37 protein-coding genes, 1 other RNA gene and 6 pseudogenes (1 of these 44 running past the window's edge) are annotated in these 57,671 nt (G+C 72.3%); 20 read left to right on the forward strand and 24 right to left on the reverse strand.

What is annotated here, in order from left to right:
- The first annotated feature begins 1,739 nt into the window (after positions 1 to 1,739).
- The 8 genes from ABD946_RS12275 to ABD946_RS12310 all read left to right on the forward strand — a co-directional run bounded on the left by ABD946_RS12275 (position 1,740) and on the right by ABD946_RS12310 (position 7,920).
- Positions 1,740 to 3,209 (forward strand): AMP-binding protein, encoded by a 1,470-nt coding sequence (locus ABD946_RS12275; protein ID WP_345282909.1) that lies wholly within the window; start codon positions 1,740 to 1,742, stop codon positions 3,207 to 3,209.
- Complete coding sequence (locus ABD946_RS12280; RefSeq protein WP_345282912.1) at positions 3,206 to 3,472, forward strand: acyl carrier protein; 267 nt, start codon at positions 3,206 to 3,208, stop codon at positions 3,470 to 3,472. The genes ABD946_RS12275 and ABD946_RS12280 overlap by 4 nt, the downstream gene beginning before the upstream one ends.
- A 98-nt stretch (positions 3,473 to 3,570) precedes the next feature.
- A complete protein-coding gene (locus tag ABD946_RS12285) occupies positions 3,571 to 3,945 on the forward strand; it encodes an ectoine synthase (RefSeq protein ID WP_345282915.1) in 375 nt (124 codons plus the stop codon).
- Positions 3,946 to 4,043: 98 nt separating this feature from the next.
- On the forward strand, positions 4,044 to 5,162 hold the full coding sequence (locus ABD946_RS12290; protein ID WP_345282917.1) for an acyl-CoA dehydrogenase family protein: 1,119 nt from the start codon (positions 4,044 to 4,046) through the stop codon (positions 5,160 to 5,162).
- Positions 5,163 to 5,190: 28 nt separating this feature from the next.
- Entirely contained in the window at positions 5,191 to 5,871 is a 681-nt protein-coding gene (locus ABD946_RS12295) for a transglutaminase-like domain-containing protein (protein ID WP_345282919.1), read from the forward strand.
- An 11-nt stretch (positions 5,872 to 5,882) separates the two neighbouring features.
- Positions 5,883 to 6,692, forward strand: coding sequence for a maleate cis-trans isomerase family protein (locus ABD946_RS12300; protein WP_345282921.1), 810 nt, complete (start codon positions 5,883 to 5,885; stop codon positions 6,690 to 6,692).
- Positions 6,689 to 6,958 carry a DUF6253 family protein gene (locus ABD946_RS12305; protein ID WP_345282923.1) on the forward strand — a complete coding sequence of 90 codons (270 nt, stop codon included), beginning with the start codon at positions 6,689 to 6,691 and terminating at the stop codon, positions 6,956 to 6,958. Before ABD946_RS12300 ends, ABD946_RS12305 begins: the two co-directional genes overlap by 4 nt.
- A gap of 53 nt (positions 6,959 to 7,011) precedes the next feature.
- Positions 7,012 to 7,920 carry a serine hydrolase gene (locus tag ABD946_RS12310; protein ID WP_345282925.1) on the forward strand — a complete coding sequence of 303 codons (909 nt, stop codon included), beginning with the start codon at positions 7,012 to 7,014 and terminating at the stop codon, positions 7,918 to 7,920.
- A gap of 58 nt (positions 7,921 to 7,978) precedes the next feature.
- Here the strand turns inward: ABD946_RS12310 and ABD946_RS12315 are convergent, their stop codons facing one another.
- Positions 7,979 to 8,680, reverse strand: a complete 702-nt coding sequence (locus ABD946_RS12315; RefSeq protein WP_345282927.1) for a flavodoxin family protein — start codon at positions 8,678 to 8,680, stop codon at positions 7,979 to 7,981.
- 136 nt (positions 8,681 to 8,816) lie between these two features.
- On the opposite strand from ABD946_RS12315, the gene ABD946_RS12320 reads away from it, so the two are divergent.
- Positions 8,817 to 9,707, forward strand: coding sequence for a LysR family transcriptional regulator (locus ABD946_RS12320; protein ID WP_345282928.1), 891 nt, complete (start codon positions 8,817 to 8,819; stop codon positions 9,705 to 9,707).
- A gap of 3 nt (positions 9,708 to 9,710) precedes the next feature.
- On the opposite strand, the gene ABD946_RS12325 is transcribed toward ABD946_RS12320, so the two are convergent.
- The 4 genes from ABD946_RS12325 to ABD946_RS12340 all read right to left on the reverse strand — a co-directional run bounded on the left by ABD946_RS12325 (position 9,711) and on the right by ABD946_RS12340 (position 18,248).
- Positions 9,711 to 10,448 (reverse strand): DUF7158 domain-containing protein, encoded by a 738-nt coding sequence (locus ABD946_RS12325; protein ID WP_345282930.1) that lies wholly within the window; start codon positions 10,446 to 10,448, stop codon positions 9,711 to 9,713.
- Complete coding sequence (locus tag ABD946_RS12330; protein WP_345282932.1) at positions 10,445 to 14,635, reverse strand: glycoside hydrolase family 38 N-terminal domain-containing protein; 4,191 nt, start codon at positions 14,633 to 14,635, stop codon at positions 10,445 to 10,447. Before ABD946_RS12330 ends, ABD946_RS12325 begins: the two co-directional genes overlap by 4 nt.
- Before the next feature lie 43 nt (positions 14,636 to 14,678).
- Complete coding sequence (locus ABD946_RS12335; RefSeq protein WP_345282934.1) at positions 14,679 to 17,099, reverse strand: endo-beta-N-acetylglucosaminidase; 2,421 nt, start codon at positions 17,097 to 17,099, stop codon at positions 14,679 to 14,681.
- Between the two features lie 123 nt (positions 17,100 to 17,222).
- Entirely contained in the window at positions 17,223 to 18,248 is a 1,026-nt protein-coding gene (locus ABD946_RS12340; protein WP_345282936.1) for a LacI family DNA-binding transcriptional regulator, read from the reverse strand.
- A gap of 117 nt (positions 18,249 to 18,365) precedes the next feature.
- Between ABD946_RS12340 and ABD946_RS12345 the strand changes: the two genes are divergently transcribed.
- From ABD946_RS12345 to ABD946_RS12365, 5 genes are all read left to right on the forward strand, one after another.
- Complete coding sequence (locus tag ABD946_RS12345) at positions 18,366 to 19,643, forward strand: ABC transporter substrate-binding protein (RefSeq protein ID WP_345282937.1); 1,278 nt, start codon at positions 18,366 to 18,368, stop codon at positions 19,641 to 19,643.
- Between the two features lie 95 nt (positions 19,644 to 19,738).
- Positions 19,739 to 20,611, forward strand: a complete 873-nt coding sequence (locus tag ABD946_RS12350; protein WP_345282938.1) for a carbohydrate ABC transporter permease — start codon at positions 19,739 to 19,741, stop codon at positions 20,609 to 20,611.
- A 5-nt stretch (positions 20,612 to 20,616) separates the two neighbouring features.
- Entirely contained in the window at positions 20,617 to 21,519 is a 903-nt protein-coding gene (locus ABD946_RS12355) for a carbohydrate ABC transporter permease (protein ID WP_345282940.1), read from the forward strand.
- On the forward strand, positions 21,516 to 22,775 hold the full coding sequence (locus ABD946_RS12360; RefSeq protein ID WP_345282942.1) for a glycoside hydrolase 5 family protein: 1,260 nt from the start codon (positions 21,516 to 21,518) through the stop codon (positions 22,773 to 22,775). The genes ABD946_RS12355 and ABD946_RS12360 overlap by 4 nt, the downstream gene beginning before the upstream one ends.
- Before the next feature lie 23 nt (positions 22,776 to 22,798).
- On the forward strand, positions 22,799 to 25,816 hold the full coding sequence (locus ABD946_RS12365) for an alpha-mannosidase (RefSeq protein WP_345282943.1): 3,018 nt from the start codon (positions 22,799 to 22,801) through the stop codon (positions 25,814 to 25,816).
- A gap of 64 nt (positions 25,817 to 25,880) precedes the next feature.
- On the opposite strand, the gene ABD946_RS12370 is transcribed toward ABD946_RS12365, so the two are convergent.
- A complete protein-coding gene (locus ABD946_RS12370) occupies positions 25,881 to 26,672 on the reverse strand; it encodes an alpha/beta fold hydrolase (RefSeq protein WP_345282945.1) in 792 nt (263 codons plus the stop codon).
- A gap of 114 nt (positions 26,673 to 26,786) precedes the next feature.
- Here ABD946_RS12370 and ABD946_RS12375 point away from each other — a divergent pair, with 114 nt between their 5' ends.
- Positions 26,787 to 27,230 (forward strand): MarR family winged helix-turn-helix transcriptional regulator, encoded by a 444-nt coding sequence (locus ABD946_RS12375; RefSeq protein WP_345282947.1) that lies wholly within the window; start codon positions 26,787 to 26,789, stop codon positions 27,228 to 27,230.
- Positions 27,231 to 27,304: 74 nt separating this feature from the next.
- Here the strand turns inward: ABD946_RS12375 and ABD946_RS12380 are convergent, their stop codons facing one another.
- A complete protein-coding gene (locus ABD946_RS12380; RefSeq protein ID WP_345282949.1) occupies positions 27,305 to 28,213 on the reverse strand; it encodes a LysR family transcriptional regulator in 909 nt (302 codons plus the stop codon).
- Between the two features lie 91 nt (positions 28,214 to 28,304).
- Between ABD946_RS12380 and ABD946_RS12385 the strand changes: the two genes are divergently transcribed.
- From ABD946_RS12385 to ABD946_RS12400, 4 genes and pseudogenes are all read left to right on the forward strand, one after another.
- Positions 28,305 to 29,690 carry an MFS transporter gene (locus ABD946_RS12385; protein ID WP_345282951.1) on the forward strand — a complete coding sequence of 462 codons (1,386 nt, stop codon included), beginning with the start codon at positions 28,305 to 28,307 and terminating at the stop codon, positions 29,688 to 29,690.
- 199 nt (positions 29,691 to 29,889) lie between these two features.
- Positions 29,890 to 31,332 carry a SulP family inorganic anion transporter gene (locus tag ABD946_RS12390; protein WP_345282953.1) on the forward strand — a complete coding sequence of 481 codons (1,443 nt, stop codon included), beginning with the start codon at positions 29,890 to 29,892 and terminating at the stop codon, positions 31,330 to 31,332.
- A gap of 119 nt (positions 31,333 to 31,451) precedes the next feature.
- On the forward strand, positions 31,452 to 32,030 hold the full coding sequence (locus ABD946_RS12395; RefSeq protein WP_345282984.1) for an MBL fold metallo-hydrolase: 579 nt from the start codon (positions 31,452 to 31,454) through the stop codon (positions 32,028 to 32,030).
- A pseudogene (locus tag ABD946_RS12400) lies at positions 31,940 to 32,236 on the forward strand (UDP-N-acetylglucosamine 1-carboxyvinyltransferase); the annotation flags it as partial. The gene ABD946_RS12395 and the pseudogene ABD946_RS12400, both read left to right, overlap by 91 nt.
- Positions 32,237 to 32,314: 78 nt before the next feature.
- On the opposite strand, the pseudogene ABD946_RS12405 reads toward ABD946_RS12400, so the two are convergent.
- The 13 genes and pseudogenes from ABD946_RS12405 to prfB form a co-directional block, all read right to left on the reverse strand.
- Positions 32,315 to 32,595: pseudogene (locus tag ABD946_RS12405) on the reverse strand (HU family DNA-binding protein).
- Positions 32,596 to 33,122: 527 nt separating this feature from the next.
- Positions 33,123 to 34,599, reverse strand: a pseudogene (locus ABD946_RS12410) (NAD-dependent malic enzyme).
- A 325-nt stretch (positions 34,600 to 34,924) separates the two neighbouring features.
- A pseudogene (locus ABD946_RS42625) lies at positions 34,925 to 36,906 on the reverse strand (HelD family protein); the annotation flags it as partial.
- 2,317 nt (positions 36,907 to 39,223) lie between these two features.
- A complete protein-coding gene (locus tag ABD946_RS12430; protein WP_345282961.1) occupies positions 39,224 to 39,442 on the reverse strand; it encodes a hypothetical protein in 219 nt (72 codons plus the stop codon).
- 574 nt (positions 39,443 to 40,016) lie between these two features.
- Positions 40,017 to 40,412: a hypothetical protein gene (locus ABD946_RS12435; protein ID WP_345282963.1), complete on the reverse strand. Its 396-nt coding sequence runs from the start codon at positions 40,410 to 40,412 to the stop codon at positions 40,017 to 40,019.
- A 189-nt stretch (positions 40,413 to 40,601) separates the two neighbouring features.
- Positions 40,602 to 40,970: a transfer-messenger RNA gene (gene ssrA / locus ABD946_RS12440) on the reverse strand.
- Positions 40,971 to 41,328: 358 nt separating this feature from the next.
- A complete protein-coding gene (locus ABD946_RS12445) occupies positions 41,329 to 41,463 on the reverse strand; it encodes an SsrA-binding protein (protein WP_345282965.1) in 135 nt (44 codons plus the stop codon).
- Between the two features lie 60 nt (positions 41,464 to 41,523).
- Positions 41,524 to 41,877, reverse strand: coding sequence for a S41 family peptidase (locus ABD946_RS42630; RefSeq protein ID WP_425558593.1), 354 nt, complete (start codon positions 41,875 to 41,877; stop codon positions 41,524 to 41,526).
- Between the two features lie 346 nt (positions 41,878 to 42,223).
- Positions 42,224 to 42,358 carry a hypothetical protein gene (locus ABD946_RS12450; protein ID WP_345282966.1) on the reverse strand — a complete coding sequence of 45 codons (135 nt, stop codon included), beginning with the start codon at positions 42,356 to 42,358 and terminating at the stop codon, positions 42,224 to 42,226.
- A 400-nt stretch (positions 42,359 to 42,758) separates the two neighbouring features.
- Positions 42,759 to 43,704, reverse strand: a pseudogene (gene ftsX, locus ABD946_RS12455) (permease-like cell division protein FtsX).
- Positions 43,705 to 43,882: 178 nt separating this feature from the next.
- Positions 43,883 to 44,023 (reverse strand): hypothetical protein, encoded by a 141-nt coding sequence (locus tag ABD946_RS42635; protein WP_425558594.1) that lies wholly within the window; start codon positions 44,021 to 44,023, stop codon positions 43,883 to 43,885.
- Positions 43,999 to 44,469 (reverse strand): cell division ATP-binding protein FtsE, encoded by a 471-nt coding sequence (locus ABD946_RS12460; protein ID WP_345282968.1) that lies wholly within the window; start codon positions 44,467 to 44,469, stop codon positions 43,999 to 44,001. The genes ABD946_RS42635 and ABD946_RS12460 overlap by 25 nt, the downstream gene beginning before the upstream one ends.
- Positions 44,470 to 45,109: 640 nt before the next feature.
- Positions 45,110 to 46,222, reverse strand: a pseudogene (prfB, locus tag ABD946_RS12470) (peptide chain release factor 2).
- Positions 46,223 to 51,370: 5,148 nt separating this feature from the next.
- Here prfB and ABD946_RS12475 point away from each other — a divergent pair.
- Complete coding sequence (locus ABD946_RS12475; protein ID WP_345282970.1) at positions 51,371 to 51,553, forward strand: hypothetical protein; 183 nt, start codon at positions 51,371 to 51,373, stop codon at positions 51,551 to 51,553.
- A gap of 730 nt (positions 51,554 to 52,283) precedes the next feature.
- On the opposite strand, the gene ABD946_RS12480 is transcribed toward ABD946_RS12475, so the two are convergent.
- From ABD946_RS12480 to ABD946_RS12495, 4 genes are all read right to left on the reverse strand, one after another.
- Positions 52,284 to 52,499, reverse strand: coding sequence for a hypothetical protein (locus ABD946_RS12480; RefSeq protein ID WP_345282972.1), 216 nt, complete (start codon positions 52,497 to 52,499; stop codon positions 52,284 to 52,286).
- A gap of 298 nt (positions 52,500 to 52,797) precedes the next feature.
- A complete protein-coding gene (locus tag ABD946_RS12485; RefSeq protein ID WP_345282974.1) occupies positions 52,798 to 53,592 on the reverse strand; it encodes a CU044_5270 family protein in 795 nt (264 codons plus the stop codon).
- Positions 53,592 to 54,125 (reverse strand): RNA polymerase sigma factor, encoded by a 534-nt coding sequence (locus ABD946_RS12490; protein WP_345282976.1) that lies wholly within the window; start codon positions 54,123 to 54,125, stop codon positions 53,592 to 53,594. The genes ABD946_RS12485 and ABD946_RS12490 overlap by 1 nt, the downstream gene beginning before the upstream one ends.
- On the reverse strand, positions 54,062 to 57,671 hold the 3' portion of the coding sequence (locus ABD946_RS12495) for an NAD-glutamate dehydrogenase (RefSeq protein WP_345282978.1). 1,580 nt of this gene lie beyond the right edge of the window; the window shows 3,610 of its 5,190 coding nt (coding positions 1,581-5,190); the start codon falls outside the window, past its right edge; it ends in the stop codon at positions 54,062 to 54,064. Before ABD946_RS12495 ends, ABD946_RS12490 begins: the two co-directional genes overlap by 64 nt.

Genomic DNA, 57,671 nt, shown 5'->3' on the forward strand with positions numbered 1-57,671 from the left:
GGTATCACGTCAGGCTCCCCCACAGCGGCACGGCGCGTGGCGCTAAGCGGGCCCAACGTCTAGGTCGACCAGGCCGCAGGACTCCTCGCTCTGTGGTGTCCGTGACTGCGCGACGGGATCCGGGCCTGCTCGCTGTGCAGTGTGCGGCCGCCCTTCATGACTCGGGGAGCAGCAGCCGCCAGCCGACCGGGAGGTCTGCCCGCGTCGGTGGACATGAGAACGTCTCGTTGTGCGCGCCACGGCTGGCAGTTGACACGGTGCGTCCGGCGCCGGGGACAGTGATGTCGGCGTGAACGCGCGCAGACTTGTCCCGACGCTTGGGCAGGTCCACCGGGGCGAGACCGTCAGAGCCCACGCGGACACTGCCCGGTCCTCGGGTGTCGGCACTGTCTCCGGCCGGTCGAGGAGTGAGGCCGGCTCGCCGCCATGGCGGGTGCTTGCGCGTGTGACGAACTGGGTGCAGCGCCGTGCGGGGCCGCCGTGTGTGGGGCGAGTCGCTGCCAGCATCGTGAAACCGAGTGCGGCGCACACCGACTTTCTGCCGGGAGGGTGCCGAGCAGGGCGTACCATACGCGTGTGCCCACCTGCGCTGGTCGCGGATCGGCGTGAAGTGGGGCGAACCTAGTTGTGTCCTGAGATAGCTGGCGACGGGATGGCACTCGCCTGCTCTGTCGTGTTGGTCCCGCTCCGTGGCTGCTTACAAACGTCGCGCTTTGTCAATTCGGGCTTCCCTCACAGTAAGTAGCGTCGCGCTGCCGTTTTCCACCTGCTGGAAAGTAGTGCCCTACGCACTCTCGTCGCAATCCGGGAGGAATGCCGGAGTCACCCACTTCCGATGTGTCGGTCCGGGCTGCTTCCGTGTCAGTACGCGGGCCGAGAAAACCGACCGTGCCTCGACCGCCAGCAGCAATTGCATGAGCATGTATCGCCCAAACGGCAGTTCACCGGGAGACGCAGCAACCCCGAGGAGCACCATGGCCGAACTCTCCACCCGTTGTCCTCTACCTCACCATCCAGCGCACATCGCGGTGTGTGGAACCGCGTGCTCACGCTGCCCAGCTCCTGCGTGGAGCGCGAGTTGGCCCTGGCCCGTGCAGCGCAGCACGGGATATGGACTGTCCTGAGTCACGTCTCCCTGGAGCACCTCCGAGCACTGCCGCGACCACATGCAGCTGCTGCATAGCAGGACCTTGGCCGACAAAGGTCCGAGTCTCGGCCAGTCCTCGGTGACACACCTCCGTGTTTGAGCCGCCTGAGGAAGGTGAGGGACGGTGCCGGCTAGCTTTTCGACCTTCCAGTACCTTGTGGCCCGTCGGACACGTCGGGCGTCTACGGCGTCATCAGCCGACGAGGGCCGGCAGCTTGCTACCAGGGCGGCGCAGGCCTCTGCCGCTTGGTTTTCCTACGCGAGGTGCTCCTCCTCCGCGCTCATAACACCTTCACCGCACGATCCACGCCGTGGGCCCTCCGGTCTCGGGCAGGGCGTTAGCGCGTGCGGCCGTTGCGGCTGACGCTGCCCGGCCCTCGCAGTCACGCTTGAGCCCGCCGACACGCCTCGGCGTTCGGGGTCATTTTTATTTGCACAAGCAAGTTGAGTGGTCCGCGTCACAACCACTTCGCCAAGTGGATGCTTGACCAAGCATGTACCTGCTCGGCTAACTTTTCTCTCGACAGCGCACGATTCGAACAGCCGAACGGCACCCCGACTGCCCCAGGCTGCGACCGCGAGGAATCCCGCCGTGCCATCGTCCCGCCTCGCCGAGACCGTCGCCTCCCACGGCCGCACTCGGCCCCACCAGATCGCACTCCACCACCACGATCAGGCCGTCACCTACGGCCAACTGCTCACTCTCACTGAGGAGTTGAGCAGGAAGCTGGCACAGCTGGCGCTGCCGGAAGGCAGCACCGTCTGCGTGCCGGCCCACAAGACGCCGCGCACCGTCGCCCTTCTGCTGGCCCTGGCCGGCCGGGGGCACGTCGCCCTGGCCCCCTCGCCCGACCTCGGCCACGAGGTGCTCGACCGCCTCGCCCGGCAGGCCCGGGCGGTGCGGGTGCTCACCGCGGAGGAGAACGGCGCCCTCGCCGCCGCCCCGGTCGCGGCGGACGAGCTGGAGGCCGAGGGCTTCGCGGTGGCGGACCCGGCCCGGACCAGGCTGCTGCTGACCACCTCCGGCTCCACCGGCACGCCGAAGATCGTGCCGATCGAGCAGGACGGCTTCGAGGCCTTCGCCGACTGGGCCACCGAGGAGTTCGGGCTCTCCGCCCACGACACCGCCCTGTCCTACGCCCCGCTCAACTTCGACCTCGCCCTGCTGGACGTCTGGGCCTTCCTCCGGCTGGGCGCCACCGTGGTCCTGGTCGACCGTCAACGGTCCACCGACGGCGAGCAGTTGGCCCAGCTGGTGGCCCGGCACGGCGTCAGCTTCCTCCAGGGCGTCCCGATGATGTACCGGCTGATGCTCGAGCGGGCCGGGGTCTTCCGCACCGTCCGGCACACCGTCTTCACCGGCGACCGGATGCCGGCCGAACTGCTCGGCCGCACCGCACCGGCCTTCCCCCGGGCGGCGTTCCACAACGTGTTCGGGTGCACGGAGACCAACGACTCCTTCATCCACCGGCTGGACCTCGCCGACCTGTCCGGCCCGATGCCGATCGGCCGGCCGATCCGCGGCACCGACGCCCTGGTCCTGGACCCGGACGGCCGGCGGATCAACGGCCCCGGGAGCGGCGAGCTGCTGGTCAGCACACCGTTCCAGACCACCGGTTACCTGCGCCGGGAGCTGAACGCGGCGGCCTTCACCGAGCTCGACGGCAAGGTCTTCTACCGCACCGGCGACATCGTCAGCCGGGCCCCGGACGGCCGTCACTTCCTGGAGGGGCGCGCGGACTGGCACGTCAAGGTCCGCGGCATCCGCACCAACCTCCAGGAGGTGGAGAACGTCATCGCCGCCCACCCGGACGTCGCCGAGGCGGTGGTGGTCCCGCTGCCCGACCCGGAGGCCGGGGTCCGCCTGCACGCCCACGTCACCCACCGGCCGGGGACCCCGCTCACCGGTCTGCGGCTGCGCACCCACCTGGGCCGCCACCTTCCGCGCCACGCCATCCCCAGCTCCGTGCACGTCACCGGCACCGCCCTGCCCCGCACCTCGACGGGCAAGCCCGACCGCAACCTCATCAAGCAGAACCGCCTGAAGGAGAGCGACACATGAGCAGCAGCACCGAGATCGCCGACGAGGTCCGCACCTACGTCGCGGCCGAGTTCCTGGCCGGCGAGGACGCCTCGGACCTGACGGGCGACTACGACCTGATCGAGTCCGGCGTGCTCCACAGCCTGGGCCTGGTGCGCCTGCTGTCGCACTTCACCGAGGCCTACCGACTCCCCGTCGACGACCTGGACTTCACCCCCGACGACTTCCGGACCATCGACTCCATGGTGGCGCTGATCCTCGAGCACAGCCCCGCCACCGTCTGACGCACCCTCCGTTCCACCGCGTCACCGTTCCACCGCGCCACCGGCACCCCCACCACCCACACGGAACACCTTCCGCGTTTCGCATAGGAGAGACAGACATGTTCGTTCGCAGCCTCGATGACGTCGCCCCGGTCGAGTGGGGCAACGGCACCAGCCACCGCCTGCTCACCAAGTCCGACGGCATGGGCTTCGCCGTCGCGGACACCCTGGTGCGCAAGGGCACCTCCAGTGCGCTGCAGTACCGCAACCACCTGGAGGCCTGCTACTGCGTCGGCGGCTCCGGCGAGGTCGTGGAGAAGGACGGCACCCGTCACAAGATCACCAAGGGCACCATCTACGTCCTGGACCAGCACGACCCGCACTACCTGATCGCCTCGGACGACGAGGACCTGCTGCTGGTCTCGATCTTCAACCCGCCGATCGTCGGCACCGAGAAGCACACCCTCTCCGAGGACGGGTTCTCGCAGTACTGATCCGCCCCGCACCCGGGCCCGCCGCACCCCCTGGCGGCGGGCCCGACCCGAGCGGCCGGCGGACCCGGCCCGCGCGCGACCCACCCGAGGAGCCTGACGTGACCGAGGACCTGTACCAGCTCACCGCGCCCTGGGCCGACCGGCTCAACGCCGACCTGGCGAAGTCGGACGCCGCCGGGGAGTTCCCGCGCGACAAGTGGGAGGTGCTCCGGGAGACCGGTCTGCTCCGCACCCACGTCGCCACCGAGTACGGCGGCGCCGGCCACGGCCTGACCGCCACCATGCGCGCCCTGGAGGGCCTCGGGTACGTCTCGCACGACGCCGGGCTCTCCTTCTCCGCCTCCACCCAGATCGTCTCGGTCGGAGTGCCCCTCCAACGCTTCGGAAGCCCGGAGCTGAAGGAGCAGCACCTGCCCCGGATCGCCTCCGGCGAGGCGGTCACCGCGCACGCCATCACCGAGAGCGGCGGCGGCTCGGACGCGATGAACCTGACCACCACCGCCCGCCGCGAGGGCGACCACTACGTGGTCGACGGCGGCAAGATGTTCATCACCAACGCGCCGGTCGCCGACCTCTTCCTGCTCTACGTCCGCACCGGCAGGCCCGGTCCGTTCGGCCTCACCACCCTGCTGGTGGAGGCCGGCACCCCCGGCCTGACGGTCGGTCCGGCGATGGACAAGATCGGTCTGCGCACCAGCCCCATCGGCACCCTCTCCTTCGAGGGCCTGCGGGTGCCGGTCCGTCAGCGGGTCGGCCAGGAGGGCACCGGCTTCCTGGTGCTGGACCACGTGATGAAGCGCGAGGTGCTGTTCGGCTTCTCGCTCACCCTGGGCGAGATGACCAGGCGGCTGGAGACCACCATCGCCTTCGCCAAGGAGCGTCACCAGTTCGGCCGGCCGATCGGCGACTACCAGGCCGTCTCGCACAAGATCGCCGACATGAAGATCCGGGTCGAGACCGCCCGCAAGTGGCTGACCGACACCGGCGCCAAGGTGGAGCGCAACGAGGACTCCGCCCTCGACCTCGCCGCCACCAAGACCGTGGTCTCCGAGGCCAACCTCCAGACCGCGCTGGACGCGGTGCAGATCCACGGCGGCCGCGGCGTGCTCACCGAGTACGGCATCGAGCGCGACCTGCGCAACTCGATCGCCGGGACGATCTACTCCGGCACCTCCGAGATCCAGCGCAACCGGATCGCCACCCTTCTCGGGCTCTGAGAGGGCCCTCCGAGAGGAACTTCCCGTCATGACCGAGCAGTTGGACCACCTCATACTCCCCACCGCCTTCCTGGACCACCAGACCGAGGAGGTGCAGGCCTTCGTCGACCACGCCGTCAAGGACCGCTCCGCCGACCCGGTCACCAAGGCGGTCGAGCTCTACTACGCCGTCCGCGACGGCGTCTTCTACGAGGTCTACGGCGCCCCGCTGACCCCCGAGGGCCTGCGCGCCTCGAACACCGTCACCACCAAGTCCGGCTTCTGCATGCACAAGTCGGTGCTCTACGCGGCCGCCGTCCGGGCCGTCGGCATCCCCTCCCGGCTGCTCTACAGCGACGTGCGCAACCACCTCGCCTCGCCCCGGCTGCTGGAGCACATCGGCAGCGACGTGTTCTTCCACTCGCTCACCCAGGTGCACCTGGAGGGCAAGTGGGTGAAGGCCACCCCGGTCTTCAACAAGCTGCTCTGCAAGCTCTACGGGATGCAGCCGCTGGAGTTCGACGGCCGCACCGACAGCCTCTACCACCCGACCGCCGAGGGCGGCGGCTCGATGGAGTTCCTGACCGACCACGGCGCCTTCGACGACCTGCCGTACGACTTCGTGCTGGCGAACATGCGCCGCAAGCACCCCAAGTTCCTGGACGACACCGGCACCGGCACCGTGTCCGGCGGACGGCTGGCCGACGAGGCCACCGTCCCCACCCACTGAGGAGAGCGACAATGAGCAGCACTCCCCCGCCCCTCGACGGCTGGGACGCCTCCACCCGGATCGGCGTCGTCGTCCCGCACGCCGACGTCGGCCCGGAGGCCGAACTCCAGGCCCTCGCACCGGAGTCGGTGACCATCCACGGCTCCCGGATCCACTTCGCCGCGATGAGGGCCGGCGGCGAGATGGACGAGAAGATCCCGCACGACCCGATCCGCTCCTTCGTCCAGGCCCCCTATCTGGACCAGGCGGTCGAGCTGCTGGCCGCCTCCCCGCTGCACGCCCTCACCCTCGGGTTCACCTCCTCCTCGTACGCGCTCAAGGCCGCCGGCGAGCAGGAGCTCTACGAGCGGCTGCTGCCGGTCACCCGCGGACTGCCGCTCACCGGCACCACCAAGGCCGCCCGGGCCGCCTTCGACGCACTCGGCGCCCGGCGGATCGCGGTGGTGAACCCGCCCTGGTTCGACGACGCGCTCTCCACCCAAGGAGCCGACTACTTCCAGGAGTTCGGCTACCAGGTGATCCACCACGGCCCGTGCGGGCTGCCCTCGAACCAGAAGGCGATCACCCCGGAGAACCTCTCCGCCTGGATCCGCACCACCGTCGCCGCGCACCGCCCGGACGCCGTCCTGGTGGCCGGCAACGGCATCCGCGCGGTCGGCACCATCAGGCCCCTGGAGGAGGAGCTCGGCTTCCACGTCCTGACGGCCAACCAGGTCCTCATGTGGCACGCCCTGCACCTCGCCGACGCCGCCCACCTGGCCGCCGCCGTCACCGACTACGGCCACCTGTTCTCGGTCTCCCCGAAGGAGGGCGCGGCATGAGCCTGCTCGACGCCCAGTCCTACGAGGCGGTCTTCGGCACCCCCGAGGGCGACACCTACCGCGTCCCGCTGGTCTGCTGGCGCGAGGACGGCGAGCACGTGCACGGCCTGGCCCTGATCAAGGGTCACCTCCGCCGGGTCGACCGCCTCCCGCAGTTCCTCCGCTACGCCGACCGCACCGAGACCCGCACGGTCCCCCCGGTGACCACCCCCGAGGTCACCGCCCTCACCCCGGTCCGCCCCCTCTCGGACGCCCAGCTGTCCTGACCCCCTCGCCCCCGCCCCCTCCCCGGGCGGGGGCGTCCGGCACAATCGGCGTCATGACGGGGAACGACATCCGAGCGGTTTTCGAGGCGGCCGGCTGCGAGGGCGCGCTGTGTGTCCTGGAGGTCGGCGGTGAGGGTGAGGTCGCGCTCGACGCCGAGGCGCCGGTGGTGGCGGCTTCGGTGAGCAAGGTGCAGATCGCGTTGGAGGTCGAGACCTGGTTCGCCGAGGGCCGGCTCGACCCGCGCGAGCGGGTGGTGCTGCGGGCCGGGGAGCGGACCGACGGGCCCACCGGGCTCTCGCTGCTGGCGGACGACGTCGAACTCTCCCTGCGGGACCTGGTGGTGCTGATGCTGACCGTCAGCGACAACCCCGCCACCGACGAGCTGCTCCGCCGGGTCGGCACCGCCTCCGTCAACGCCACCGCCGAACGGCTGGGCCTCGCCGGCACCGTGCTCGGCTCCGACCTGCGGACCATGCTCGACACCGTCGGCGAGGACCTCGGCCGGGCCGACTGGGCCGACCTCCAGCGCTGGTCCCCCACCGCCACTCCCCTACAGCACGCCGAGGCCGACCGGCTGCTGCTCGCCTCCCGCACCCTGGACCCGGCACGCTCCCCGCTGCGCACCACCCCGCGCGACATGGCCCGCCTGCTCGCCCTGATCTGGACCGACCGGGCCGGACCGCCCGCCGCCTGCGCCCGGGTCCGCTCGGTGATGGCCCGTCAACTCACCCGCCACCGCCTCGGCAGCGCCTTCCGCCCACCCACCCGGGTCGCCGCCAAGAGCGGCAGCCTCTTCGGCATCGTCCGCAACGAGGCCGGCGTGGTCACCCTCCCCGACGGCCGCCACTACGCCGCCGCCGTCTTCACCCGCTCCGCCCCCGGCGCGGACGACGCCGCGATCAGCACCGCCATCGGCACCGCCGCGGCCCTCGCCGTGGCCACCCTCGCCGGGAGCGGGTGACCGGACGGCGGTCCCGGCCTCCTACGGGGCGGGCCCGAGGGGTCCACCGAAGGTGCTGTCAGGAGCCGGGCGCGCGGAGGGAGGCGGAGAGAGCGCGGGCCTCGTGTTCGGTCATGCGGGGGGTCTCGTAGGGGACGGCGTTGACCCAGCGTTGGGTGAGGCGGGCGATCCGCTCGCCGTAGCGTTCGGCGGTGAGCAGGTCGCCGCGGGAGCCGGCGCTCTCGGGGCCCTGGTCGGCGTGGCTCTGGCTCATCAGGCCGAGCCAGGAGCCGAGGCGGTTGAGGTCGTCGCGGCTACCGCCGCTCCAGTTGTTGCCGGGCATGTCGCCGACGCCGACCCACTGCATGCCCATCTGGGCGCCGAACACGGCGAGTTGTTCCAGGACGGTGAGCTTGTCGCCGCTCTGCGAGGCCGACATGGTGAAGGCCCCGGCCAGCTTGTCCTTCCAGGCCTGGGTGGTGAACGGGGTGAAGGCAGCCTCCATGAAGGCCTTGAACACCGCCGAGACGCTGCCCATCAGGGTCGGGGACCCGAAGACGATCGCGTCCGCCCGCTCCAGCAGGGCCATCACCTCCGGGTCGTACCAGCGGCCGGCGTTGACGTCCGCGGCGCGCAGCGGCACCAGGTGCACCTCCGTCCCCGGAACCGACCGGGCCCCGGCCGCCAGGTGTTCGGCCAGCACCTCGGTGTGTCCGTGGATGGAGTGGTACACCACCGCCAGGGTCACCGTGGGAGTGCCGTCCAGATCGTGCGAGGTCATCACAGCTGTTCACCGCTTCCGTTCGTCGGTCCTTCGCTCTCGCCGTCCATCACACCCCGTGGCTGACGGGCCATCAACGGCGATCTGCGGACCGCAGCGATCGGCCGCGGCGATCGATCGGGGTAGCGTGGCTCCCGTGGACAGGATCGAGTTGGAAGCGTTCGTCGCCGTCGCCGAGGAGCTGCACTTCGGCCGGGCCGCCGCCCGGCTGCACCGGGGGCAGCCCACCGTCAGCGAGGCGGTCCGACGGCTGGAGGGGAGCCTGGGCGGGCGGCTGTTCCACCGCACCAGCCGCCGGGTCTCGCTGACCGAGCTCGGGGAGGCGATGCTGCCCGAGGCCCGGGCCACGCTGGCGCAGCTGCTCCGCTTCCAGCAGCGCGGACGCGCACTGGCGGCGGGCGAGCGGGCCCACACCACTCTCGTGGTCGCGCACGCCGAGTACACCTGCCACCAACTCCTGCTGCGCTGCCTGCCGTTGCTGCGCGAGCGGTTCCCGGAGGTGACGATCGTGCCGGAGGTGATGTCCACCGCCGCCCAGGTCTCCGCCTTGCGGGCCGGGACCCTCGGGCTGGGCGTCGCCTGGGCGCTCGGCGAGGTCACCGGGGTCAGCGCCACCGCACTCTCCACGGAGCGGTTCGTGGCTCTGCTCCCCGCCACCCATCCCTTGGCCCGGCAGCGTGAGTTGAGCACCTCCGAGCTCTCCGCCAGCAGCCTGCTCACCTGGCCGCACCAGGTCAACAGCGGCCTCTGCGACCGCCTGCTGACCGCCTTCCGGATCGGCGGCGCCGACCTGCGCATCATCCGCACCGCCGACAGCGTGCACGCCATCGCGGCCCACGTGGCGGCCGGCACGGGCATCGGCATCACCGTCGAGTCGGCCTTGGACGTGACTCCGCCCGGGCTGCGGGCCGTACCGCTGACCGGGCCGTCGACCGCGGCCGAGCAGGTGGTGCTCACCGCGGCCGATCCCTCCGAAACCGCCCTCGCCCTGCGCGAGTTGCTGCTCCGGGAGGCGTCGGCGGGGTGACCCTCAGTGCCGGTGGTGGTTGTCCGGTTGGGACGGGTCGCCGGGGTGTTCCAGGCCGGGGACGAGGGTCAGGCGGGTGGCGCGGGTGTGGTCGAGCCAGCGGGCGAAGGTGAGGCGGCGGGCGGCTCCGTGGGGGTCGGCGGTGGGGGTGGTGGCGGGGCGGGAGCGCAGGCCCACCAGGGTGGCGGTCCAGCCGTCGGCGGTGACCTGGGTGCCGGGTGGGGCGGCGCGCAGGGCGGCGGCGAGGGCGGCCGGGAGGCTCTCCGGCGCGGCCTCGAACTCTCCGTCCGGGGTGGCCAGTTGCCAGAGCGGATCGACCGGCTGCGGAGGCGGTGGGGGCGGGGCGGGAACGGCGGAGGTGACGGCCGTGTAGACGGCGCGGACGGCGGCGCTGCCCTCGAAGGCGGCGGCCGTGATGGAGCCCAGCTCCACGGCGGCGCGCTGGTCCAGGCGGACGGGGCCGGGCTCGGCGAGGTCGAGGCCGCGCTCGGCGGCGACGGCGGCGCACAGCTCCTCGGTGAGCAGTACCTGGGCCACCCAGCGGGTGAGTTGGCGGTCCTCGGCGCTGCCGGGGGCGGGCAGGGCGGAGGAGCGCGGGCCGGAGCGCAGCGCCGCCAGGCGGCGGTCCAGCCCGGTGCGCGGGATCGGACGCCCGTCGAGCAGCCCCAGCACGGACGGGGCGCCGTGGGTGCCGTGGGTGCCGTGACCGCCGGCGGCGCCAGGGACGGCGGGGCCGTTCACGGGGACACCACCAACTCGACGGTCGGGGCGTACTGGCAGCGGCCGTACCACATCACCTTGATGACGGCCCAGAAGGTGCCCGGTGCGCTGCCGGTCGGGGCGTGGACGGTGAACGGGACCTCGGCCGTGGCACCGCCCGCGATGTGGAAGCCCCGCACCGGGTCGGGCAGCAGCTCCCAACTCCCCCAGGGGGAGACCAGTTGGAGCTCGCCGCGGATCTCGCCCCGGGTCCGGTTCGCCAGCCGCAGCACCAGCTCGGCCCGGCCGCCGGGCGCGACCCGCACCGTGTCCGCGGCGACGTCGACCGTGAGCCCGGTGTCCCGGCCCTCGGTGGCGGTGGTGCCCTTGGTCTGGGACCACTCCTCGGGCGCGGGCCCGGGCGAAGGCAGGTCGACACCGACGGCCACCGTGCAGACGTCCTCGACCAGTTGACCGTCGTGCTCGGTCCGGACCGCCACGAAGTACAGCCCGGGCGCGGCGTCGGCGGGCGGCGCGAGGGTGACCGGGAAGCGGACGTGGCCGGAGGCGGCGAGCCGGTAGGGGCGGCGGCGCGGGTTCACGCCCCATCCCTCGGGGGCGATCACCTCCGCGGTGCCCTCCACCTCGGCGTCCACCAGCTGGGAGGCGAGGACGGCGGAGAGCTCGACGGGGGCGCCGTCCGCCACGGGGACCAGGCCGGGCGTCAGGCCGACCGAGACCGGGAGGTACCCGAGCGGAGCGGGGCCCCGGTTGTGCAGCCAGTAGCGGGAGTGGACGGGCTGGGCCGTCTCCGCCGCCGGGCCGAGCAGCGCACCGCCGGGGGCCTCGGGCGCGGCCGGACGGGCCGTCAGGGTGACGATCCCGGCACCGTCCAGTGCGAGCGGGAGCGCGACCGGGGCGAGCGGACGCTCCAGCAGGTCGGCCCGGTGAGGGTCGGTGAGGGTGAGCGCGCCGGAGAGGGTGGCCGCCCGGCCGAGGCCGGTGGACTCCACCAGGCGCAGCGTGACGCCGCTCGCGGGATCGGCGGGGGCGGCCGAGCCGTGCGCGTGCGGGTTCCCGGTCGGCTTCAGCGCGCTCAGCCGGACCTCGCGCTGCGGTTCGACGCGCAGCCAGGAGTGGTAGGCCGGCAGGGTGCCGGCCCGGGCCGGGAGCACGGCCGGCAGCAGCGGGTGGTTGTACTCCTGCCCCTGGGAGGGCAGGTGCAGGGCCCGCCAGTCGCCCTCGCCGGAGACCAGGCTGTAGTCGAACTGGTGCGTCCAGTGCTGGAGTTGGAAGGAGGAGCCGTCCGGGGCGGTGCGCCGGGGCGGGTCGATCCAGACGCCCGAGGGCCAGCCGGTGCAGGAGCGCAGCAGGGAGAGGTGCAGGGCGCCGGTCGGGTCCACCGCGAAGCCGGGCATGCCGCGGTTGAGCAGGGCCACGGTGTGGTCGGTGAGCCGCTCGGCCTCGGGCAGCGGCCCGTCGGGGCTGACGGCATCGATCACCGCGCCGTCCAGCGGGACCGAGGCGGGGTCGGCCAGGATCAGGACGGGCAGCGCCCGCGGCCCGCGCAGGTCGGCGTTGGGCTGCCAGACCTCGCGCAGCGGCTTGTGCGCCGGCACCCAGACCCGCCCGTGCTCGGCCAGGACGGCGCGGTGCGCGTCCCCGGCCGACGCCAGCAACTCCGCGGCCAGCGGGTTGACTTCGGGCCCGCCGAGGACGATCCGGACGTCGGGCAGGTTGGAGTCCACCTCCAGCCAGCCGTAGCGCGCCCAGTCGGCGCCGGCGGTGGTCGCGGTCACCCCGCAGCGGGCCAGCGCGACGACCAACTCCCGCGCCTCCCGCGCCCGTTCCAGCGAGGGGACGACCACCTCGGCCACCCCGATCGCCCGCTCGCCCAGCGCCGAGCCGTCCGGCGCGCTGAGCCGGACCCTGGCGGTGGAACCGAGGCCGAACCAGGTGTTGGCGGGGTTGTCGAGCGTCCAGGGCGCCTCGGCCACGTCCACGTCCGGCAGGGCGAAGCCGCGGCCGATCACGGCGTCCGCCACCTCGCTGACCGGCAGGGCGCCGGGCAGCTCGACCGGGAAGCGGACCCGGAGCAGCCGGTCGGCGCCCCGGTGGTCCACGACCGTGGTGCGGAAGTCGATCCGGTCCTCCCCGGCCCAGAGGGTGACGGTCTGCTGGTGGGCCAGACCGTCCACCTCTCCGGTGACCACCAGGCGCTCCCCCAGCGGCCCGGTCTCCCGCCGCACCGCGGCGGGCCCGGCGGCGGAGCCGACCACCGGCCCCTTGGGCAGCAGGTGCCAGGGCCCCTCACCGAAGTCGGGGTGCTGCGGGTACTCCTGGTAGACCCTCAGCTCGTTGCCGACCCGCCCCTCCTGCAGCAGCTCGCGCCCGCACCGCAGGTCCAGGAGGCTGCTCAGGGCGCCGCCACGCGCCGGGTCGGCCGTCACCCGGTAGCGCGCGTTCGCGGCGGTCGTGCCCTCGGCCGCCGACCAGAGCGGCCGGGCGGAGGGGCCGGGGAGCAGCCGCCAGGAGCGCCACCCGAGCGCCGGGACCTGCTCGGCCCGGAACCACAGCTCGCCGTCCCGGACGGCGCTCGGCAGCTCCGCTCCCCCGTCCGGCGCCAGCAGCCGTCCGCCGGTCACGCCCTCCGGCAGCGGCACCCGCACCACGCCCGAGCGGTCGAAGGAGAGCGTGTTGGTGACCACCACCGCCAGCCCCTCCCCCCGGGTGTCGACCGCACCGGTGAGCGCGGCCAGGGCCGCGTCCCGCACGCCTACCGCCAGATCGTGCGCCTCCCGCCAGCCGCCGGCCAGGTCCAGGTAGACCTGATCGGACTCGGAGCCGGTGATGGCGTCGTGGTGCGCGCCGTACGCGAGGTGGCGCCAGACCTTGTCCAGGGCGGCGGCCGGGTAGCGGCCCAGGCCCTGGAGGGCGGCCAGGGTGGCGAGCTTCTCGGCGTCCACGGCGGCGGTCTCGCCGGCCCGTTGGGCCTGCTTGGTGTCGATGTAGGAGACGTCCTTGCCGGTGTAGACCGGGTTCATGTCCCGGCTCTGCGGGCTCAAGGCCCGTCCCGACGAGGCGAGTTCGGCACGGACGGCGTCCAGGAAGTCGCGCGGGGTGCCGCAGACGAAGCGCGGCCAGAGGTACTTGGCGGCCCAGGAGCGGTGGATCTCGGTGACCCACTTGTTGGGCGGGGTGTAGTCGGTGCCGACCGGAAGCAGCAGGTTCCTGGTCGCGCCGACGGGCTTGAGCTTGCGGTAGAGCCCGTACACCGCCGCCTCGGCGGCGGCCAGGTCCGGCGAGCTGTCCATCCACCAGCCGGCCGAGTAGTGGTGCGGCATGTAGTGGGTGAGCACGCCCCGGCCCGAGGGCGCGAGCCACTCGAACTCGCTGGGGAACTGCATCACCGTGGCGTCGTCCTTGGCCTCCCGGAAGTTCTTCTGGATCGGGCCCCACTGGTGGAAGGGCCCCCGCGCCCAGGCGCTGCCGGTGAGCCCGGCCTCGGCGAGCAGCCCGGGGAACTGCGGGTCGTGGCCGAAGACGTCCAACTGCCAGGCGGTGCGCGGGTCCCCGCCGAGGACGTCGCGCTGGTAGCCGATGCCGTAGAGGACGTTGCGGATAGTGGTCTCTGCGCCGGTGAGGTTGGTGTTGGGCTCGTTGTAGGTGCCGCCGACCAGCTCCACCCGGCCCTCGGCCGTCAACTGCCGCAGCTCGGCTCGGCGCTCGGGGTGGAGGTCGAAGTAGGGCTTGAGGTAGTCGACCTCGGCCAGCACGAAGCGGTAGTCCGGATCGCGCAGGGCCAGGTCGAGGTGGGCCTCCATCAGGGCGAAGCCGTTGCGCTCCCAGAGCGGCCGGGTGGTGGCGTCCCCGGCGAGCAGTTCCCAGGGGGAGGTGTAGGCGGCCTGGGTGTTCCACCAGACCGGGTCGTAGTGGAAGTGCGAGACCATGTACATGGTCCAGCCGGGCTCGGCGACCACCACCCTGGCGGCCGCCAGGGCGTCCCCGGCCCGTACGGTGACCGGGAGTTCGGTGCCCACCGGGTGGGCGGTGAGGTCGAGCGGGACCTCGACCGTCCCCGTGCCGGCCGCGGCGCCCTCGACCCCCGGCCCGGTCACGGTGACCACGGCGGGCGGCCCGTCCAGGGTGACCCGCAGGAGCTGGCGCGGGGCCTCGGCGGTGCCGGTGAACAGGTCGGTGGACTCGACGGCGGTGATGCTGACCGGCACGGGGCTGGTCCTCTCTCTCGTCACCTCGAACGCGGACGGGGCGTCAGGAGCCCCAGGCCTCGAACTCGTAGATCCGGGCGGCCGGGTCGGTGGTCTGGGTCGGCTTGCTCACCACCAGCCGGACGTACCGGGCGGTGAGGCTGACCGGGTGGGTGGTGGTGCCGGCGGTGTTCCCGGTGACCGTGACGGCGGTGGTCCAGGCGTCGGTGGTGGCGTTGCGGACCTGGACGGTGAAGTCGCGGGTGTTGTAGCTCGTGCTCTCGCCTCCCGCGCTCGCGTGCTTGACCACGAAGCTGGAGAGCGGCTTGGCCGCGCCGAGGTCCACCTCCAGCCACTTGGTGGAGGTGAGGGTGCACCACTTGTCGCCGTTCCCTCCCGAGGCGCTGCCGTTGACGGCCTTGGCCGGGCCCTCGTTGGCGTTGCAGGTCCCCGAGGCGGTGGCGGGGCGGTTGAGGGCGAGGTTGGTCTGCGGGGTGGTGCCGCCCCAGGTGACCGTGGTGGTGGCGACGCCCGAGCGGCCGTACTCGGTCGAGACCGCCTCCACCTCCAGTGTGGTGGTGGTCTCGCTGCCGGCCCGGTCGAGCCGGGGCGCGAAGAGCGCGTCGTTCGGGGTCGCGCCGAGCAGGGTGCGGCTGCCGTCGGCGTTGCGGCGGTAGACCTCGTAGTGGTGCACGGGGGCGCCGCCCGAGGAGGCCGTCCAGGCCAGGCGGAGCGACTTCTGCGCGGCGGTCACGTCGGTGGAGCCGAGCACCGTCAGGCCCGAGGGCGCCGCGGGGGCGTCCACCGCGCCGTCGTGGACCGCGAGCTGACCCACCTTCACATCGTAGGAGGCGGCGCTGCCGGTGACCTGGAGGCCGAGCTGGGCGATGGTCCGTCCGGCGTACGCCGACAGGTCCAGGGTCTTGTGCTCCCAGCCGGTGCCGGTGGTGGCCCCGAGGTCGAGCGGGACGAAGGTGGTCGGTGCGTCGCTGAAGGCCACCGCGGCCTTGAGGTTGGAGGCCCCGGCGGCCGGGGTCTTCAGAACCACCGAGAGCTTGGTGTCGGCGGCCACCGGCAGACGGGTCTGGTAGAGCCGCAGGGTGTTGACGGCGTCCAGGGTGCCGGACAGGCGCAGCGAGGAGCCGCCCTCGTAGGCGTCGGTGAAGTCGACCGAGGGGGTGAGCCTGCTGCCGGAGGAGGAGACCAGCCAGCGGTAGGTGGGCGGGACGTCCTGGAGCGAGAGGTTGTTCCAGCCGGTCGGGCTCACCCGCGTCCCGGCCGAGTTCCAGAAGTCGCCCTGGCCGCCGTTGAAGGAGGTGACGAAGGGCTTGGCCGTCACCGGGGAGGACTCCGGCACGTAGGTGGCCAGGCCCTTCCAGGACGAGGAGGTGGTGGTGTTGGAGGGGTCCCCGTTGGCGCCGTCCCAGTACCGCGCCTCGCGGGCGTGCGAATCGGCCCGGGAGGACGAGGAGTTGTACGTCCACTCGGGGCGGTAGAGGCCGAGCGAGGTGGTGTGCGGCTGACCGGCAGGGAAGAGCGAGGCCCAGTCCACCGAGGTGTTGTAGCCGTTGGCCTCGGTGTCGATGCCGGAGTAGAGCTCGAACTCGTTGCGGCCGAGCGAACGGGCCAGGTTCTTCGAGGAGTTGAGCCCGGAGGAGCTCCAGTTGAAGTTCAGGAACATCGAGTCGGAGGTGCGCTGCGAGCCTTCCTGGAGGAAGGCGTCGTTGGCCGAGGTGAGGGCGTTCTGCCAGCTCACCGAGCCGCCCTCGGTCATCGCGTCGTACCACATGAAGTCGACGGCGCCCTTGGACCTGGCGTACCGCATGGTGTTGCGCACCTCGGTGGCCAGGGCCGCATCGCCGCCGCCGGTCTCCTGGTTGACGAACCATCCGTCGAATCCGTACTGCTGGGCGACCTGCACCAGCTTGTCGGCGACGGGGTAGGTGGAGCCGGACTTCTGGACGAAGTCGCGCACCCACTGGAGCTGGCCGCCGTAGGCGGCCGGCGGGAAGAAGACGGTGCCGTAGACCTTCACGCCGTTGCGGTGGGCGGCGTCGATCACGGTGGAGTTGGGGGCCAGGATCAGGCCCTCGGAGGCGGAGCCGCCCCAGAACACCAGGGTGTCGACGTACTGCCAGTGGCTGAAGGCGTAGTAGTTCGGGCTGGCGGAGCCCTGGGAGGGGTTGTTGGAGGTGGGCCCGAAGGAGACCAGCGAGACCACCTTGCCCTCGCCCGCCCTGGCGTTCGGGTTGGCCTTCAACTGCGGGTCGGAGAACCGGGGTTGGAGCGGCACCTTGGAGCGGTTGAAGCGGGCGTCGGGGTCGGCGGCCGGGTCCCAGTTCAGGATGGTGCTGGGGTGCCAGTAGGACGCGTAGGGCTGGTTCCCCGCCGCTGCGACGGGAGCCGCCACAGCCGCCTGCGGTACGGCGAGCGCGGCGGTGCCCAGGGCGGCGCTGAGCAGCAGGGGCAGAAGGGTTCGTCTCATCCGAGTGCTCCGATCCGGCGAGGGGACGCCGAGAGGGTGGGCTGGTGCGGATGGCGCTGTGGCCCGGCCGTCGAGGTGTGCGGCCGGGCTGGGCGGGAACCTAAATCGCTTTAGCTGTCCCTGTCAAGGGTGCGGGGTCATGCAGCGGGCCGTGCTCTCCCGGACCACCAGGCGCGGCGTGGGCATCTGCAGCACCGCCTGCCGCCCCGGTTCGTCCACGGCCGACAGCAGGGTGCGGGCCACCTGCTCGCCGAGCGCGAAGGTGTCCCGAGTGAGGGCGGTCAGCGCGGGGTGCACCACCCGGGTCAGCACCGAGTCGTCGAAGGAGACCACCGAGAGCTCTCCCGGCACGGACACCCCCATCTCGGCCGCCACGCCCAGCCCGGCCAGCGCCATCACGTCGCTGTCGTAGACCAGCGCGGTCGGCCGGGCCGCCTTGGCCAGCTGCGCCCGGGTGGCCGCCGCGCCCTCCGCGTCGCTGAAGTCGGTGGGCACCGAGACGGCCTCCAGGCCGAGCCGCTTCGCCGCGTCCCGCACGGCCCGGATCCGGCGCTGGGTGTGCTGGAAGGCCGGCAGGCCGGCCAGGTGGGCGATCCGGCGGTGCCCGAGCGCGGCCAGGTAGTCCACGATCGAGAGCATCGCCTCGCGGTCGTCGGCCCAGACGCTGGACAGCGTGCCGTGGCCACCGGGGCCGCCCAGCACCACGGTGGGCAGGGCGAGTTCCTCCAGCACGGCGATCCGCCGGTCCCGGGTCTGCAGGTCCACCACCACCAGGCCGTCCACCCGGTGCTCGGACGCCCAGCGGCGGTAGACCTCGGTCTCGGCGGCGGTGTCCTCGACCACCATCAGCTCCAGCGCCACCGAGCGGGCGGAGAGCCCGGCCTGGAGACCCGACAGCAGCTGGGCGAAGAACGGCTCCACCCCGATGGTCCGGGCCGGGCGCGCGATCACCAGCCCGACCGCTCCTGCCCGGGCCCCGCCGAGCGCCCGCGCGGCGCTGTGCGGGCGCCAGTTCATCCGCTCCGCCACCGCGAGGATGCGCTGCCTGGTGGCCTCGCTCACCCCCGGCCGCCCGTTGAGCGCGAACGAGACCGCGCCCTTGGAGACCCCCGCCTCGCGGGCGATGTCGGCAATCGTCGGTCTGCCCATCGAACCTGACCTCTCTCTTGACACCGGAGTCTAGCCAGGAGCATGCTCCCCGACGTCACTAGACCGGTTTAGCACGTTCCTCTTCCACCCCTCGGCAGGACGGACACCGGAACCCTCATGAGACGAATCCGTGCGGCACTGGCCACCGCCGTGCTCGCCACCGCCGCCCTCACCGGCTGCGGCCTGGGCAACGACAGCAAGAGCTACGACACCGTCCCCGTCGGCGGCGAGGTCAAGGGCAAGGTCTCGCTCCAGACCTGGGCGCTGAAGCCCAAGTTCACCGCCTACGTGCAGGGCGTGATCGACGGCTTCCAGAAGCAGTACCCCGGCACCGAGGTCGAGTGGCTGGACCAGCCCGGTGACGGGTACTCGGACAAGGTGCTCAGCCAGGCGGCGGGCGGCACCCTGCCGGACGTGGTCAACCTCCCGCCCGACTTCGCCCTCCCGCTGGCCAAGCAGGGTCTGCTGCTCGACCTCGCCACGTCCGACCCCAAGCTGACCGGGGAGTACGTGGCCGGCGGCATCGACGCCTACCGCTTCCCCGGCCAGGACGGCGCCTACGGATACCCGTGGTACCTCAACACCGACGTCAACTACTGGAACTCCGAACTCCTCGCCAAGTACGGCCTGGACCCCCGGAAGCTCCCCACCAACCTGGACGAACTCATCGCCCAGGCGCGGGTGTTCAAGGAGAAGGCGGGAGCCGACGCCTACCTGATGAGCCGCAAGCCCGGCCTCGGCGACCTGGCCAACGAGGGCGTGCCGATCATGGCCGCCGACGGGAAGAGCTTCACCTTCAACACCCCTCAGGCCGCCGCCCTGCTGGACAAGTACCGGGCCGCCTTCAAGGAGGGCCTGCTCCCGCGCGACGTGCTGACCGACAAGTACGCGGGGAACTCCAAGCTCTTCACCGCCGGCACCGTCGCCTGGACCACCGGCGGCGGCAACCTGATCACCTCGCTGGCCACCGACAACCCGACGCTGGCCCCCAAGGTGGTGCCCTCCGCCGCCTTCGGCACCCCGCCCCTCTACGTCCAGGGCGTCTCGGTGGCGAAGTCCACCAAGAACGCCCCGGCCGCGATCGCGCTGGCCCGCTGGGTCACCAGCCCGGAGAACCAGGCCGCCTTCGCCCACCTGACCAGCATCTTCCCCTCCACCAAGGCCTCGGCGGGCGATCCGTACTTCGCCAAGAGCGACGGCACCAACGCGAGCGACGCCAAGGTGATCGCCTTCGGCTCGCTCGCCAAGGCCAAGATGCTCCAGCCCGTCCAGGTGCAGGACGCGATGAGCGACGTCATCAACCAGCAGATCGCCCTGGCGATCAGCGGGGACACCACCTCCCAGGCCGCCCTGGACACCGCGGTGGCCCGCTGCAACCAGCTGCTCAAGAACTGACGCACCCCCAGGTCAGGCGGAGCCGGGCCGCGCCCCCAACGCACCCCCGGCTCCGCCCCCCACCCCGACGCCCCCCCGGCCCCAGGAAGGAACGGATGACCCACCGCCGCTGGTTCACCCCCTGGCTACTGGCCGGCCCCGCCGTAATCTGGCTGGCGGTCTTCAACCTCTGGCCCACCCTCAACACGGTGGTGCTCTCCTTCACCAACGCCAAGCCGCTCGGCGGCGGGCACTTCACCGGCCTCGCCAACTACGAACGGGCCTTCAGCGACGAGCAGTTGGCCGACGCACTGGTCAACAGCATCGTCTACCTGCTGGTCTGCCTCCCCCTGCTCACCCTGCTCCCGCTGCTGCTCGCCCTGCTGGTGCAGCACCGCCTCCCCGGCATCACCTTCTTCCGCACCGCCTTCTACACCCCCGTGATCGCCTCCGCCGTGGTGGTCGCGCTGATCTGGGGCTGGGTGCTGGACGACCGGGGCGTGGTCAACGGCCTGGCCCAGCAGCTCGGGGTGGTCACCGCCCCCGTCCCCTTCCTCACCGACCGGTGGCTGCTGCTGCTCAGCGCCATCGCCCTGACGGTCTGGAAGGGCCTCGGGTACTACATGGTCATCTACCTCTCCGCGCTGGCCAACGTCGGCCGCGAGCTGCACGAGGCGGCCGCCGTGGACGGGGCCTCCGCGCTGCGCCGGTTCTGGCACGTCACCCTGCCCGGGGTGCGCCCGACCATGCTGCTGGTCTCCGTCCTGATCTCGGTCTCCGCGCTGCGGGTCTTCTCCGAGCTGTACGTGCTCTCCAACGGCACCGGCGGGCCGGGCGGGCGCGACATGTCGGTGGTGATGCTGATCCAGATGTACAGCCGCGGCTTCACCGGCCACCTCGGCTACGCCTCCGCGCTCAGCCTGCTGCTCTTCGCCATCACCCTGGCGCCGATGCTGCTGCTGGCCCGGCTCAACCGGAAGGCGGTCTGAGCACGATGCCCACCCGTACCGGCCCCGCCATCCGCACCGCCCGCACCGCCCGCACCGTCCGGAGCGCCCGCCGTGGCTTCAACTCCCCCTCCCCGTCCGGGAACGCCGTCCGCTACGCGCTGCTGCTGCTGGTCCTCCTGCTGACCGTCGGCCCCTTCCTCTGGCAGCTCTCCACCTCGCTCAAGGGCCCGGCCGAGGACATCTACACCCGCACCCCGGCCTTCCTCCCCGAGCACCCGACGCTGGCCAACTACCGGGCCGTCGCCGACACCATCCCGGTCTGGACCTACGCCGCCAACTCCCTGCTGGTGGCCGCCGTCGCGGTGTTCGGCAACGCCGTCGGTGCGACCCTGGCCGGCTTCGCGCTGGCCCGGCTGCGCTTCCGCGGCGGCCGGCTGCTGCTCGGCCTCTTCCTCGCCACCCTGATCCTGCCGGGCGAGGTCACCATCGTCTCCCAGTACGTCACCGTGCGCGGCCTGGGGCTGGCCGACACCCTGCTCGGGGTGGCGCTGCCCGGCGCGCTGGCGATGCTCAACGTGCTGCTGATGCGCACCGCCTTCGCCGCCGTGCCGCCGGAGTTGGACGCGGCCGCGCTGGTGGACGGCGCCAACGTGTGGCAGCGCCTGTGGCACGTCGGGCTGCCGAACGTGCGCGGGATGCTCAGCGTGGTCGTCATCTTCACCTTCATCGGCGCCTGGGACGACTTCCTCTGGCCGCTGATCGTGCTGAACGACCCGCAGAAGTACACCCTCACCGTCGGGCTCCAGTACCTGAACGGCACCTTCAGCGCCAACCCCCGGCTGATCGCCGCCGGGACCATGATCGCTTTCCTCCCGATCGTCGTCGTCTTCGCCACCCTCCAGCGGTTCTTCTTCCGCGGGGTCGAGGAAGGAGCAGTGAAGGGTTGACCAGGTCAACTGCCGTACCGCGCTTCGGCGTCAACTACACACCGAGCGAGGGGTGGTTCCACCACTGGCTGGACTACGACCCCGGCGCCGTCCGGGCGGACCTGGACTCGATCGCCGCGCTCGGCCTCGACCACCTCCGGGTCTTCCCGCTCTGGCCGCTGTTCCAGCCCAACCGCACCCTGATCCGCCCGCGCGCCGTGGAGCAGCTGGCCGACCTGGTGGACGCGGCCGCCGAACGCGGGCTGGACGTGGCGGTGGACGGCCTCCAGGGCCACCTGTCCAGCTTCGACTTCCTGCCCGCCTGGACCCAGACCTGGCACCGGCGGAACATCTTCACCGACCCAGAGGTGACGACGGCCCAGGAGGAGTACCTGCGCACCCTGGCCGCCGCCCTGGCCGGCCGGCCGAACTTCCTCGGCATGACGGTGGGCAACGAGATCAACCAGTTCTCCTCCGGCCCGCACCCCGACCCGGACCTGATCGCCCCTCAGCAGGCCGAGGACTGGCTGGCCCGGATGCTGGCCGCCTGCGAGCGCGGCGCCCCGGGGAAGCTGCACGTGCACGCCGAGTACGACGCCGCGTACCACCAGGACGACCACCCCTTCACCCCCGGCCAGGCGGCCCGGATCGGCGGCGCCACCGCCGTGCACTCCTGGGTCTTCAACGGCACCGCCCAGCGGCACGGCCCGGACGCCCCCGCCACCACCGGCCACGCCGCCTACCTGATCGAGCTGGCCAAGGCCTGGGCCGAGGACCCCGCCCGGCCGGTCTGGCTCCAGGAGGTCGGCGCCCCCGCCCCGCACGTCCCGCCCGGGCGGGCGGACCGCTTCACCGCCGCCACGGTGGCCGCCGCGCTGGACTGCCCGGACCTGTGGGGCATCACCTGGTGGTGCTCCCACGACGTCAGCCGCTCGCTCGCGGACTTCCCCGAACTGGAGTACACCCTCGGCCTGTTGACCAACGACCGGCGCCCCAAGCCGGCCGGCCTGGCGCTGGCCGCCGCGGTCGCCGAGGCCCGGGCCGACTGGCGGCCGCCGGCCCCGCGCAGCACCGCGCTGGTGCTGGACGTGGGCGGCGAACGGGAGGCGCCCAAGCGCTCGGTCTGCGCACCCGGCGGCCCGTACTTCGAGGCGTTCGCCGCGCTCGCCGCCGACGGTGCCCGCCCGACCGCCCTCCTGCTCGAACGCGTGCACGACGAGGCCCACTTGGCCGCGCGCGGCATCACCGAGATCCTCACAGTCGACGACGTCCGCTGACCACTCCAGGGAGCCCTCACCCCATGCACGACGACCGCAGCCTTGTCGAAGCCCGGCTCAAGCGCGTCCTGGAGGAGCGCGTCCGCCCGGCGGTGTACCCGGAGAGCGTGCCACTGACCGCCGGGATCTGGACCGCCCCGGACGAGCCCGTGCCGGTCGCCGAGGGGATCGCCGCTCCCCGCACGCCGGTGGCGGCCGGTGACCGCTGGGGCGCACCCTGGGGCACCAGCTGGCTGACCGTCAGCGGCACCGTGCCGGCGGAGTGGGCGGGCCGGACCGTGGAGGCGCTGATCGACCTGGGCTTCGACGCCAACATGCCCGGCTTCCAGTGCGAGGGCCTGGTGTACCGGCCCGACGGCACCCCGGTGAAGGGGCTCAACCCGCGCAACCAGTGGGTCAGGATCGCCGACCCGGCCGTCGGCGGGGAGGAGGTGCTGCTGCACGTGGAGGCCGCCTCCAACCCGGTGATCCTGGACTACCACCCCTTCCTGCCCACCGAGCTGGGCGAGAAGGAGACGGCCGGCTCCGAGCCGCAGTACCGGCTCGCCCGGCTCGACCTGGCCGTCTTCGACCGAACCGTCCACGAGCTGGTCCTCGACCTGGAGGTGCTCGGCGAGCTGATGGCCGAGCTGCCGGTGGAGGGCGCCCGCCGCTGGGAGATCCTGCGGGCGGTCGAGCGGGCCCTGGACGCCCTCGACCTCCAGGACGTCAACTCCACCGCCGCGGCCGCCCGTTCGCAGCTGGAGGCGGTGCTCGCCTCCCCCGCCGAGCCCACCGCCCACCTGCTGAGCGCGGTCGGCCACGCCCACATCGACTCGGCCTGGCTCTGGCCGCTGCGCGAGACGGTGCGCAAGGTGGCCCGCACCACCGCCAACATGACCGCGCTGCTGGAGGACGAGCCCGAGTTCGTCTACACCATGTCCCAGGCCCAGCAGTACGCCTGGATCAAGGAGCACCGCCCCGAGGTCTACGCCCGGGTGAAGAAGGCGGTGGCCGAGGGCCGGTTCGTCCCGGCCGGGGGCATGTGGGTGGAGTCGGACACCAACATGCCCGGCTCGGAGGCGATGGCCCGTCAGTTCGTCCACGGCAAGCGGTTCTTCCTCGACGAGTTCGGGATCGAGAACGAGGAGGCCTGGCTGCCGGACACCTTCGGCTTCGCCGCCGGGCTGCCGCAGATCATCAAGGCGGCCGGCTCCAAGTGGCTGCTCACCCAGAAGATCTCCTGGAGCCAGGTCAACAAGTTCCCGCACCACACCTTCCTCTGGGAGGGCCTGGACGGCACCCGGATCTTCACCCACTTCCCGCCCGTCGACACCTACAACTGCTCCATGCTCGGGCGCGAGATCGCCCACGCTGCACGGAACTTCAAGGACAAGGGCCGGGCCAGGCACTCCATCGCGCCGACCGGCTGGGGCGACGGCGGCGGCGGCACCACCCGCGAGATGGTCGGCAAGGCGGCCCGGCTGCGTGACCTGGAGGGCTCGCCCAGGGTCCGCTGGGAGCGCCCCGCCGAGTTCTTCGCCAAGGCCGAGGCCGAGTACCCGGCCCCGCCGGTCTGGGTCGGCGAGCTCTACCTCGAACTGCACCGCGCCACCCTGACCAGCCAGGCCCGCACCAAGCAGGGCAACCGCCGCAGCGAGCACCTGCTGCGGGAGGCCGAGCTGTGGGCCGCGACCGCCGCCGTCCGGACCGGATTCCCCTACCCCCAGCAGGAGTTGGACCGGATCTGGAAGACGGTCCTGCTGCACCAGTTCCACGACATCCTGCCCGGCTCCTCGATCGCCTGGGTGCACCGGGAGGCCGAGGCCACCTACGCGGCGGTGGCCGCCGAGCTGACCGGGATCATCGAGGGAGCGCTGGCCGCGCTGGCCGGCGAGGGCTCCGCCGAACTGGTCTTCAACGCCGCGCCGCACGGGCGCTCGGGCGTTCCGGCCGGGGCCGGCGCGGTGGTGGCTCCCGGCGCGGGCTGCTCGGTGACCGAGCGGGACGGTGGCGGCTTCCGGCTGGCCAACGGCCTGCTGACGGTCGAGGTGGACGGGCTCGGCCTGGTCGTCTCGGTGCTGGACGGTGCCACCGGCCGGGAGGCGGTGGCACCCGGCGCGGCGGCCAACCTGCTCCAACTCCACCCGGACTTCCCGAACATGTGGGACGCCTGGGACGTGGACCAGTTCTACCGCAACACCGGCACCGACCTGACGATGCTCGACTCGCTGGAGGTCGCCGCCGACTCCCCGGGCCTGGTCTCCGTCCGGGTACGCCGGTCCTTCGGCTCCTCCACCGTCACGCAGACCCTCACCCTGGCCGCCGGCGCCCGCCGGCTCGACCTTGACACCGAGGTGGACTGGCACGAGACGGAGAAGTTCCTCAAGGCCGCCTTCCCGCTCGACCTGCACACCGAGCGGTACGCGGCCGAGACCCAGTTCGGCCACCTCTACCGGCCCACCCACACCAACACCAGCTGGGAGGCGGCCAAGTTCGAGGCCTGCAACCACCGCTTCCTCCACCTCGGCGAGCCCGACTGGGGCGTGGCCCTGGTCACCGCCTCCACCTACGGCCACGACGTCACCCGCACGGTGCGCCCCGAGGACCACGGCACGACGACCACCGTCCGGGTCTCACTGCTGCGCGCCCCGCGCTTCCCCGATCCGCACACCGACCAGGGGCTGCACCGCTTCCACCACGCGCTGGCGCCGGGCGCGACGGTCGGCGACGCGGTCCGCGAGGGGTACCGGATCAACCTGCCGGAACGGCGGATCACCGGCGCGGCGGACGGGGTGGCACCGCTGGTGACGGTGGATCAGGAGGCTGTGGTGCTCAGCGCCGTCAAACTGGCGGACGACGGCAGCGGCGACGTGGTGGTCCGCCTCTACGAGGCCCACGGCACCCGGGCCACCGCCCGCCTCACCACCGGCTTCCCGCTGGCGGGGGCGCGGCTCTGCGACCTCCTGGAACGCCCGACGGGCTCCGCCACCACGGACGGCGACGCGGTCGAACTGCGCCTGCGCCCCTTCGAGTTGGTCACCTTGAGGCTGACCCGCTAGTCGCCGTCGCACCCCGGGCCCGCACCGACTCGCGGCGAACCCGCCGCGAGTCGGTGACGACGGCTCAGGCCCCGTCCTGCGCCTGGCGCCTGTCCACGTACTCGGCGATGAGCGAGAAGAACCGCGCCGGGTCCTCGAACGGCAGGCCGTGGCCGCCGGGGACCTGGAGGAGGTCGGCCCGGTGGATGGCGGCGGCCAGCTCGCGTTGGTGGTGGGGCGGGATGACCAGGTCGTCGGCGCTCGCCAGCACGAGCGTCGGCGCGGTGACCCGGCCCACCGCGTCACGGAGGTCGATGCGGGCGTCGAGCTCCATCTGCCCGAGGATGCGCTCGTCGAGCATGGCCGTGAAGCCCGCGGCCATGTCGGCGAACTGCGCGTCGTCGAGGGTTCCGAGGAGCCCGGGCCCCATCGCGGTGAGGATCAACTGGCGGGCCAGCAGGGCCGGGTCGGTGCGCAGCAGGCGCGCCCACAGGTCGAACATGAACGCCTCGCGCGGGCCCGTCCTGACCCATCCGGCGTGCAGGACGAGCGAGGTCACGGCATCGGCATGGCGGGCGGCCACGGCCGTGGCGACGACGGAGCCCAGCGAGTGACCGACCAGGTGGAACCGTTCCAGTCCGGCGGCCCGGGCGGTGGCGGCGACCCGGTCGGCGAGGGAGTCCAGGTCGATCGGTCCGGGATCGACGGGGGTGTCGCCGGCGCCGGGCAGGTTCGGGGCGACGACGGTGTACCGGTCACGCATCGCGTCGATGAGGGCTTCCCAGTTCGAGGTCGCGTCGGCGCCGGTGCCGTGGATCAGGACCAGACCCGGGCCGGACCCTGCGACGACGTGATCGAGCGGTTCGCGGCTGGCCAAGGGGTGCCTCCATGGGTGAGTGGCCGAGTGACGCCCCGAAGATAACAGAGTTCTGTCATGTAGCAGAGCTCTGTCATGAGCCAGGGTTCGAGCCGGTGGCGTACGATCGCCCCCATGGAGATGCCGGTCACGGAACGCGTCGGACTGCACATCAAGCGGGTGGAGCAGGAGCTGATGGCGGCCAAGCACGCGGCACTCCGGCCGCTCGGGCTCACCGTTCCGCAGTACGCCGCGCTGTACACGCTCGACGACCAGCCGGGGCTCTCCGCCGCCGCACTCGCCCGCGCCTGCCTGGTCACACCACAGACCATCGCCACCGTGCTCGCCAACCTGGAGGCGAAGGGCCTGATCACCCGTCAGGCGCACCCCTGGCACCGCAAGGTGGCCGAGGTCCACCTCACCGACGACGGACGCCGACTGCTCGCACGGGCCGACGCGAAGGCCGTCGCCATCGAACGGCGGATCGCCGACGGCTTCAGCCCCGGGGAACGCGCTCTGCTGATCGACCTGCTGGCCCGCGCGTCAGGACAACTGGCGCTCGCACCGGAGCAGGACTGACACCACCGACCGACCCCCGCCGGCGGTGAGCACGCGCGGGAGCCGCGCCCGCACGCCCGTCCGAGGCACCGTCCTCACCGCGCGCCCGCGTACGTCGCGGCGACCTCGCGGACCTGGGTGCGGAGCCAGCTGTGGGTGCCGTCGAGTTCGTAGCGGGGGTGCCAGGCCATCGCGATCGGCAGCTCCGGGAGGTCCACCGGCACGGGGAAGGTGCACAGCCCCAGCCCCTCGACCGTGCGGCGGCAGAGCCGCTCCGGCACCATGCCGACCAGATCGGTCTCGCGGAGCAGCAGCAGGGCGGCGGCGAAGGTGGGCACGGTGGCCGCGACCGTCCGGGCCAGGCCGGCCTCGGCCAGGGCGTGGTCGAGCGGGCCGGTGAGCCGGCCGCGGCGGGAGACGGACAGGTGCCGGGCCCCGGCGAGGCGCCGTGCCGTGACCCGTCCGGAGGCCAGCGGATGGCCGTCCCGGACCACGCCCACCAGACGGTCCGTCAGCAGCGCCTCCACCCTGGTCTCCGGCGGGGCGTCGGCGATCACGCCGATCTCCAGCGCGACCTCGCCGCGCCGCAGCAGGTCGCTGTCGTGGGAGGGCTCCGCCAGGAACCGCAGGGTGAGGCCGGGGGCCAGCCGCCCCACCGAGGCGAGCAGCCCGGCCCCGAGGGAGTGCACGATCTCGTCGTGGGCGAGCAGGGCGTGACTGCCCGTCAGGGTGGCCGGGTCGGGTGCCGCGTCCGGGGCGAACAGCGACTGCGCCTCGGCCAGCACCCCGTGCACCCGCGCGCGCAGCGCCACCGCCCGGGGTGTGGGCACCATCGCACGCCCGGAGCGGACCAGCACCGGATCGCCCAGGGCCCTGCGCAGCCGCCCGAGGGTGCGGCTCATGGCCGGCACCGAGAGGTGCAGCCGCTCGGCCGCTCCGGTCACGCTCTCCTCCTCCAGCAGCGCGTCCAGCGCCACCAGCAGGTTCAGGTCCAGCTCGGCCATCCCGCCCACCTCTCCCGATTGCGTCCGGCGCAATCCTCCCTTGCCATCTTTGCACTTGAACGCAACTGTCCGTACTTCCTAGCCTGGGCCCATGCCACCTCAACTCCTCCACGAGCCCGGAGCGTCCGTGCCCACCACCGCCTCGCACCGGCCGCGGCGCGTGCTCGCGCTGCTCTGCGCCTGCGTGGTGCTGACCATCGCCATGGTCGCCGCCATCAACCTGGCCGTGCCGCCGATCGCCGCCAGCCCGATCCACCCCGACGCCACCCAGCTCCTCTGGATCGTCGACTCCTACGTCATCGTCTTCGCCGGCCTGTTGATACCGGCCGGGGTCGCCGGCGACCACTACGGCCACAAGCGCACCATGCTCGCCGGCCTGGGCGTCTTCGCCCTCGGCGCGGTGCTCTGCGCGGCGGGCTCCTCGGTCGCCCTGCTGATCGCCGGCCGCGCCGTGATGGGCGCGGGCGCGGCCCTGGTCCTGCCCGCCACCCTCTCCGTCATCGTGCACGTCTTCCCGCCCGCCGAGCGCCCGCAGGCCATCGCCACCTGGGCCTCGATGACCGGCCTGGCCGGCGTGCTGGGCAATGTCGGCGGCGGCGTGCTGCTCCAACTGCTGCCCTGGCAGTCGCTGTTCTGGGCCGCCGCGCCGATCGCCCTGGTGCTGCTCGCGCTGGTCGCGGCCGTCGTCCCAGTCACCCCGCTGCGCGGGACCCGGCAGGACCCGGTGGGCAGCGTCCTGCTGGTGCTCGGCTTCGTCGCCCTGCTGCACGGCGTGATCGAAGGCCCGGCGCAGGGCTGGGGCTCACCCGCCGTGCTGCTCAGCCTGACCGCCGCCGCGCTGCTGCTGGCCGGGTTCACCTGGTACGAACTGCGCTGCGCGCACCCGATGCTGGACCCGCGGCTGTTCCGCGTCCCGGCCGTCCGGGCCGGCGCGCTGGGGATCGGCGCGGTCTTCTTCGGGATGTTCGCCCTCTTCTACGTGAACGCTCAGTACCTCCAGCAGGTGAAGGGCTTCTCGGTGCTGGCCACCGGCTTCGGCGTGCTTCCGCTGGCGGTCGGCATGCTGGTGGTCTCCCGCCGCAGCGCCGCACTGGCGGCCCGCTTCGGCCGGCTCACGGTGGTCGCCAACGGCTTCGCCTTCCTGCTGGCCGGGCTGGCGCTGCTCTCCACCACGGGCCCGGCCACGCCGTACCCGCTGTACGCCGTCTACATGGTGCTGATGGCCTGCGGCGCGGGCCTGGCCACCCCGCCGCTCTCGGCCGGGATCATGGCCGCGCTGCCGCCGCAGAAGGCCGGGCTGGGCTCCGGCATCAACAGCTCGACCCGGGAGTTGGGCAGTGCCCTCGGAGTGGCCGTGGTCGGCACCGCGATCTCCACCGGGCCGCTGAGCGAGGGCCTGGCCCAGGGCTACCGGGTGGTGGCCGTCGTCGTCCTGGTCCTCGGCGTGGCCGCGCTCTCCCAACTGCGCCGCGCCTGACCGCACCTGACCGCACCGCACCGTCGCGCACCGCACCCGCCGACGGCTGCGCCGCCCAGCACGGCCGGACGCCCGCGCACGCGCCCTTCACCGGGCCCGGCGCGGGTGCAGCCGTGCGCCCCCGAAGTACTCTGCTACCGGTCCGACCATGTTGTTTTACTCATTCTTGACGCACCGTCAAGAACCTGAGAGGGACTCGATGCCCCGTCGTCCCGTCCTCCCGCGGCAGGACCTCGCCGCCTCCCTGGTCGTCTTCCTGGTGGCCCTCCCCCTCTGCGTCGGCGTGGCCGTGGCCTCCGGCGTACCCGCCGAACTCGGCCTGGTGACCGGCATCGTGGGCGGTCTGCTGACCGGCCTGCTGCCCGGCAGCAGCCTCCAGGTCTCCGGCCCCGCCGCCGGCCTCACCGTCCTGGTGCTGGAGGCCGTCCGCACCTTCGGCCTGGCCGCCCTCGGCGTGCTCACGCTCGCCGCCGGCCTCCTCCAACTCGCCATGGGTGCCCTGAAGTTCGGCCGCGCCTTCCGGGCCATCTCGGTGGCCGTGGTGCAGGGCATGCTGGCCGGGATCGGCCTGGTGCTGGTCTCCGGCCAGCTCTACGCCCTCACCGACACCCCCGCCCCCGGCCACGGCCTGGCCAACCTGGCCGGCCTGCCCCGGCTGCTGGCCTCCACCGCCGCCTCGCCGGGCGCCCTCACCGCCGCCGCCCTCGGCTGCGGCACCGTCTCCGTCCTGCTGCTCTGGCGGCACCTGCCGCCCGGCTTCCAGCTGCTGCCCGCCCCGCTGGCCGCCGTCGCGCTCGCCTCACTGGCCGTCTGGGCGCTGGGCCTGGAGGTGGCCCGGGTCCGGGTCTCCGGGCTGCTGGAGGCCGTCCACCCGCCCGGGGCCGGGGAGTTCGCCCTGCTCGGCCGGCTCGACGCGCTCGGCACGGTGCTGGCCTTCGCGCTGATCGCCTCCGCCGAGAGCCTGTTCAGCGCCGCCGCCGTCGACCGCCTGCACGACGGCCCCCGCACCCAGTACGACAAGGAGCTGCTCGCCCAGGGCGCGGGCAACACCGTCTGCGGCCTGCTCGGCGCCCTCCCGATGACCGCCGTCATCGTCCGCAGCGCCGCCAACGTCCAGGCCGGCGCCCGCACCAAGGCCTCCCGCGTCCTGCACGGCCTCTGGCTGCTGCTCTTCGCCGCCCTGATCCCCGCCGCCCTCACCGCCATCCCGCTGGCCGCCCTGGCCGGCGTCCTGGTGCACGCCGGAGCCAAGCTCATCCCGGTCAAGTCCCTGGTGCCGCTGTGGCGTTCGCACCGCGGCGAGGCCGTGGTGCTCGCCGTCACCGCGCTCGCGATCCTGGCCACCAACCTCTTCGAGGGCGTCCTGCTCGGCCTGCTGCTGGCCGTCCTCAAGGCCGCCTGGGAGACCTCCCACCTCCACCTGTCCGTCACCGACCACCGCGACGGCAGCGTCACGCTACGGCTGGCCGGCAACGCCACCTTCCTCCGCCTCCCCCGCCTGCTGGAGACCCTCGAACGCCTGCCGGCCGACCGCCCCGTCCACCTCGACCTGAGCGAGCTGCGCCACCTCGACCACGCCTGCCGCACCGCCCTGGCCCCCTGGACGGACAAGTCGCTGGACGATCACCTGGCGAGCCGTTAGCTTGCTCCGACGTGGACACGATCATCTTCAACGACAGCACCCCGACCGCCCTCCCCCTGGACGTCCGGTGGATCCACGGCTCGGAGTCGTCCAAGCACAACACCGACCCGGACATCCAGGTGTACGCGTACGACGAGCACACCCTGATCCTCCGTCAGAACAAGGCCGTCCACTTCGAGGCCCCGTTCCTCTTCCTGCTCTTCGGGGCCGAGCGCGCCGTCCTGATCGACACCGGGGCGACCGCCTCCCCCGAGTACTTCCCGCTGCGCGCCACCGTGGACGGCCTGATCGACCAGTGGCTCGCGGCCCACCCGCGCGAGGGCTACCGGCTGGTCGTCCTGCACACCCACGGCCACGGCGACCACAAGGCCGGCGACCCGCAGTTCGCCGACCGCCCGGACACCGAACTCGTCCAGGCCGACCGCGACTCCGTGTACGCCTTCCTCGGCCTCACCGAGGACCCCACCGCCACCGTTCCGCTGGACCTCGGCGGCGGCCGGGTGCTCAACTGCTTCGCCATCCCCGGCCACCACGCCGCCTCGGTCGCCTTCCACGACCCGCACACCGGCATCCTGCTCACCGGCGACACCGTCTACCCGGGCCGCCTCTACGTCGAGGGTGCCTCGGCGGCACCCCCTGCCGCTTCGGCGCGCGCAACTTCCAGCACTCCGCGGTGGTCTCCGGCCCGTCCAAGCTGATCGGCGCCGAGCTGGTCATCCCGGACCTGCGCGGCGGCTTCTCGTACCTGATCGCGGCGCTGGCGGCCGAGGGCACCTCCACGGTGCACGGCATCGACCTGATCAACCGCGGCTACGAGAACTTCATGGAGAAGCTCCGCGACCTGGGCGCCCAGGTCGAGCTGAAGAACGAGGAGCCGGCCGACGAGGAGCTGGTCGCCGTCTGATCCGGACGGCACGCGAAACGACCGTGGCCGGTCTCCCCGAGGGGAGACCGGCCACGGTCGTAGGGGCTACCAGGGGCGTCACTTGCCCTTGGCGGCCTCCTTCAGCTTCGAACCGGCGCTGACCTTGGCGCTGTAGCCGGCCGGGATCTGGATCGGGTCGCCGGTCTGCGGGTTACGAGCGGTGCGGGCGGCACGGTGGGTGCGCTCGAAGGTCAGGAAGCCGGGGATGGTGACCTTCTCGTCACCCTTGGCGACGACCTCGCGACGACCTCGGCGAAGGCGGCCAGAACGGCGTCGGCGTCCTTGCGGGTCACCTCGGCGCGCTCCGACAGAGCGGCCACCAGCTCACTGCGGTTCATGTGTACTCCTGTGGTCTGTTCGCGTTGCGGTGTGCGGGGCCCGTCGGTCGTCCCGCCGGGCCGCCATCACTGGCGACGGCAGGGCCGCTGGTCCGCACACTGTGCTCGTTCAGGCGAGGGTTGGTCAGGGGTCGGGCTTGCACCCCGAAGCGCCTCAAACCGCACTGCCTGGGTACGAATCCTGCCCCGACCGGCACTGAGAAAGCCAATCGGTCCCCGCCGCGGTTGACCCGAACAGCGCCCGCCGGACGGAGTTGTGACGCTCCGTCCGCTCCGGTGGACCGGGGCGGGCGGCGGGCCGGGACGACACGCCGAGGGCCCAGGGGGACGTTCCGTACTTGTCGGACACGCCTGCCCCGTGCAGGGCTACCGTACGCCCTGCCACCGACAAGCCCAAACACGCCCCTTCCCCTTGTGTCGCAAGGGTTCGGGGCGAGCGGGCTCGGGTAGGGTGGCCGGCCGACCGCCGGACCCTCCGCGCGGGAGGTCCGGACCGGGCCCGCCACCCCGCCCGAGCTGCGGCTGGATCAGAGCTGAACGGCCGGGAACGACGTGGTGTCCAGGGTGCCGACGATGCCCGGGGTGGGCGGGGCCGGGGCCGGCTCGGTCTCGCCGCGGGCGGCCAGCGCGGCCTCCCGGACGGCGGCCGCGACGGTCTTGGCCACGTCGGGGTGGAAGACGCTGGGGATGATGTAGTTCGGGTTCAGCTGGTCGTCGGCCACGGTGGTGGCCAGCGCCCGGGCGGCGGCCAGCATCATCTCGGTGTTGACGGTGCGGCTCTGGGCGTCCAGCAGGCCGCGGAAGACGCCGGGGAAGACCAGCACGTTGTTGATCTGGTTCGGGAAGTCGCTGCGGCCGGTCGCCACCACGGCGGCGGTCTGGCGGGCCACCGCCGGGTCCACCTCCGGGTCCGGGTTGGCCAGCGCGAAGACGATCGCGTTCTCGGCCATGGTGGCCAGGTCGTCGCCGTCCAGCACGTTCGGGGCGGAGACGCCGATGAAGACGTCGGCCCCGGCCACCGCCTCCTTGAGGCTGCCGGTGCGGCCCGAGCGGTTGGTGTGCTCGGCGATCCAGCGCAGGCTGTCGTTCAGGTCGTCGCGGCCCTCGTGGACCACGCCGCGCACGTCCGCCACGGTGGCGTGCCGCACGCCGGCCGCCAGCAGCAGCTTGAGGATCGCGGTGCCGGCCGCGCCCGCGCCGGACATCACCACGCGGATCTCGTCGATGGGCTTGCCGACCACCTTGAGCGCGTTGGTGAGCGCGGCCAGCACCACGATCGCGGTGCCGTGCTGGTCGTCGTGGAAGACCGGGATGTCCAGGGCCTCGCGCAGCCGGGCCTCGATCTCGAAGCAGCGCGGCGCGGAGATGTCCTCCAGGTTGATGCCGGCGAAGCCGGGGGCGATCGCCTTGACGATGGCGACGATCTCGTCGGCGTCCTGGGTGTCCAGGCAGATCGGCCAGGCGTCGATGCCGGCGAAGCGCTTGAACAGCGCGGCCTTGCCCTCCATCACCGGCAGGGCGGCCTTCGGGCCGATGTTGCCCAGGCCCAGCACGGCCGAGCCGTCGGTGACCACGGCGACGCTGTTGCGCTTGATGGTCAGGCGGCGGGGCGTCCTCGGGGTTCTCCGCGATCGCCATGCAGACCCGGGCCACGCCGGGGGTGTAGATCATCGAGAGGTCGTCGCGGTTGCGGATCGGCAGCTTCGAGGACATCTCGATCTTGCCGCCGAGGTGCATCAGGAAGGTGCGGTCCGAGACCTTGCCGATCGCCACGCCGTCGATCGCGCGGAGCTTCTCGACGATCTCCTCGCCGTGGGCGACCGAGGCGGCGGCCACGGTGACGTCGATCCGCAGCGCCTCGAGGCCGGAGGCGGTGACGTCCAGGCCGGTGACCGAGCCGCCGGAGGACTCGACGGCGGTGGTGATCGAGCTCACCGCGTTGCCGGTGGCGGGCACCTCCAACCGGACCGTGATCGAGTTCGAGACACTGGGCACCGTCGCCATCGACGTCCTTCTTCCTGAAATCAACACTTTGTTGAATGCCTGCGCAGTCGGCATGCTAGACCTCGATCGTCGCACTCACCAAGGGTTCGATAGAAATAACGTTCATTGAGTGTGCGGAGTCGACAAGGCTTCTTGCCCTCGGCGGACGATGCGTTACATTGGACAAGGCACCGGCTCGATCCAAGCCCCCGGGCCCAACCTTCGTCCCTTAGAGGGACCACTTGCCGCGAGGCGAGCATGGCGGGTCGGTGTCACAGCTTCGAAGGCCCCCTCACCAAGTCCGGTGAGGGGGCCTTCCGCTGTCCCCGCGTCAGCTGGCGGTCCGTCAGCGCAGCAGCGCCGGCACCCCGTCCGCGTCCGGCAGGTCGTCCGGGCCGGAGAGCACGGTGAGCCGCTGGGTGGCCCGGGTCAGAGCCACGTACAGCACCCGCAGGCCCCGCCTCGGACTCGCCCGCGATGCCGACCGGGTCGGCCACCACCGTGGCGTCGTACTCCAGGCCCTTGGCCTCCAGCGAGCCCAGCGCGACCGCCCGCTCGCCCAGCCCGGCCACCCAGCCGGCCGCCTCGGCCCGGCGGTCCATCGGGACCACCACCGCGACGGTGCCGTCCACCTCGGCCAGCAGCCGCTCCAGCTCGGCCCGGGCCGCCGCCGCGACCGCGGCCGGCTCGGTCGAGCCGACCGCCGCGAAGCGGGGCTCCAGGCCGGTGGAGCGGACGGCGGTCGGCGAAGGGGTGCCGGGAGCGGCCAGCTCCAGCACCTTGGCCGCCACCTCCGCGATCTCCGAGGGGTTGCGGTAGTTGACGGTCAGGGTGTGCCGACGGCGCGGCTTGCCGGCCAGCACCTCGTCCATCGCGGCCTGCGCCTCCTGCGGGAACGGCCAGGAGGACTGCGCCGGGTCGCCGACGATGGTCCAGGTCGCCATCCGGGCCCGGCGGCCGACCATCCGCCACTGCATCGGCGTCAGGTCCTGCGCCTCGTCCACGATCACGTGGGCGTACTCGGTGCGCTCCACCGGGACGCGCTCCCGCTGGCGGGACATCCGGTCGCGTAGGTGGTCACCTCGTCCAGGCCGGTCAGCATGTCGACCGCGTCCACCTCACGGACCTGCGGACCGCCGCCTCGCCGAGCAGCAACTGCAGCTCGTCCACCAGCGCCACGTCGTGCGCCGACAGCTCGCCCTCCCCGCGGGACGTCAGGTGCCGCCAGGAGTCGGCCAGCAGCCGGGCCTCCTCCGGGGTGACGCGCGCGTCGGGCGATCGGTTGGTGTGCCGGGACTGCTTGAGGGCGCCAGCACCCGACGGGGCGTCAGCGCGGGCCACCAGGCCTCCAGGAAGTCCAGGAACGCCGCCTCGTCCGAGACGTACTCGTCGAAGGCCTCCTTTCCTCCTGGCGCTGCTCGCGCGCGTAGTGGTCGGCGGGGCGCGGCAGGTGCCGGGTGGCCTGCTGCCAGAGCGCGTCCAGCAGCAGCCGGGCGGGCCCGCGGGCGAAAGCAGGTGAGCGGGGTGCCGCGCTGCCGATCACGTTGCCGCGCACCGCCTTCAGGCGGCCGGCGTCCAGGCGCAGCGCCTCGCGCGGGCGAAGACCTTCAGCTCGGTCGGGGCACCCAGCTCCAGGGCGGCCTGGCCGCCCGGCGCAGCAGCGTCAACCATCGGGCCGAGCCCTTCACGTGGGCGGTCCCGGGGTGTCGTACCGGCCGCCTCGATGCCGTCGACCAGGCTGCCGCGCGCGGATCGCCACCTGGCTCTCGCCCAGCGCGGGCAGCACGCCCTCGGTGTACGAGACCAGCAGCGCGGTCGGGCTGACCACCAGGATGCCGCCCGCGTACCGGCGGCGGTCCCGGTAGAGCAGGAAGGCGGCGCGGTGCAGCGCGACGGCGGTCTTGCCGGTGCCCGGGCCGCCGGTGACCAGGGTGGCACGGGCGCGGGGGCCCGGATCACCTCGTCCTGCTCCTTCTGGATCGAGAAGACGATGTCGCGACATGTGTGTCGGCGGGCGCCGGCCCAGCAGTCGCCATCAGCGCGCCGTCGCCGACACCGCCAGCTCACTGACCGCCCAAAGGTGGTCGCGTCAGGTCCGGACGGAGCAGGTCCTTCCTCGACGCCGATCACCGGCGGCCCTTGGACCGGATCACCGGACGCGGATCAACATCCCGGCCCGGCTCAAAGACAGACGGGGTCGAGCGGGTAGAACGGCGCGGCTGGCCGGGCCCGCCAGTCGATCACCAGCGCGACACGAACTCGCGTCCAGCCACAGACCACGAGCCGGCCGATGTGCAGAGGTCTACGCGCACGCCGGGTCGCCGGGTCGAGCGGGTCTGCGACGGGACTCCCGTGCTCCTCCGGGGCATGCGATCGGCACTGCTGGCAGCGATCGCGCGATCGCAGCCCGCGAACAGGGAGTCCTCGATCCATCTCGGTGTTTGCAGACCGCGTGACAGGTGCGCCACCCGAGCCAAGCGGCTCACACCTGCGGCGTCCCAGCTCCGCGAGCGGGCTCGCGGGCCGTGCCGCACGTGGACGCGCTTGCTGGCGGCTGTCCTCGAGGATGTACTCGGACCTCGGCGAGCTTCTCCTCCAACACGGCGGCTCAGACGTGTGTCGAGGCGCCTCGGCGCTGCTCCGCGGCGATCTCGCAGGTACCACTATCGGACGGTGTCTGAGTCTGGTAGCTGCTGTGCATGGCCTCGTTCAGTGGCGGCTGTGAACACCGCGATGGGGAAAAAGAGACGACGGAAGATCTACGCCAGTGACCCCGCCAGCGGCAGACACCCCGCACACATCACCTGCACACGCACCACCACTCGTAGTGGTATCACCCCGCATCGCGCAGGAACTGCGCGCGGTGGGAACGGCAGCACCTGCAACTGGCTCGACTGCCACCCGACCTCACACGTCGGTCGCACCTCCGTACTCGCTGCAGTCCCCTGCGCACCCTGGGGCTTCCGGCCCGGCCGGCGGCCCGTCTCAGACGGCGCCCAACGTACTTCTCCCCGGCTCCGCCGTCGGGTCGACCGCCAGGACGGGTCGTAGCCGCGCTTGACCGCGGTGGCGACCAGGTGCGGCGTGCCGAGGCCGCGCGCAGGCGGGCCATCGCGTCTCTCCACGCGTGCTCGTCGTTGCCGTGCTGGCCGGGCAGGCGCGGAGCAGCTCGGCGCGGGCCACCACCCAGCCGGGTCGGCGGGACGGCGCGCAGCAGCGGCCATCCGGCGGCGGACGGGCCGCAGCTCGCCGTCACCAGGGCGGCCTGCCGCGCAGCTCCACCACGCCGGTGCCCGGCCACCGAGAGCCGCCGTGCCCGCAGCTCTGTGAGCCGGGCCAGGTGAGCAGCTGCACCTATCGCGCCCAGCTCCGCATCCGTTCGGGCCAGACGTGGACGATGTCCAGTTCTCCGCGGGCGGCCAGTCACGGGCCTCCGACGCAAGACCGGCAGGACGTCGCGGAAACGCAGCGTCGTGCAGCAGCTGGTTCGGTCAGGCCGCGCTCCGCTGCCCGGTCGAGCAGGCTGAGTCAAACGCCGGGGCGGAGTGAAGTGACTCGCGTCCAGCGCGCCGGTGCAGCAGGCGTCCAGCAGCCGGTCCAGCGGGGCGATGTCGGCGGGCGCAGCCAGTCGGTAGACCGGTCCACCTCGACCACCTACGGCGCCCGCCGCGTCCAGGTGAGCGAATGTCGACGAAGTCGCGCCTGCGGGGCGCCGTGCAGCTGGACGGCGATCCGCTTGCCACTCTGACGCCGCTCCTCCAGCAGCATTCTCCAGCACTCCACCGAGGACCTCCGACCTACTGCCGACCACTCACTCTCCGCAGCCCGGCGGCCGGATGGCGCCACTTGGCCTTGGGGCCGCTGCGTCCAGCACGGAGGTGCACTTGGCGAGCCGTTCGATCAGCTCGTCGCCGAGCCCCCAGCCTCGGGCCTTCGGCCGCGATCCAGCCCCGAAGACCACGATCCCGCGATGATTGGTCGAACGGCGCGGCCACCACGCGACGATCCGGCACGGCCCAACGGCACACCACGCGCCCGGGTGGCGGCGACGAGGGTTCGCGTGTCGTCGGGCAGCGGCACGAGTCCGCAGTGCGGCGGCCCGCTGCACGGCGGCGCCCCACGCGCGTGGAGCAGCGTGCAGCTGCCGTATACGGAGCGGCGGGCGGCAGGTGATGCGACGTGATCCGGCCAGCGGACGGGCACCGGCTCGGCGGCGTGAGGGCGCCGTCAGTTCGTCCATGGCTGTGGGTCCTTCGGTGGTGCGCGAGCCCCGGCTGCGGCGGCCGGAGGGTGGGTGGACCGCGGCATCCTCCCACTCGGGTCACCGGTGTCGCTGCAGGGGTCGGCCGGATTTCCGGGGTGGTTTCTACACGGGCCGACCGGCCGTCCAGAGGGATGACGGCCGGTCCGGCCCCGCGGGGTCGCCGCGACCCGCTCCTTCACCGGGCGGTCACCGCGCTGACCCCAGACCCAGATGCGCTAGGCGGCGCAGGTATACGTACGGCCCAGGTGAGGCACGAGTCGCAGACGGCGCGTACGCCGCCAGAAGGAGCGAAGGCGGCGGGTCCCGGTCCGTGGCGACCAGAAGGACTGCCGGCAAGGCCAGGTTGATGAACGAGGCCGCGAGCGCGCCGTACCGCGCCGATCACCCCACGGCCGCGCGGACATCCGGCGGACGGTGACCAGGCGGCGGCCTCGCGCGGTGGCACGCCGAGCTCGGCGATCCGGTCTGCGCCTCGGCCTCGAAGATCACCGGGATCATCTTGTAGGTGGAGCCGTTGCCCAGCCCGGCCAGCACGAAGAGCGTGGTGAACCGGCCAGGAAGACCGGCAGCGAGCGCTCCGAGGAGGCGTACAGCACGCACCAGGGTGCGGCGGCCGATCCACGGCGAAGTCCACAGGGTGATCCGGGCGCCGCCCCAGCGGTCGGCCAGCAGCCCGACCGGGCGGATCAGCGAGCCGAGCAGCGGGCGCGACGAAGGTGAGGCTGGGCGGCTGCAGCGGGGTGGCGGCGAACTGGGCTCTGCAGCACCAGGCCGAAAGCGAAGCTGAAGCCGATGAAGAGCCGAAGGTGCCGATGTGAGAGCACCGACATCAGCCAGTGTGACGCTCCCTCAGCACCTCGCCAGCGCGCCGTTGTCGTTCTTCATCGCCGCCAGTTGTCCTATGAAGAGCGCGCCGCGAGGGTGCCGCGATCACGATCAGCCAGGCAGTGTAGCATTGCCGCAGCACCAGTCCCGGGGTCAGCTGTGGCCCCGCCCAGGTGATCACCGCTGAGCGAGCGACCAGCCGGATCACCGGCACCCGATGTTGCCGCCGCCCGAGCTTCGTTCAGCCCGAGCGCCCAGCCTTGCGGTGCTGCGGAAGAAAGGCGTTTGATGTTGAGTCATCGAGTGACGGCGAAGTTCGCGCCGAGCCCGGTGAGCGCGGCGAACCACCTCATGAAGGTGGTGGTATTAGTGTAGGAGGTCGGACTCCATCACGTACGCGGCGGCCAGTGCGGGCAGCAGCAGGAGCAGCCGCCGAGACCACCGTCCAGTTCCGCCCGCCGAAGCGGGCCACCGCCACGGTGTAGGGGATCCGGACGAAGGCGCCGACCAGGGTGGGCATCGCGACCAGGAAGAACTTACCGGCCGGGTCGATCCCGTACTTGGGCCCCATGAAGAGGACCATCACCGACCAGAGGCTCCAGATCGAGAAGCCGATGTGCTCCGAGAGCACCGAGAAGACCAGGTTGCGGTTGGCGGTCCGGCGCCCGGTCCGCTCCCAGAACGCCCGGTCCTCCGGATCCCACTCCTGGATCCAGCCCCGTCGCACCGCCGTGTCTCCACTCATCGCAACTCCCCTTGTGCAAGTTCGGCGCCCTGACCTGGACGACCCTAACGGGCCGGGATTTCCGGGGAGTTGTGGGTTGTGAACCGCCGGTACGGTCCTCTCACCGGGCCGCCCGGCGCGGTGTGAGACCGCCGAAACGCAAGAAGGCCGCCTCCTCGCGGAGTGCGGCCTTCGAGCGACATGGGTCTGTGGGATGCCGGGAATCGAACCCGGGTCCAGTGGAGTGGATTCAGGACTTCTCCGAGCGCAGTCCGCTGTGAGTTTCTCGGCCCTGGCAGTCACGCGGACAAGCCGCCAACAGCCCAGCCACTGTTTTTATTTTTCCGCCGACCCCCGTGGCCGGGGTGGCGGATGAGTTCCCTAGATTATGCCAGGATCCGGGTCGGGAACTCCCCGGGCTGACACCCATTCACTCTTGCTTAGGCAGCGAGAGCGAACTGCTGGGATCGCGCTTAGAGTTGGCGATTATTTTTTTGCGACAGATGGTTAACGAGATCACTTGCCGCGTTCCTCGGCTCGCTTCGCCTGTTTCGACGTCCTGTCGAAACGATCATCCCATGTTGAATTGACAAACAGCTCCGGCGGCGGGCCCTCCGGGGATGTTGCTCGGGCATAGTACGCGCAGGGCCCACCGGCCAGGGCAAGCGATTAACCCCGCTGGCGCTTCCGTGCCGCCGCGACGGCCCGGTCGGAAACTCGCGCGGTCCTGCTCTCTCGCGCAGGGTCTGCGCTGTTGTCCGATCCAGCTTCTTGCGAACGGCCGAGCGCAGCTCCAGCTTCACGCGCGGCCGTCGTGAAGTACAGGAGAGAGCCGGCACCAGGTGTGGCCGGTCTCCTCTGACTATCCGACTCGATCTTGCGATCTCGAGCTCGCGCAGCAGCAGCTTGCGCTTGCGCCGCAGAGGCGTCGGGTTCGTCATGTCCCCTGGGTGTACTCGGGGATGAACACGTTGTCGACCCACGCTTCGTGGCCCTGCACGTAGGCGTAACCGTCCACCAGGTTGGCCCGCCCCTCGCGGAGCGACTTCACCTCCGTGCCGGTCAGCACCATGCCGCATTCGTACGTGTCGAGGATGGTGTACTCGTGTCGCGGCCTTCTTGTTCTGCGCGATCAGCTTCTTTTCCCGTTGTCCTTAGCCATAGCACCGGGGCATTCTCGCACCTCGCCCGCCCGGTGGTCAGCCCATTTGGCGCGGCCCAGCCGGAGAGCACGGTGTCGGCGAGCCGGGTCACCGCCTCCGGGTCGCCGCCCGGCGGCTGGGGGACGTCCGGGGTGAGGCCGGTGCCGTCCGGCGAGCGGCCGGCCGGGGTGGCGTAGCGGCCGACGGTGAGTTCCAGGACGGCGCCGTCGGCGTAGGCGGCTGGGCTGCTGGACGGTGCCCTTGCCGAAGGTGCGGGAGCCGACCAGGACGGCGCGGCTGCGGTCTCTGGTAGCGCCCGGCGAGCAGTTTCGGCCGGCGCTCATGGTGCCTGCCTGTTCGCACCAGCACGTCCACCAGGGGCACGGTGGTGTCTCCGCCGCGCGCTGCGGTCAGCTCGCGCCGCTCGCCGCGCGCTCCTGGTACCGAGGCCACTGGCCGCCGTTCCAGGAAGAGCGAGGCGGTCCCCCACGGCCTGGTCCACCAGCCCGCCGGAGTTGCCGCCGCAGGGTCCAGCAGGACACGCCCGGGCGCCCGCGACGGCCTGCGCCATCCTCGTCGGCGGCACACACCGGGCGCGTGAAGCCGCGCACCGCGACCTTCACCACCCCGGGCCGCAGCTGCTCCACCGTTCACGTCCCGGGCGGCCAGCTCGTGGCTCCCGGCGCAGCGTCAGCTCACGGGCCGGCCAGCCCGGTCGGCGGACCGTCCAGCTCCACCGCCGTGCCGACCCTCGCCGCGCAGCCCGGCCACCACCTCGGTGACCGGGAGCCGGTCGGCCGGGGTGCCGTCGATGCCGAGCAGCACGTCCCCGGGTCCGCGATCCCGGCCTGCCGGTGGCGGGCCCGTCGGGGTGCACCCGGTCCACCGTGGTGGCCCCGTCCGCCGCCCGCCGCACCGAGAGCCCGACGCCGCGGTAGCGCCCCTTGGTCAGGTCGGTGTACTCCTCGGGGCGTGTAGTACGCGGCCCACGGGTCGCCCCCCTCGGCGACCCAGCCGCTCGGCCTGCTGCCGGGACAGCGACGCCCCGGCCAGGTCACGCCCGGCCAGGGCATCGGAGGAGGAGGTGGGCGGGCGCCCGTTCGGCCGGAGCCCCGCTCCAGGCCCCGGTGACCGCCCCGGTGAACAGCACGGCGCCGAACGCCAGGGAGGGCACAGCTCCCTGGCGCACTCCCCGCACGCAGAGTCACCGGCATGGCAAGGGAGTCTAGGCGCACTGGCCTGAGGGGGCGTCAGACCTCAGGTACTTCCGGGAGGGTGATGAACGCCGCGATGCGGCCATCCCCATGCCGACCACGACCAGCAGCGGGATGACGGTGAGCACCGAGGAGAGCCCGATGAAGTGGATGAACTGCACCCGCTGGGCCAGGAACTCCTGCACGAAGAAGTGCCCGCCGAGCAGCAGCCCGGAGGCCAGCACCGCACCGAGCAGCGCGGCGAAGGCCGCCTCCGCGATGAACGGCATCTGCACGTAGAAGTTCGAGGCACCGACCAGGCGCATGATCCCGGTCTCGCGCCGTCGCTGAACGCGGACACCCGGACGGTGTTCACGATCAGCAGCAGGGCAGACGAAGAGCATCAGCACATGATCACGACGCGGCGGTCTGCAGACCGTTCAGCAGGCCGAACAGGTTCATCCTAGGATCTTCCGCTGGTCCTCGACCGACTTGACGCCCGGCTCTTCCGTGCGAAGGCGCTCTGCACCACGTCGTACTTGGTCGGGTCGTTCAGCTTGACCCGCCAGGACTGCGGCATCGCCTCCGGCACCCACGGCGCGGCGAGCAGCGGGTTGTCCGGGTTGGTCTCCTTCCAGGCGCTTGTACGCGTCCTGCGAGCTCTCGAAGGTGGAGCTCTGCACCAGCTGGGTCATCTTGTCCAGCTGGCCCTTGACCTCGGCGATCTGCTGGTCGGTGGCGGCACCCGCCGAGCACTGGGCGGAGGTCTTGGCGTCCGACTTGGTGTCAGAAGTAGATGCTCACCTCGACCTTGTCGTACCAGTACCCCTTTCATGGAGTTGGCCTGGTCGCGGACGAGCAGCGAGGCGCCGGCGAGGGCGAGCGATAGCGGCGACGCTGACCACGACCGCGATGGTCATGGTCAGGTTGCGGGCGGAGACCGACGCCGATCTCCGACAGGACGAACTGGGCGCGCATGGCGTTACTCCAGGGGCGGCAGGTGGAACGGGCACGGCGGACGGGGCGTCGGGTGGCTCAGTTCTGGTTAGCCGTAGACGCCGCGGGCCTGGTCGGAGGACGCAGCAGCCCCTTGTCGAGCTCGTGATCACACGCGCTTGCGCATCTGGTCGACGATGGCCTGGGTCGTGCGTGGCCATCAGGACCGTGGTACCGGTGCGGTTGATCGCGGTCGAGGCAGCTTCATGATGCCGACCGAGTTCTGCGGTCGAGGTTTCCGGGTGGGCTCGTCCGCGATCAGCAGCATCGGCCGGTTCACGAAGGCCCGGGCGATCGCCACGCGCTGCTCTGCTCACCACCGGAGAGCTCACCGGGCATCCGGTCCTCCTTGCCGCCGAGCCGACCAGGTCGAGGCACCTCGGGCACCACCTTGTTGATGTGCGCTCTTCGGCATTGCCGATGACCTCCAGCGCGAAACGCGACGTTCTGCGCGACGGTCTTGTTTCGGCAGCAGGCGGAAGTCCTGGAAGACGGTGCCCAGCTGACGCCGCATGTGCGGCACACCTTCCAGTTGGACAGCTTGCCGAGGTCCTTGCCCAGCACGTGGACCGCGCCGGTGCTCGGGCGCTCCTCGCGCAGGCAGAGCCTCAGGAAGGTCGACTTGCCGGAGCCGGACGAACCGACCAGGAAGACGAACTCGCCCTTCTCGATCTCCAGCGAGACGTTGTCCAGGGCCGGACGGTTCTGCTTGGGATAGGTCTTGGAGACGTTGTCGAATCTGATCACGGCTGCATCACGGGGGCCATCCTAGGTGGGTCAGGACTCGGACCCTACGCGAAGCCCTCCGGGCCCGCAGGCACTGTCCGGGGGTTCACCTGGGATTTGGCGAGAAATATCCCGTTCTGCCCGGATAAGTGCGACCCATGTCACAGCCCGGCATGCGGTTGAGCGGTCGGCGAACGGGGAGGACGGGCCGGAACGGGCGGAACCTGGCACAGTGGTAGCTGAGAGCGCCCCGTCCAGGGCCGTCCGAGGAACCGGAGGCCCGTCCGGCGCGTTGCAGTAACCAGCAAGGAGGAGATCGCATGACTTGCGACCATCTGGTGTGCGCCAACTGCAACGGCCGCGTGATGTGACGGCCGCTGCCCGGTCGGCCGCGCCAACCGGGCCCGGCTGCAGGACCAGCAGGGCCCGTTCGTCCCGCGCTGTCGCCCACGGGCGCTGCTCGCGCTGATCGTCGGCCTGCTGGCGGTGGCGCTGATCGCCCGTCAGGCCCTGGCCTGACCGACCCGCACGCGAAAGGGCCCCGGGAACTCCCGGGGCCCTTTTCGGTGCGTCCTTACGCGGCGGCCTCGCGCTGCTTCCGCCAGCGGATGCCGGCCTCGATGCTGTGCTTGATCTTCATCGAGGCCGGCATCCTTACCGATCACGCGGCGGCTTCGCGCTGCTTCCGCCAGCGGATGCCGGCCTCGATGAACCGTCGATGTCGCCGTCCAGCACCGACTGCGGGTTGCCGACCTCGAACTCCGTCCGCAGGTCCTTGACCATCTGGTACGGGTGCAGCACGTACGACCGCATCTGGTTGCCCCAGGACGAGCCGCCGTCCTTGAGCGCGTCCATCGCGGCGCGCTCCTCCTGACGGCGCCGCTCCAGCAGCTTGGCCTGGAGGACGTTCATCGCCGAGGCCTTGTTCTGGATCTGCGAGCGCTCGTTCTGGCAGGAGACCACGATGCCGTCGGCAGGTGGGTGATCCGGACCGCGGAGTCGGTGGTGTTGACGCCCTGGCCGCCGGGGCCGGAGGCGCGGTAGACGTCGACGCGCAGCTCGCCCTCGTCGATGTCGACGTGGTCGGAGGTCTCGACGACCGGGAGCACCTCGACGCCGGCGAAGGAGGTCTGCCGGCGGCCTGGTTGTCGAAGGGCGAGATGCGGACCAGGCGGTGGGTGCCCTGCTCGACCGAGAGGGTGCCGTAGGCGTAGGGCGCCTTGACGGTGAAGGTCGCGGACTTGATGCCGGCCTCTTCGGCGTACGAGGTGTCGTAGACCTCGGTCGGGTAGCCGTGCCGCTCGGCCCAGCGCAGGTACATGCGCATCAGCTGCTCGCGAAGTCGGCGGCGTCCACGCCGCCGGCCTCGGCCCGGATGTTGACCAGGGCCTCGCGGGCGTCGTACTCGCCCGAGAGCAGGGTGGCGGACCTCGAGCTCCTCGACCGCCTTCTGCACCGACGTCAGCTCTGCCTCGGCCTCGGGCGCGGGTGTCCGCGTCGTCCTCGGCCTCGGCGAGCTCGAACAGCACGCCGAGGTCCTCGACCCGGCCGCGCAGGGTCTCGAACTTGCGGACCCTCGCCCTGGAGGAAGGAGAGCCGGCTGGTCACCTTCTGGGCGTTCGCGACGTCGTCCCAGAGGGCCGGGGCGGCTGCCTCCTCCTCCAGAACGGCGATGTCGGGCCCGCGGATCTTGTCCAGGTCGAGGACGGGCCTCGATCGACCCCATGGTCGTTTCGAGGGACTTGAGCTCTTCGGAAGGATCGACGGCTGCCACGCCACCAGACTAATGGTTCGGCGGGCCCGGCTGCGCATGGGTATCCGTCACCCAGTGGATTCCCGCCGGTCGGGCGCCGGAGGTGTGCCGTTCCCGGGGCGAAGGCGGAGTACGCGGCGGCCGCGCCGGCCAGCAGCAGCACCGCCGCGATCAGCAACCGCGTAGAGCCGGCGGCGGCGCACCAGCGCCCGGCGGCCCTTGCGGTGTTCCGGCCGGAGCGGCCTCGCGGCGCTGGGGCCTGCGATTCGGCGGCGTAGGAGGCGAGTTCGCGGTCGGAGGGGCGGCGCAGGCTGGTGTGGGTGTCGCGGGTGGAGTCCGGCAGCGGGGCCTGGACCAGCGGGACGGCCGGGCCGCGCCGGCGGCGGTGGGTGCCGGGGCCGGCGTCCACTTCGGTGTAGACCCGCCTCGCGCCCGGGGTGAGCGGGGGCTCGGCCTCGGCGCGCTCGCGGGGGGCAGCTGCGCAGGCCGACACAGGTCACGGAGCTGCTCGCGCAGCCGGGTGGCCAGCTCGGCCGCGCGCAGCCGGGAGGCCGGGGGCCTTGGCCAGGCACTCGGTGATGATCGGGACAGGCCCTCGGGCAGGCCGGGGACGGCCGGCACCTGCTCGTGACGTGCCGTCGGGAGCACCGCGCCGGTGTGGCCGGCCGCCGAACGGGGTGAAGCCGGTGAGCAGCTCGTAGAGCACGGTGGCCAGGGCGTAGATGTCGACCGCGGCGCGCGGCTCCAGCCCTCGATGATCTCGGGGGCGAGGTAGTCGGAGGGTGCCGATGATCCGGGTGGCCCGGGTGCGCCGGGGGCGTCACCAGGCGGGCGATGCCGCATCGTGTGGAGCTTGGCGCGCGGGGCGCCGCCGGGGCGCCGGGGCGGCCAGGTCCAGCAGCACGTTCTCGGCTTGACGTCGTCCGTGTGGACGATCCCGGCGGCGTGCGCGGCGGCCAGGCCGTCGGCCACGTCGGCGATCACCGAGACGGCGACGGCAGGGCCAGCGCGCCCTCGCGCTCCAGCCGGAGCGCAGTCGGTGCCCTGACAGCTCCATCACCAGGGCTGTAGAGTCGTCGCCGGTCCACCACCATGTCGCGTAACCTCTCGCCACGTTGGGTGTCGAGGCTGTGTCAGCGCGGCGCGCTCCTGGACGAAGCTGCCGGACAGCACCTGATCGGATGCCAGGTCCTCGCGCAGCAGCTTGACTGCCACCGGTCGGGGCCCTCACCGAGCCACACGGTCACCGGCGGACCCCGCCGATCACCTGCTTGACGGTGTACCTGTGCTGGCCGATCTGCGTTGCCATGCTGCTGCTCCGTAGGCGGCGGGAGCGTCGCTGCCCTTCTGCGCGCTCGGTAGGTCGGTGCTTCAGCACCCAACCTACGCGCGCCGAGGGCCGTCTCGGTGAGGACGCGATCGGCCCGGAACAGCCCTCAGGGGCATGAAAAATTCGTGAATTGTCGACAAGTCGCCAATCACTGCCTCGCGGGCTGACGGCCCGGCGCTAACTGCTCGTCAGGCTGCTGACCCAAGTTTCGCTCGCGTCGGCGAACAGCCGTTCACGTCTCCCACCAGACGGGCAGGTCGGTGAAGTTCCACAGCGTCCACGGCTGGCCAGGGCCAGCACCACGTGACCATCAGACAGCCCTTCAGGCAGCCCAGGCCCGGGATGTACATCGTGTTCCGGCTGCGCCGGCCGGCTCGCGCTCGCCTAGCCGCGCGGGCTCGGGCTCGCGCTGCACGCGGGTGCGGGGGCTCCTGGCGGCGCGGCGGGCCGGCTCGGGGGCGCGGCGGACCGGCCGGGCGGGCGGCGGTGCGCCTGCTGTGTATGCGGCGGCTGTGCTGCTGCTGGGGGTGGCCGTAACCGGGCTGCGCACTGCTGCTGCGGGTACCCGTACCCCGGCTGGGGCTGCTGGCGTCCCTGGTACGGCGGCGGGGCCACCGGCTGGCGCTTGTTGTAGCCGACCGGGCGGCTGCGGTGCGGGGTCGCCCTGCGGCGGGCCGGCTGCGGTGGGCATGCGGCTGGTGGGGCTGCGGCTGGTCGGGCGGGTAACGTGCGAGTACGCTGCGCGCGGCTGGTAGCCCTGCGGGGCCGGGGCGGCTGCGGGTGGACTGTGGGCTGCGGCGCCACCTGCGGGGCGGGGCCAGTCGTCCTGGCGCCGTAGTCGCCGGGGGCGAAGACCTCGGTCTGCTTGTGGTTGCGGTCGCCGGCGACCCTGGAGCTGCGGCTCTGCCAACTTGGCGCTGTTCGGCTGCTCGCCGGCGCGGCCGAGCGGAGCGACGTGCACGAGTCGGCGCCGGTGGTGCACGGCGCGTGCATCGCCGGGGTCTGCGGCATCAGCGGCGGTGCGCGTCGGCAGGCGCCGAGCGGCGGGGCGCGCCCTGAGTTGGGCCTCATCAACCGGTGGCGGCGCCGTGCGTCGTATCTGCCCGAGGGCAGCCACCTGGTCTGCTCTGCGCCAGATGTCTGGGTCGCCGTGATGGAGGAGATCGCGAGACTGGAGCCGGCCCCGGCACGGAGCGAGGCGTCGGTGCTCGGTCGGGCGCGGTGGCCCGGTGGGCCGCGGTCCGGCGGAGCAGCTCGCCGACCGCGAAGGCGCCGTCGCGCCTGGTCCGGCGAGGCGTAGCACGCGATCCGCGCGTCCACCACACCGCAGCGGCTGGGCAGCGCCACGGACGACTGGGGCGCTCGGCGCGATCCTATCGCGCAGCAGCGCTCATGATCACCGTCCAGAGCGGCTACGGTGCACGGTGCGCGGCGCTCGGGTCCTGGCGCCGAGGTGCAGCCTGGAGGCCATCGCCCACCGGGTGTGTCCCCTGGAACGGGGCGCCGGCCGCGTGGTCAGCTCGTCTACAGCATGATGCTCCGGCTGCCGTAGACGTCCACCGCGAGGTCTGCGGGCGGCCGTACGGCGGGACGTCGGGCGCTGTAGGCGGGGTGCCTTGACGAACTCGTGGCTGCGGGTGATGCCGGGGAGTCGGCGAGCCGGCGACGCCAGAAGTCCGGTGAGACATTACGTGGTGCATCGCTGCTCGGCGCCGTCCACGGTGGTGAGGCGTAGCAGCACGTTTGCAGGGGCTTTGATGGTCGCGGTGCACCACCCTTGCTCGGCGCAGTGGCGTATGCCAGGCGCGACGCTGCGTCGGTGGCAGTGCTGGGCGGTCATCAGCAGGCGCGCCGGCGTATGCGGGACTGAACGGACCGTGTTCCCAACCGCGCAGTGTTAGGTGGAACAGCGGTCCGGGTGGCGCCTAGACACCAGGCTCCGCACAGGGCCAGCAGCTCTGCACGCTCCACCAACAGCGATCGCGGACCGTCGACGATGTTTGGGGTCGGGTCAGCCAGGAGCAGGGCACAGGAGCGCCTCGCGTCAGGAAGAGCGCATCACACGTCCGGGTCGGCGGAGCCAGCTCCGCTCGCGCACGTATCCTGATCGCCACGGCACGTGCACCGGCTCGATCCCTCGGCACGACCACGTCCTCGCGCACCCGGGCACGCCAGACGGTGCCGGTGGCCCCTCCGTCCGAGGGCCTCCTCAAGCATGTACTTGCTCCGACTGGCCGCACGCTGTCTCCTCGGTACTACTGCGGCTACTGCAGCTCGCCGTGGTTTCGCAACTCTAAACGGCGCGTCAGGTTTCGACGGCGCCGACTGTGACCGCTCCCGGCGAGGTGACTCGACGGGCGTCGCTCCACCATGCGATCATCGCAAGATCGTCGATCGGGTGCCGGGCGCGCAGTGTCACCAGTAGTGCAGGATGACAGGCACCACTCTTGTGGCCCAGCAACGGGCATCACTGAAGGGAGTGCGCGATGCAGACTCGCGCTACACTGTCCTCCGAGCGCGCAGCGGACCGGCAGCCGCGGAACGGCCACGCGTCCTCGGTCACGGCCCGTCGGTACGGCGCTCGGCGCCTGGTCGCGGGGGCGGTTTTCTGGGCCCTCGCCGGTGCCGGTGGGCGTGCGCGGCCCGCGACTTCCGCGAGCCCATGTGCACCTGTACGCGGGAACGCGGATCGTACGAGCAGACGCTCGCACCACCCCGCTGCTCGACGGCGCGGGCTCTCGCTCAACGAGCCCGCCCACGGACGCGACCAGTGACGACGCCCGGCCCGGCCGAGCTCGCGCACGTCACCGGCGGCCCCGGCACGCGGCGGCGTGCCACCGCCCCATGACACGGGACGGGTCACCATCGGCGCTCCCGCGCGTCCGACGTCCGCTGACGACCGGACGTCTCACGGCTGCACCTACTCAGCTCCAGCTCTCGGACGCCACGTGCGTCCGGGACCTGGCCGTCCACCACGGCACCGTGCTGGACGGCGCTTCCTGCGCGACGAGGCGGTCGAGCTGCGCCCAGCGGACGGCCTGAGATCCGGAATCGGCGAGATCCACCCTGCTGGTCACACCAGACCCCGAGACCAGGGACGCAACCAATTTTGCACACGCAACCGACGGCCTCGGCCGCGCTCAGCTAGGCGCCACGCGTCAGCCCCAGTCGTCACGGCCGCCGCCGCGCCGCAACGCGCCACCGAGCCCCGGTCGGCGGCCGCCGCTCGCTGTCTCCGCCGCGACGCCCGGCCGAGCCCGCACGAGGCCACAGCCGCGCCCTAGCAGCACGACCGCCGTCGCGAGCCGCCAGGCGCGCCAGCGCGCAGCGCTGGCCGACCGGCCGCCTGCGCTCACCGCGCTCGGACGCCGGCCACCGCTCTGGGCAGCAGCGGCCCGCACACCGGACGCGCTCACCTCCGGCCGGCACCGCGACTCCGGGCGCCCCGGCACCGCGCACCGCTGCTGCCGCCGTCCCCGTCACCGTGGACCTGCAGACCGCCGCAGCCTGCTCGCGGGCCGCGCCCCCGGTCTGGCCGGCCTGGCCCTTGCGCGCGCGCGCCCAGCTCGCCGCTGCTTGCACCCTGCCGAGCTGCGTCTCAGCCTGGTGTGTGGCCGACGGCCGACGAGGCCACTCGCCGACTGCGCTACCTGGGCCTCCTGGCTGCGTGCACCTGGAGCCGACTGCACGGTCAGGAAACTCGCGCACTGACTGGCTCGGGTTCGCCACCGAGCAGACCGAGCGCACGGCCTCACCGAGCTGCCGCCGGTGCGACTAGCGCGCGGAGACGGCCTGCACGACGAGTCGGGCGGCGCGGACTGACGGACCGCGGCACCACCGTGCTGCTGCTCGACGCGCCCCTCCACCACCTGCGCCGCGCGAGGCGCTACGCCGTCCTGCCGGAGAAGGCCCGGACTCGGCAGTACTTCCCGGTCTGCCTGGCGAGACCGCAGGCGCTGCCCGCCGGTATCGTCGCGCGCCACCGCGTGGTCACCGGCGAGGTCGACACCCAGCTCACCTAGTACCGCCGCTGCGGCGGCCGCGAACTGGTCGCGACTCGCCGGACGCGTCTCCCCCGCCTGGGCGAGCGCGCTGGCGCGGTGCTGCGGCAAACGCTGCGCCGAGGCCTCCTCGGTCTCCCGCGGCCGCTGCCGCGAGCAGCTGCGGCTGCATGGACCTGCTCACAGCCGACAACGTCACCCCGCTCACAAGCTGGCGCCCCGCTGCCGCCGCTGCCGGCGGCCCCGGCACCGCCACCGCCCTGCTCGGCACCGGCCGGGAACGAGACCTGCTGTCGACCGTCGCCGACCGGACGAGCCCAACGGCACCGCACCTGCTGATCGGCGGCGGACCCGCACAGGTCACCGGCAGACCGAGCTGGCTGCGCACCCTAGGTCAGCCTCTCGACCGTCTCCGCAGCAGCCGGGCTAGCCGCGGAATCACACGGTGCGTCGACGGCGCAGGCGGCGGCACTCCGAGGTCTCCGCCCGGGCTGGCGGACCAGTTTGCACCGACCTGCCGCAGGTCACCGAGCACGTGGACGCCGGGGCCGACCCGCGCCGCGCCCTGCTCGCCGCCGAGACCTGCTGGACGAACTCGCCCACCGAGAGGCGCTGTTCGACGGCCTCTCGTACACGCCTGGCACAACGCCCGGGCCGCCGTGCAGCCCGCCCCGGCCCTGGTGACGGCCGGCGGCGGCACCGCCCCGACGACGGCCCCCGGGTCGGCAGCAGCGCAAGACGGCCGACGTGCTCACCGCCCCGGCCCGGCTGTCGTGGTGGTGGACGACCTGGACGCGCTGCTCTCCCCCACCTCCCCGGCCGGCCGCCCGCTCAGCCGGCGCTGTCCGCCGTGGCCGAGCGCGGCGGCCTGCTCGGCGTCCACCTGGTGGCCGCCACCGGGCGCGCCGAGCTGGCGGTGGGCACCGCGCTGGACGAGAAACGCCCAGCTGCGGATCGCCCTGCGCACCGCCGACGGTCGACTCCGACCTGCTGATCCAACTCACCGACGCCGCCGCCCTCCCGAGGGCACGGGCCGCGCTACCTGCGCCGCCCGGACGGCGGGTGACGGCCTTCAGGCCGCCAAGGTCAGCGGCCGCATCCCCGCACGCCACCCTGCGCCCCACCGTGGTCGCCGTCGACCCGGCCCGCTCGGCGCCCCGCCGACCCGCCGCCGGTCCGCGAGCTGGGCAACGGCCGAACGACCTCGCCCTGTGGCCAGACGCCCTCCAGCGGCCGCCACCCTCGGGCCGGGTCCTGACGGTGTCTCAGGGGCGGTCGCCGCCTTGTCGACGACGCGCCCGCGGACCACCGCGTCCGCGCCTGGCCCAGCGGGCGCCGAGGTACTCGTAGCTGTCGCGGTCGAAGACCCACTCCACGGTGGCCTTGCCGTCCGGCAGCGCCACCCCGACACCGTGCCGGCCGAGCCCGTCCGTGACGTCCTCGTGCACCACCGCCCCGGGGATCAGCCCGGCCGCCCGGAACAGCGCCGCGCTCACCTCCGGTGTCGCGATCTGCTCGGCGACCAGCCGGTTGATCGCCTTGAAGGCGGCGTGCTCGGGGCTCTGGCCCTGCCCCTCGGTCTGAGCCTTGATCAGCGCGAGCAGCGCCGCCGGGTCGGTCGGCAGGGTGGCCACGTAGCGGTAGTTCGGGTGTTGACGCTGGCCGGCTCGTCCAGCGGGGTCAGCTCCCGCCGCCCGTACCGACTGTCGTCCAGCAGGGCGGGCCCGTTGCCGTCCACCGGCAGCCAGAGCTCGGCCTTCACCTCCGGGTCCTGCCGCTGCACGTAGACGTACTGACTGTCCTTCACCTCCTGCCGCGGCTTGGCCGCCGCCGCCGCGGCCGCCCGGTCCAGCACCACCGAGGCCGCCGAGGCGGTCCGGGGCGGCGCCCCCGGTGTTCAGCACCACGGTCAGCGCCAGCGCGCCCGCCAGCACAGGCACTGCGGCCCATCCGTAACGGCGGGTGGTGCTCCTGGGCTTCCGGCTGATCTCGCTCATCAGGTGTCCCCTCAACAGCTGGTGGCGGTCGGCGGGGAGCACCGGCTCGTGCTCGTGGTTCATCAGTTCTTCCCCTCTGACCGGACCGCTTCGACGCGGTCACTCCCTACCTGTCCGCGGCCGCGGTGAGGTTCCGTCAGTTCCTCCGCCGCCAGGTCGCGCAGCCGGGCCCGGGCCCGGGAGAGCCGGGAGCGGACGGTGCCGACCGGCACGCCGAGCGCCTCGGCGGCCGAGGCGTAGTCCAGCCCGGCCAGCACGCAGAGCTGGAAGACCTCGCGCTCGCGGCGGCGCAGCCGCTCCAGCGCGCGCTTGGCGGCGGCCAGCCGGGCGCCGTCGTCCATCCGGCCGACCAGCTCGTCGGCGAAGTCGGGCACCACCTCCCGGTCCGGCAGCCGGGCCAGCGCGGCCCGGTGGCGGCGGCCGGCCCGGGTGGTGTTGCGCAGCACGTTGGTGGCGATGCCGAACAGCCAGGGCCGCACCGACCCGCCGTCCTCCTCCAGCTTCCCGCGCAGCCGCCAGGCCTCCAGGAAGGTCAGCGAGACGGCGTCCTCGGCGGCGGCCCAGTCCCCCAGCGTCCGTACGGCATACCCGTACACCCCCTGTGCGTGTTCGTCGAAGAGCTGCCCGAAGGCGCTCTGGTCCCCGGCGCGCAGCCGGGCCCGTAGTGACAGTTCCACGCCCCTACCTGTCCGCTCGCGCCCCCGGGTTCCGACCAGGGATGCCGCGAGGGCGGTACCGGCAGGGAAGCCGGTACCGCCCTCGCGGTGAACTGTCGGACCGTCAGACGCCCCGTGCGGAGCAGGGTGCGGATCACCCGCATGGCGACCGAGAGGCTGGACAGCTCGTAGTTGTCCGAACCCCTTATGTCGTCGAGGGTGGTCTTGGCCCGGCTCAGCAGGGTCGAGTTGAGCTCGGCCCAGGCCGCGTACCGCTCCTCGGGCGTGGAGCCCTCGGTGCCGCAGGACAGGATGTCCGCGGTGAGCGCGGAGTGCGCGGCGAACAGGTCCTCGCGGATCGCGGCGCGGGCCATCGAGGACCAGCGGTCGTCGCGCGGCAGCTCGATGATCCGGTCCAGCAGGTGGGTGATCTGCAGGCGGTCGGCCAGGTCGTAGTAGAGCTCGGCGACGTCGGTCACCTCGCTGCCGCTGCGGTCCGCGACGCCGACGATGTCCAGGGTCGGGAAGGCGGAGGACAGACCCGCGATCCGCAGCGCCAGCTCCTCCGGCACGCCGGCCTCGGCCAGCTCCCGGTGGACGCCCTCGAACCAGGTGAGGTCCTCGCCGCGCAGCGGCTTGGGCAGGCTGTCCCAGACCTGGTCGACCCGGGACTGGAAGAACTCGATGGTGCCCTGGATGTCCAGCGGCTGGCGCCGGTTGTTGAGCATCCAGCGGGTGGCCCGCTCGACCAGCCGGCGGGTGTGCAGGCGCATCTTGGTCTGCACCCGCGCCGGGACGGCGTTGTCGAGGCCCTCGACGTCCGACCAGATCCGCTCCAGGCCGAAGACCGCGCGCGCCGCCGCGTGGGTGCGGGCGATCTCCTCCATGGTGGCGCCGGTCTCCTCGCGGAGCCGGAAGGCGAAGGTGCAGCCGCCGCGGTTGATCGTGTCGTTGACGATCAGGGTGGTGATGATCTCGCGGCGCAGCGGGTGCTGGTCGATCGCCTCGGCGAACCGGGCCCGCAGCGCGCTCGGGAAGTACTCGTGCAGCGCGGTGCGGAAGTACGGGTCGTCGGGGAGCTCGGTGGCGAGCAGCTCGTCGGCCAGGGTGATCTTGGTGTAGGCGAGCAGCACCGAGAGCTCGGGCTGGGAGAGCCCGCGCCCGCCGGCCGCCCGCTCCTTGATCTGACGGTCCGTCGGCAGGAACTCGATGGCCCGGTCCAGCTGGCCGTTGCCCTCCAGGCGGTTGATCATGCGGGCGTGCACGTCGACCATCGAGAGGGCCTGGGCGACGGCGTTGGCCAGCACCACGTTCTGCGCGTAGTTGTTGCGCAGCACCAGGTGGCCGACCTCGTCGGTCATCTCGGCGAGCAGCTTGTTGCGCTGCTTGACCGTCATGTCGCCGTCGGCGACGACCTGGTTGAGCAGGATCTTGATGTTGACCTCGTGGTCCGAGGTGTCCACGCCGGCCGAGTTGTCGATGGCGTCGGTGTTGATCCAGCCGCCGGTGCCCTCGGGGCCGCCGGTCGAGGCGTACTCGATGCGGCCGAGCTGGGTGCAGCCGAGGTTGCCGCCCTCGCCGACCACCCGGGCCCGGACCTGGCCGCCGTTGACCCGGATCGCGTCGTTGGACTTGTCGCCCACCTCGGCGTTGGTCTCGGCGGAGGACTTGATGTAGGTGCCGATGCCGCCGTTCCAGAACAGGTCCACCGGGGACTGCAGGATCGCCTTCATCAGCTCGGCCGGGGTGAGCTTGGACTCCTCGATGCCGAGCCGCTCGCGCACCTGGGCGGAGAGCTGGATCGACTTGGCGGAGCGCGGGAAGACGCCGCCGCCGGCCGAGATCAGGCTCTTGTCGTAGTCGTCCCAGGAGCTGCGCGGGACGTCGAAGAGCCGGCGCCGCTCGGCGAAGGAGACCGTCGCGTCCGGGTTCGGGTCCAGGAAGATGTGGCGGTGGTCGAAGGCGGCCACCAGCCGGATGTGCTCGCTGAGCAGCATGCCGTTGCCGAACACGTCACCGGACATGTCGCCGATGCCGACCACGGTGAAGTCCTCGGTCTGGGTGTCGTGGCCCAGCTCGCGGAAGTTGCGCTTGACGGACTCCCAGGCGCCGCGCGCCGTGATGCCCATGCCCTTGTGGTCGTACCCGGCGGAGCCGCCGGAGGCGAAGGCGTCGCCCAGCCAGAAGCCGTAGCTCTCGGCCACGCCGTTGGCGATGTCCGAGAAGGTCGCGGTGCCCTTGTCGGCGGCGACCACCAGGTAGGTGTCGTCCTCGTCGTGGCGGACCACCTCGGACGGGTGCACGACCTCGCCGGCCACCAGGTTGTCGGTGATGTCCAGCAGCGCCGAGATGAAGGTCTTGTACGAGGCGATGCCCTCGGCCAGCCAGGCGTCGCGGTCCACCGACGGGTCCGGCAGCTGCTTGGCGACGAAGCCGCCCTTGGCGCCGACCGGGACGATGACGGTGTTCTTGACCATCTGGGCCTTGACCAGGCCGAGGATCTCGGTGCGGAAGTCCTCGCGCCGGTCGGACCAGCGCAGACCGCCGCGGGCGACCTTGCCGAAGCGCAGGTGCACGCCCTCGACCCGGGGCGAGTAGACCCAGATCTCGAAGGCCGGGCGCGGGGCCGGCAGGTCCGGGATGGCCTTGGGGTCGAACTTCATCGACACGTAGGAGTGCCGCTCGCCGTCCGAGGCGTGCTGGAAGAAGTTGGTCCGCAGGGTGGCCTTGATGAGGTGCAGGAAGGAGCGCAGGATGCGGTCCTCGTCCAGCGAGACGACCTCGTCCAGGGCGCCCGAGAGCTCCTCCAGGATGCCCTCGGTCAGCTCGGACGCACCCTGCTGGTGGCCGGGGCTGAGCCGGGCCTCGAAGAGGTTCACCAGCAACCGGGTGGTGTGGATGTTGTTGCGGAGCGCGTCCTCCATGTAGTCCTGGGAGAAGGTGCTCCCGGCCTGGCGGAGGTACTTGGCGTAGGCGCGCAGCACCACGGCCTGACGCCAGGTCAGACCGGCGGTGAGGACCAGCTCGTTGAAGCCGTCGTTCTCCGCCTTGCCGGTCCAGGTCGCCGAGAAGGCGTCCTGGAAGCGCTCGCGCGCCTCGTCGGTGAGGGCGGAGGCCTCGCGCAGGCGCAGGCCGAAGTCGTAGACCCAGGCCTTGGAGCCGTCCTCGCGGGTGAGCGCGTACGGGCGCTCGTCGAGCACCTCGACGCCCAGGCGCTGGAGCACCGGCAGGACCTCGGTCAGCGAGATCGGGCCGCCGACCCGGTAGATCTTGAAGCGGCGCTCGTCGTCGCCCGCGCCGACCGGCTGGTAGAGGTTGAGCCGGAAGTCGCCCTCGCCGCTCAGCGCCTCGATCTGCTTGAGGTCGGCCACGGCGGTGCGCGGCGGGAAGTCGGCGCGGTAGCCGTCGGGGAAGGCGTTGGCGTAGCGGCGGCCGAGTTCGGCGGCGCGCTCCTCGCCCAGCTCGACGTGCAGCTGGTCGTGGAAG

Source organism: Kitasatospora albolonga (assembly GCF_039535905.1).
GTDB lineage: Bacteria > Actinomycetota > Actinomycetes > Streptomycetales > Streptomycetaceae > Kitasatospora > Kitasatospora albolonga.

What these genes read in the sequence shown, in the direction of transcription:
- ABD946_RS12280 (WP_345282912.1), top strand. Translation starts at nt 3,206, where the DNA reads ATGAGCAGCAGCACCGAGATCGCCGACGAGGTCCGCACCTACGTCGCG.
- ABD946_RS12285 (WP_345282915.1), top strand. Translation starts at nt 3,571, where the DNA reads ATGTTCGTTCGCAGCCTCGATGACGTCGCCCCGGTCGAGTGGGGCAAC.
- ABD946_RS12295 (WP_345282919.1), top strand. Translation starts at nt 5,191, where the DNA reads ATGACCGAGCAGTTGGACCACCTCATACTCCCCACCGCCTTCCTGGAC.
- ABD946_RS12300 (WP_345282921.1), top strand. Translation starts at nt 5,883, where the DNA reads ATGAGCAGCACTCCCCCGCCCCTCGACGGCTGGGACGCCTCCACCCGG.
- ABD946_RS12305 (WP_345282923.1), top strand. Translation starts at nt 6,689, where the DNA reads ATGAGCCTGCTCGACGCCCAGTCCTACGAGGCGGTCTTCGGCACCCCC.
- ABD946_RS12310 (WP_345282925.1), top strand. Translation starts at nt 7,012, where the DNA reads ATGACGGGGAACGACATCCGAGCGGTTTTCGAGGCGGCCGGCTGCGAG.
- ABD946_RS12315 (WP_345282927.1), bottom strand. Translation starts at nt 8,680, where the DNA reads ATGACCTCGCACGATCTGGACGGCACTCCCACGGTGACCCTGGCGGTG.
- ABD946_RS12335 (WP_345282934.1), bottom strand. Translation starts at nt 17,099, where the DNA reads ATGAGACGAACCCTTCTGCCCCTGCTGCTCAGCGCCGCCCTGGGCACC.
- ABD946_RS12340 (WP_345282936.1), bottom strand. Translation starts at nt 18,248, where the DNA reads ATGGGCAGACCGACGATTGCCGACATCGCCCGCGAGGCGGGGGTCTCC.
- ABD946_RS12345 (WP_345282937.1), top strand. Translation starts at nt 18,366, where the DNA reads ATGAGACGAATCCGTGCGGCACTGGCCACCGCCGTGCTCGCCACCGCC.
- ABD946_RS12350 (WP_345282938.1), top strand. Translation starts at nt 19,739, where the DNA reads ATGACCCACCGCCGCTGGTTCACCCCCTGGCTACTGGCCGGCCCCGCC.
- ABD946_RS12355 (WP_345282940.1), top strand. Translation starts at nt 20,617, where the DNA reads ATGCCCACCCGTACCGGCCCCGCCATCCGCACCGCCCGCACCGCCCGC.
- ABD946_RS12365 (WP_345282943.1), top strand. Translation starts at nt 22,799, where the DNA reads ATGCACGACGACCGCAGCCTTGTCGAAGCCCGGCTCAAGCGCGTCCTG.
- ABD946_RS12375 (WP_345282947.1), top strand. Translation starts at nt 26,787, where the DNA reads ATGGAGATGCCGGTCACGGAACGCGTCGGACTGCACATCAAGCGGGTG.
- ABD946_RS12380 (WP_345282949.1), bottom strand. Translation starts at nt 28,213, where the DNA reads ATGGCCGAGCTGGACCTGAACCTGCTGGTGGCGCTGGACGCGCTGCTG.
- ABD946_RS12385 (WP_345282951.1), top strand. Translation starts at nt 28,305, where the DNA reads ATGCCACCTCAACTCCTCCACGAGCCCGGAGCGTCCGTGCCCACCACC.
- ABD946_RS12390 (WP_345282953.1), top strand. Translation starts at nt 29,890, where the DNA reads ATGCCCCGTCGTCCCGTCCTCCCGCGGCAGGACCTCGCCGCCTCCCTG.
- ABD946_RS12435 (WP_345282963.1), bottom strand. Translation starts at nt 40,412, where the DNA reads ATGAGTGGAGACACGGCGGTGCGACGGGGCTGGATCCAGGAGTGGGAT.
- ABD946_RS12445 (WP_345282965.1), bottom strand. Translation starts at nt 41,463, where the DNA reads ATGGTGCTGACCGGCACGGAGGTGAAGTCGCTCCGCGAGGGGCGGGCC.
- ABD946_RS42630 (WP_425558593.1), bottom strand. Translation starts at nt 41,877, where the DNA reads ATGAGCGCCGGCCGAAACTGCTCGCCGGGCGCTACCAGAGACCGCAGC.
- ABD946_RS12485 (WP_345282974.1), bottom strand. Translation starts at nt 53,592, where the DNA reads ATGAACCACGAGCACGAGCCGGTGCTCCCCGCCGACCGCCACCAGCTG.